Source organism: Mucilaginibacter arboris (assembly GCF_009754915.1).
GTDB lineage: Bacteria > Bacteroidota > Bacteroidia > Sphingobacteriales > Sphingobacteriaceae > Mucilaginibacter_A > Mucilaginibacter_A arboris.
The window spans coordinates 1-57671 of sequence record NZ_WPIK01000006.1 but is presented as its reverse complement, the minus strand read 5'-3'; the positions used below and the strand labels follow the sequence as shown (position 1 = coordinate 57671).

Below are 57671 nucleotides of genomic sequence, written 5' to 3'. Positions count from 1 at the left end.
ATTATTTTGTGAGGAATTTATTAGGTGCAGAACCACCCAAAGAATACCAGTTAAAAATGAAACCAGATCCGCGGAATGCTATACAGTAAGTGCAGTGTTTTTTCTTCTGAGAAAAAGTGAGTTAAATTTTTTCTCAGAGGAAGCTTCATTGATGCATGCTTCTTTTATGCCGATAAAATTTGCACAATTATTATAAACAGTAGCAGAAATAGAAAAAGTATAGGTTGTTCAATTTGCAGAATCCCTTTTAAAAGGGAACCGTAAGAGCGCGAAGAGATAAATTTTAAAATTTCGATGCAAAATCCTTACTTCTCGTTATTAGCTACTGCATGGCGTTAAAGGATAAACTGATTTATCAGTATCTTGGTCAGCCTAAACTTGTCTGCAAAAACTATATGCTTCTTTTATCGGGTAAAAATGATTGTCGCTGTTCTTAACAATAAGCCGAGATTTTTATGCGATAAAAGAAGCATGTAAAATATTGTTATGTAGATTTACAATTCCTTTTTACCTAAATCATTTTAATCCGGATAATGAAAAACAGCGTTGCATATACCTGCAAAAATTTTCGATTTTGTAGTTTACTTTTGTTGTTGCTGCAGTTTCCAGCGGCAAAAGCCCAAACCGTAAAAAATCCTGCCAAATTAAACGATGGTTCCGGCGCTTATGCAACCGGGAAATACCGAAACTTGTTTAAAGAACAGGGGCACAGCGAACAGGAAATCTCTGCAAAAATTGATGCTGCTTTTAACCAGCTTTTTCATGGCGATACCGCTACCCAGGCCGTGTATTTTGCAGCAGGAAAAAACGAAAACGGGCCATTAGCTTATGTAAGCGATGTGCCGCATCATGATATCAGAACGGAAGGAATGTCGTACGGGATGATGATTGCGGTACAACTCAACAAAAAAGCAGAGTTTGATGCCATCTGGAATTATGCGCTCAGCAAAATGTATATCAGTTCGCCGGCCCATCCTTCAGAAGGTTATTTTTCCTGGTCGTTGAAACGTAATGGCGAGGCTAATGAAGAAACGCCGGCACCAGACGGAGAAGAATATTTTGTGATGTCGCTTTACTTTGCATCTGGCAAATGGGGAAACGGCAAGGGCATTTATAATTACCATGCCTGGGCTGATAAAATTTTAACTGCTATTCGTCATCATCCTTATAAATCCGGGATGACTAAATTTGGCGTCCGCAATATTTCTGCAATGGTAAACGAAGAGCATAAAATGATCCGTTTTGTACCGGGAATTGACCGCGGCGATTTTACCGATCCATCTTATCATCTTCCTGCTTTTTATGAACTTTGGGCAAGATTTGGGCCGGAAGCCGACAGAAGTTTCTGGGCAGCAGCAGCAGATACCAGCCGTAATTTCTTCCAGAAAGCTGCTAACCCTACAACTGGTTTATCTTCTGATTATGCCAACTTTGACGGAACGCCACGCGAACGCTCATTCAATAAAAATTCTGTTAATTTCTCTTTTGATTCCTGGCGCACGGCAAGTAATTGGTCTGTTGACTGGAACTGGTGGCATAAAGACCCGCGCGAACAAACTTTAAGCAACAAGGTGCAGGCTTTTTTTGCTTCCAAAGGCTTAGGGCAGTACGGCGATCAGTTTACTTTAAATGGCGAAACGCTGGAAACACGCCATGCCAATGGCTTAATTGCAACAAATGCTGTAGCCAGTCTTGCTGCAACCAAGCCGCTTGCAAAAGATTTTGTAAATGAATTATGGAAAGCACCCATTCCGCAGGAGTTGGTAGAACGCTATTACGATGGCTTACTCTATATTATGAGTTTTTTGCATTGCAGCGGCCGCTACCATATTTATCCGCCAAAATAATAATGCCTTTTAAAAGAAAGATTGTACTGTTAATCTGTTTAAAATACTTACCTTTAAGCAAAGCTCAGGTGGTTTCCTATTTATCATTTTTAAATTAAACGTTTCGGCCTTTAAAACCTGTTTAAGATTTATTTATATTCATCATTTTTTAAATAATTTTATTCGATAATATCTGTTTCTTATAAAAGAACAACAATCATTACAACAATAAAATACTACAAAAAAACAAAGCTTATTAATTAACAAATTGTAAAACCAATAAAAATTAAAGCAATGAGTAAAGATAAAGGCAGTAAAGACACCAAGAAAGCGCCAAGTACAGAGTCTAAAAAAGCGCCTTCAGATTATCAATCGGGTAAAAAATCGGTATCCAAGGCTGATAATGCACCTGTTAAAAAAAGTAAATAAATGATGATCAACCAAACAGTAGAAGTACAAGCTAAAGTTTATGTGTACGATTTAAATAATTGTGCAAAAGAATTTGGCTTTAAGCCTGATGAATCCTGGGAATTAAATTTAGCAACCAACGAAGAAAAGCTGGCCATCGAAAAGGATTATTACCCAACCATTTCGGCTAAAGTATTACCAGAAATTTTATCAGAATTGTTTGGTCTTGTAAAAGCAAAGTTAAGCCTGGCAAAAACCCACACCGAAAACAAATCAGACGTAAAAGCAGTATCAGAAAGCCCGTTAAATTATTTAATTGCTTTTAACCCTAAAAGGTTGCGTTAATTAATTCCGGCTGCTCCGGGTATTGTTTAAGTTTTATTTGGTATGCTTCTTTTAGCACACAAATTATTGTGTGCTAAAAGAAGCATTTTCTTTTTAAAGAAATTACTAAAAGCCATTATTGCCCTTAGCTTCTTATTTTAAATGGGCGGTGCGGGGCAGAATAGGTTCATTCTTGCTGATAAATTTACTTCTTCCTGAAGAACGGTTGTACATTTGCAGGTATGGTTATAGAACAGTTTGAAGATAAAAGCCTTTCGCACTACGCTTACGCTATTGTTAGCAAACAGGAAATGGTATTGATTGACCCGGCAAGGAACATCAAACCTTACCTCGATTTTGCAGCAAAGCATCAGGCAAAAATTATAGCGGTTATTGAAACCCATCCGCATGCAGATTTTGTAAGCGGGCATCTCGAACTGCATCAAAAACTCGGCACAACTATTTATTGTTCTGCTTTAACCGGCGCAACTTATCCGCATCAAAGTTTTGATGAGGATGATGTTTTAACATTTGGAAATATCAAATTAAAAGCAATTAACACGCCGGGGCATTCTCCGGATTCCATTAGTATTTTGCTGGAACAGAACGGAAAACAACATGCTGTTTTTACCGGCGATGCTTTGTTTATTGGCGATTGCGGCCGTCCGGACCTCCGCGAAACTGTTGGCAATTTAACTGCTCAACGGGAAGAATTAGCTTTGCAGATGTATCATTCGTTAAGGCAAAAGTTAATGGTTTTGGATGATAAAACGCTGGTTTATCCTGCGCATGGCGCAGGTACACTTTGCGGAAAAGCATTGAGTGAAGCCAATAGCAGTACAATCGGTCAGGAAAAAATCAGTAACTGGGCTTTGCAGGAAATGCCGGAAGCTGAATTTGTAAAAGAGTTAATTGCCGGCCAGCCTTTTGTGCCGAAATATTTTGCTGCTGCGGTAGAACTGAACAAAAAAGGTGCAGAAAACCTGGAAACAGCTTTAGCAAAAATTAAGCCCGGCACAGAAATTTTATCGGTAAAAGAAGCATCAAGGTTAGATCAATCTATCGTTTTGGTTGATACACGGCCGGATACAAAATTTAAAGCCGGACATCTGCCTAATTCAATCAACTTAATGGCAAGCGGTAAGTTTGAAACCTGGCTGGGAAGTATTGTTGCACCGGGAGAAGCATTTTATCTGGCTGCGGAAGACGAACAAGCCTTAAAACAAATGATTAACGCAACAGCAAAAATTGGATACGAAAGCAACATCAAAGAAGCATTTGTTTTGAAAGCCGGAAACATACAGTTGGAAAAGCTGAATGAGGACGCGTTTACAAATAACAAATCAGCTTATACTATTATTGATGTCCGCAATCCGGGCGAAGTAGAAGAGAATCCTGTTTTTGAAACTGCTATCCAAATTCCGCTGCACGAATTAAGGGAAAGGGCAGGCGAAATCTCCGCAGAAAAACCAATTGTAGTACATTGTGCTGCCGGTTATCGAAGTGCCGCCGGAAGCAGTATTTTAGAAAGCGCATTTGCTGGCCGTGCCAAAGTATTTGATTTTGGTGATGGGATTGCAGCGCTTTTATAAATTAGGTTTGATGCTTCTTTTATGGCATAAAAAATGGAGGCGCCAAAACGCTTTGCTTTTCATCCTAAACAAATTATTTGCGTGTTGAAACTTTTGTTTCTGCCAAACTGTTCCCTGCTTATCATTAATCATTAAAACCAAATATTTTTATGAAAGCAGCAGTTTTTCACAAACCGGGCGACATTAGTTATGATACCGTTGAAGACCCGCGCCTTGAAAATCCGGGTGATGTTATTTTAAAAGTTACTTCTACCGCTATTTGTGGTTCCGATTTGCATATTCTGGATGGCGGGATTCCGCAGGCAGAAGATATGATTATGGGTCATGAGTTTATGGGAATTGTAGAAGAAGTTGGCGTGAACGTAAAGAATTTGAAGAAGGGGGATCGTGTTGTCGTGCCTTTTCCAATTGCTTGCGGCCATTGTTTCTTCTGTCAGCATGGCGCTTCTCCGCATTGCGAAAACTCTAATTATGAGCATTACGGCCCGGACGGCGATTTGTTAGACCAAAAAGGTGCTGCCTTGTTTGGTTATACAGATTTGTATGGCGGTTATTCTGGCGGGCAGGCAGAATATGTACGTGTTCCTTATGCTGATATTAGTCCGCGTAAAGTTCCGGATAACATGACGGACGAGCAAGTGCTGTTTTTAACAGATATTTTTCCAACAGGCTGGTCTGCAATAGACTGGGCACAGTTAAAAGGCGGAGAAGTTGTAGCTATTTTTGGTTCTGGCCCTGTTGGTTTGATGGCACAAAAAGCAGCCTGGATTATGGGCGCAAGCCGGGTAATAGCAATCGATCCGTTAGAATATCGTTTAAAAAGGGCAAGAGATGTGAACAAGGTAGAAACCTTAAACCCGCACGAAGTAGATGTAGTCGAAGCGATCCGGCAGATGACAGGCGGCCGCGGCGCGGATGTTTGTGTTGATGCCGTAGGTTTTGAAGCCGAACGTTCTTTTATGGAAAAAGTAAAAGCAACCGTTAATTTTGAAAAAGGGACCGTAAAAGTAATGGAGCTATGTTTCCGTGCTGTACGCCGCAGCGGAACAGTTACCGTGGTTGGTGTTTATGGTACGCCATACGATAATTTTCCGGTTCATCGGATGTTTGATAAAGGCATCACTATTAAACAAGGGCAAGCGCCGGTTTTAAATTATATCGATCATTTAATAGAACTGGTTACAACAGAAAAAGTAGTTTTAAACGATATAATTTCGCATACTTTACCTTTAAGCGATGTTTCCCATGCTTATGATATTTTTAAAAATAAAGAAGATGATTGTGTGAAAGTGGTTTTGAAGCCATAAACTTAAATTATCATACTTTTTCAATAAAAAACCCTGGGCTTAATCCAAGCTCAGGGTTTTTTGTTTGATAAAAGAAGTATGCAGGAAGTTAGGTTTGATATTAATGTTGAACAGAAATTGTAATTTCAGCTTTAAAATTAGGATAAAAAGCATTAATGAACCTCCAGACGCAGGATTTTTTATTTACCATACTGCATTTAGTTATTATCGGCTTTAATCTTTTCGGTTGGATCTGGAAACCAACGCGGAAGCTGCATTTTATTTTCATCCTGTTAACAGCAGCATCCTGGTTTGTTTTAGGTATTTGGTTTGGAATAGGTTATTGCCCGATAACCGACTGGCAATGGCAGGTCAAGGAAAAGTTAGGCGAACACAATCTTCCCAATTCTTTTATTAAGTATTATGCCGATCAGATCAGCGGTAAAGCTATCGATGCTTCTTTTATCGATACTTTAACTGCATTGTGTTTTTTTCTGGCAGCTATGCTTTCTGTTTACGTCAACTTCTTCAAAAAAAAGGATTATAAGGTTGCGAAAGAGTTATAGTTAGCTAAATAATCAGCCTTAATTTATTGCACCAAAGATGAAGGGTGGTTTTTTAGTTCTCACTAAAAAAACAAATATTTCCTTGATAAACGAAGTATTTGCTTTGGCAACAAATAATATTGATCTGGAAGTTATCCAAACAGGATTAGCACTTATCCATCAAATGGTACAGAATATAAAAAAGCAATAAACCCTCTGCAATAATTCAACAAAAAACCCTGAGCTTTTTAAGTTCAGGGTTTTTTGTTGATAAAAGAAGCATTTATTTTTCTGATTTATCAACCGGTTCCTGCTGTTTTTTCATCATATCAGCAACCAAATGATCCGGGGTGACACTGGTCATACCAACCATTGCTTTGTTTTTAAAACCAGATATAACCATATCATCGCCAGACATTAAAGCTTCATAACCATCTTTAGCTACATCTGCAGCGTTAGACATTCCTCCTTCTTGTACAATTTTAGAATCCTGCATTTCTGCTTTGTTAAAGAAATCTGTTTCTGTTGCGCCGGGAAGCAAGGCAGTAATCGTAACGCCTGAACCTTTGTTTTCGGAACGGATTGCTTCTGTAAATGATTGTATAAAAGCTTTTGTTCCGTGATAAACAGATTGGTAAGGCCCGGGCGTTTTGCCGGCGATAGAAGAAAGGTTCAATATTTTTCCATCTTTACGGGCCAGCATTTCTGGCAAATAGCATTTTATCAAGGAAATAGTAGCACCGATATTTAGTTGGATAATATCAAGTTCGCGGTTAATATCGGTTTCAGAAAATAAACCATACTGGCCTTGTCCCGCATCGTTTACCAAAACATCAATCTGGATACCTTTTGCTTTTACTTCATCATAAACTTCGGCAGGTGCTTCGCGTTTAAACAAATCTTTTGCAATGGTAATTACTTCTACACCTTGTTGTTTAAGTTCGGTTGCTGTTTTGCTTAATTCAGCTTCGTTACGGGCAACAATAACTAAATTGTACTGGTCTTTTGCAAATAACTTAGCCAGTTCGTACCCTATGCCGCTGGTTCCGCCTGTTATCAGCGCATATTTTTGATTAGTTGACATAATGATTTAGTTTTAATAGGTGTTAAAAAATCAGGATTTATAAACTAAAATTTCTTTAGGTTCGGTAAGCAAACCGGCAACTATGCCGGCTGCGCCCATTGCTAAAAACGTATTGCATGCTTTAGTGTTTTTAGAAAATCCAAAAAGCCAGGGCGCAGCTAAAGAAAACGCGCCCATAGCAACATCAATTGCTAAATGGGTTTTAAAGGGAATAATTTTAAATAAGCCCCATTCTGCTTTGGTTAATAAATCAGATACTAAAGCGCTTCCTGCTTGTATCCGGCATAAAAGTTTAGCTGTTTGTTCTTCCTCAAAGCCAAATAATTCTGGCGCAAGTGCCGTTACCGGAATGTAGCCCGCCTCTATAAAACCATGTCCTTTTCTTGAAATAAATCTTTCCATTGTTTAACTAATTGCTTAAAATATTAACTTCCGCTAAAGGAGATAGTTTTGTTAAAATTCTATTTTCTCTGTAAGGCTAAACTTTAGGTTGATAAAAGAAGCATGGTTTAATGCTTCTTTTATCAACCTTTTGATCTGCCTTGTATCCGGTTTTTCTTCCGGGCTTGCTGGCTAAAGTTAGTGCAACTATTTAGGTTTTATTTGGCAAGATGCAATTGCCATCAGGTTTTCTGTTTCTTTTTTCTCGCTGCCGGAAAAAGTACATTATTCAGGATTAAACGGTAACCGGGCGAGTTTGGGTGCAAAGCCAAATCAGTAGGAGGTTCGTTAGGGCTGTGCTGATAATCTTCCGGATCATGGCCGCCATAAAACGTCCATTGTCCTTTTCCATATTCTCCGTGAATGTAACGGGCTTCGTTAGCCGATTTCATTTCGCCCATAATCAAAACATTGGGTTTAAGTTTACTTTTGTCGAATGCAGTAGCCAGTCCTTTAAACCCTTTAATTACCCGGTCGTGGTCTTGGGTAAGCATGCTGGGCACGACATCCCATTTTGCCGAAAAATCAAACAAAGTAAAAAAATCGTTTGACTGTTCTACACGGCGTGTATTGGAAACATCAATATCGCTAAACGAGCGCGAACGGGGGTTTGTATTTACTGTAAAATTCTGAAAAGCAAAAGTCTGGCTAAAATCAAGTTTCGACTGCGCATTAGGATCAGCAGGGTCTCCGTCATAAATGGTTTCACAAATATCTGTTTTAGCTGCAGCAAGCGCAATATCAAAACTATCCGCACCAGAACACATGGCAAATAGAAATCCGCCATTGGCACAAAAATCACGGATATGCTGGGCAACTGCCAGTTTCATTTTTGATACTTTTTCAAACCCCAGCTTATGCGCCATTGCTTCCTGCACGCTTTTGCTTTCCGCGTTTAGTTCCTGGTTTTCGCTGCTAAAACGGCTAGTTCCGTACATACCGCCACGGCCCATTCCACCCATCATTCTACTGTATTGACCGGTAAAATCTTCATGGTGCAGGTGCAGCCAATCGTATTTATACAAATCGCCTTTTAATACTTCTTCATCGTATAAATAATCAAAAGGGATTTCGGCGTATTTTAATACCAATGCAACCGCATCTTCCAGCGGGCCTTTATCTTTTGGCGAGTAAATAGCTATTTTAGGCGCTTTTTCCAGTTTTACCACATCCATATTTACAGAAGGATCATTAATTTCGGTAATGATTTTGCTTACTTGTGCGTCTGCTATAACTTCAAAACTAACCCCTCTTACATGGCATTCGTTTTCAAGCTTTTTATCGTACTTGCTCATAAAGCTGCCGCCGCGATAATTGAGCAGCCAGTCAACTTCTTCGCCGTTTTTCAATACCCAAAAAGCAATGCCGTACGATTTTAAATGATTTTTTTGCGTTTCGTCCATCGGAATAAGGATCGAAGCCGCTTTGCCAAACAACGGCAAAAGCATAAAAGTGAAGGCAAAAAGGCATTTTAGATGCTTCATTGATCAAATATAATAAACAATACAGGAAGCCTTTTTGCTTAAAACGGAAATAATTTTTATTGAGAAGTATTTAATTCTTGATGCTTTTAATTGTACGATAAAAGAAGCATGCTTCTTTTATCGACTATTTTTTGAGTTCCTGCCACATCATTTTATTTTAAAGTAAATTCAACTGTTATCCGTCATGCTAAAAAAGGGAAATCGGGCAGCAATTAAATGGCAAACTCTTCAGGGAAAAATATTGTAAAAACGGTTAAAGACTACGGGAAAGGCTTGTTTAGCTTTATTCGTGGCAAAGTTAAAACAGAAGAGGATGCCGAAGATATTTTGCAGGATGTTTGGTATCAGTTAAGCAATGCGGTTGATGTTGATGAAATCGGCCAGATGAGCGGCTGGCTGTTTAAAGTTGCTAAGAATAAAATTATCGACCTTTATCGTAAAAAAACACCCGAATCTCTTGACGATTTAAGTTTTGAAAATGATGAAGGCGAATTAATTTTTAACGAGATTTTATTAGCAGATGATAACGACCCGTAAACCGTATATTTAAAAGAACTTGTTTGGATTTGCAAAGGGTTTTAAGATTTTAAGCCGATAAAAGAAGCATTACAATTTATACTTCTTTTACCACCTAAATTTCACTTTGTTCTTCGTCGTGTTTCCCTTTTTCTTCGGCAGGCAAAACCACTCTTTTTAAAATTTCAGACATAATCAAACTATAAATCACAAAAGATAAAAAGATAACAAAGCCAGGCTGTAACGAGGTGTTGTTAGTGGTAACGGTAGATAGATAACTGTTTTTGATGTTCAATTCAGCAAGCTGACTGTCTAAAATACCATTGAAAGCCAGATAAGTCATCATAATGGCTACAACCATTACATCGGCCATGCTCCATTTGCCAGAATCAAAAGCGAAATAATGGATAAAACTACCGCGCATCCATTTTTTATGGCCAAGCGAATAAATTAAGGCCGAACTTAGTTTACTAACCGGGAAAAGAATACTGAAACAAAAAATAAGTGCGCCAACGGCAATAGATTCTAAGTGCGTTGTTTTAAGCAACACCATTACGACTTCCAAAATACCTTTGCTTTGGAAAAATAAAATCTGGTTTTTAAACACCATGTTTTGGCCAAGCAAACTAAAGTCGAGCGTTTGTATTCGTGCTTCCACGTTAATCATCGTGGTGCTTACGCCAACCACAAGCAACAGTATCGCTGCAAAAATGGAAAGCACAAACAAGGTTTTATGCAGTGCAACCTGTTTCTTTAAAAACAGCCAGATAATCAGGAAAAGCAAGGCGCCACCGAGCATTGCATAAGCGTAAATGCCGGTTTGGTGATTAATATCGGTTAACATCGCAGTTGTTTTCTTATCAAAACTATCATCATCTTTAACGTGGTATTTGCTAAACATTTTTACCCGAACCATCCGTTCGGCAGTGATGGAACTATCAAAAGTGGTTTGTTCCAGTTGCTTGACTTTGCTGTTAACCACTCTTTTTAACCTTCTTTTGCTCGATGGTTTATTTACTTGTTTGATGATTTCGCGGGCAAAGCCGGGTACCTGCGCCCGAAGTTCTTTTTCATTTACAAAAATCTTAACGGCCGCCTTTTTCAGCTTGCCCATTAACGTTTTTTGCGGACGGTTTATAATGGCGATGGCTTTGGTAATCAAACCATTCATAATCTGCTCTACTTCTTTTTGCAGGTCTTTTTGCTGACTCGGTGTGAAGTTGAAGCCTTGTATTTGTTTATTAATAATTACGGCAACCTTATCTTTCCACTGATTTACCGAAAGCAAGCCAAAAGTGATGCTGTTAATGGTAGCAAAATCCTCTTTAATCTGTTTTTGCTGGTTAGATAAGGTGTAAACCTGGTTGCCGCAATAAGCCATTGCACCAAGAATAGCCAGTAACGGAATAATTAATAGGATTTTGTATTTGTTGAGCATCACTCTAAACGTTTAAACGGTTATACTTGGCTTTGAACGAAAAATGATGCTGGAATGTTTTTAGGGTTTAGTTTAATTACTGGGTATCATCTTAGCTTTTAACTAGTTGTCAGAGCTTTAATATTTGGTGGTGGCTGTTAGTAGCAGTATCTATGTTTAAAAACTAAATTGCATTCATAAATAAGCAAGGCTGTTATCCAAAGCTTTAGAATTACATTACAAACACGGTTGTTTTATTTCTGTAAAACAAAACCCGCAACATAAGTTAAACAAAATAAACCCAATAAATACATTAAAAAAATATAGAATATTCCCCAAAACTTAACAGATCTTATATTTTCAAACTTTAGAAGTAACGGAAAAAAAATAAAGCAAGTGTAAAGAAAGCTATACCATAGCCTTTTTACCAAATATTTCATTATATATTCAAATCCTCTATCTTTAATATTTCGAAATGGAGGTAGTAGCGGAATTACTTTAATTTCGTATACATTTTTTTTAAAATTATATAAACAAAAGCTTGTAATTAAAGTAAACATTGAAAGAAATATAAAAGTCCACCAAAAAACCCACTCTTTATGGTATCCATAGCAATTCCAAATATGAGGAAGTATATTCCATGTGTATTTGAAATCTCTATATTCTATATCTAACTTTTCTTCACTGGTTTTTTGTCCTTGAGTATCTAATGCTTTGATTTCCTTTTCGTATATAGAGCTTATTTCTTCATCAGATAAAGCGTTGGGGACAATATGATCTTTATTATTATGGCACAACTGTATATATTCCTCTATTGCCGTGTCATTTAAATCAGGTTTGAAACAAAACAAACGTTTAAAACAATTTATAACGTCATAACAAAAATCTTCATCTGAGTAGTATTTACAATATGGGAAAATTTTATAAATATAATTTCTAAAATCTGGATCATTTTTTAGCTTACAAATATCAGACGTAGAAATAGAACGAGCTAAGCTTGTATTTTTAATCGAGTCGAAAGAGTTATAGAAGCAAAGCCTAAAATGTAAATAGTCGATTTTTATTTTTGTAACATCTGAATTATATAAGTTAATATAATGCCATCCTTTTCTGTTATTTGTATACATCGAATCTTTCTCAAAATTACCTCCGCTCAGACTAATATCGTTATACAGTTGTTGATTAAAGGAGAAATCTAGTAAAGAAGGAAAGCAGGTTCGATAAAAAAGAAGCCTCGCGTTATTAGTGGGTTTTAAATAGGAAAATGTAATACTTTTATTGAAAGTATCCCTTGTAAAATTAGTTGTACTGTCAAATTCTACATTTAAGAAACTTAGTTTATTAGAAAAATTAGCTTCAGTAAAACTCACAATTGAACTAAATTTACTTGATGAAAAATCACATGTATCTTTAAATTTCGCTCCATCAAAATTAGTCTTGCTCTTAAATGTATCTTTTACTAAATATATGATAGAATTAAAAGTAGGATAAAAAGAGAATTTATTCGAGGGGTTGTACGGGTTAATGTTAATAACTTGAAGGTCATGGAGGCTATCTTTTTTAATTCGATCATTAAAAATTTTATTTCTGCTATCAACTACTATGCTATCAATTTTCGGATGTTTATTACGCCTTTTATTGTCACCTATTTTTTGCGCATTGCTTTCTAAAAAACTCGATAAAAACAGGGCAATTATAAAAAGGAGAGATAGTAATTGCTGCTTCATAGAAATTATACTGAATTTGTAGGTATTAGTATAACCGTTAATATTTCACGTTAAAATCAAGTATGTATTTTGTTATACCTGCTTCTATAAAATTTGATCATATTATTAATGCAAGTTAAAAAAATCCAATAGTTAAACATATTGCTTTTAGATAATTAATTTAACAAGGCATCAATTTTATACAACCTGCTTCAACAGGAACATTTTATACTCGGTCTTGCCTTAAAACTAAAAAATCCCGCTTGTAAAAGCAGGATTTCCAATTTAAAAACGCTAATTATTCTTACTCCATTTTAAACACCAAAACCTTAAAAGTTCCCGGAACAGCATTTCTCGTTCCCGCCACCATATCGGCAACGCTTAAATAAATTTTATGCGTTTTGGTATCTAAAGCCAAAGTTTTAGCGCGCACTTGTGTTTTTAAAGTTTGTACAACTACATAGTCATCCGCCGTTTTTTGTTTGATGATGGTTGTTGTTCCGTCGCCGTTGGAGGCAAAGATGAGTTTGGTTGCAGGATCATAAGCTACGGCATCTACACCTGCACCAATTGGAACAGTGGCAATTACTTTTCCGCTGGTTTCATCTACTACGCTTAAACCTTTGTTTTCGCGGCAAACCGTAAAAAGCCTTTTGTTTTGGGCATCTAAAGCTAAACCGGTTGGGCCGCCGCAAGGGTTTAACGAGAAGTTTTTCAGCACTTTCATTGTTTTGGCATCAATTACATCCATGCTGTTTTTATCCTCTAAATTATTGTAAATCCTGCCTTTGCCATCGCTTACGGCAAATTCTGGTCCACCGGCTAAAGCAACGGTTCCAACTTGTTTCATCGTTTTCGGATCAATTACTGCTGCATTGTTGCTTTCTCCGCAGAAAGTGAAAACGCGGTCAGAAAAAGGATCGTACATAATGGCATCCGGGCCGTTGACAGCAGTCAGCGCAATAGTTTCAATAATTTTCAGGGTTTTCAAATCAAAAGCAACGGCTGCATTTGCCCTGCCATCACTTATAAAACCTCTGTTTAATTTATTGTCGATAGCAATGCCGTGTACACCTTTCATATCGCCAATCATGCCGATACTTTTTTCGGTAGCGAGATCAATAACATTTACGGCTGTTCCGTGCGAAACATATAAACGGTTGTTAGCTTCATCAATGGCTAAATAATCATAACCGCCATCACCGGGAAGCGGAATGACTTTGTCAGGAACATAAATTTGTGCTTTTAACAAGGCGGGTGCAAGGCATAACATAAATGCGGTTGCCAGTTTTAAAATGTTTTTCATGCTTCTTTTATCGGTTAAAAATTTGTGTTTAAGGATTGATATCATCCATTTTGGTTTCAGAAGGATGATGGATAGAATGGGCGGTTTCGTTCCGGTATAAAATGCGGATCATGCTTGGCAAAACAATCAAAAGTAATGGCATTGCAACCACAAAACCACCAATTACAGCAATGGCTAATGGCTGATGCAATTGTGCACCGGCACCAATACCTAAAGCCAAAGGCAAAAGGGCAATGATAGCACCTAAAGCAGTCATCAGTTTTGGGCGAAGGCGGGTAGAAATGGAATATACAACAGATTCATCCACCGATCTATCCAGCGTACTTTGTTTAAACTGTAAAAAAGTAAAAATGGCGTTTTCGCCGATGATACCTACAATCATAATTAAGCCGGTGTAACTGCCCACGTTTAAAGGCGTGTTGGTGAGGAGCAAGGCCAGGAAGCTGCCGGCTATTCCCAAAACGCCGATAATGAGGATGAGCAGCGCAATGCGAAATTGCCTGAATAAAAACAGTATCACCGCAAAAACCAACAAACTGGAAGTGATCAAAATAATCAGCAATTCTTTAAACGATTGCTGCTGCTCGGCATAAGCGCCGCCGTATTCAATGTGGTAGCCTTGAGGCAGGTTTACTTTTTCGGCGAGGTTTTTCTTGATGGCTGCCATTACCGTTCCTAAATCGCTGTTTTCTAAACGTGCGCTCACCACGCCCATGGATTGCAGGTTTTCGCGGTTAATTTCTGCATCACCTGCACGCATTTCTACATGCGCCAGTCCGGTAATCGGTATTTGTTGTCCGTTTGCCAGAAACAGGTTCATGTTCTTGATATCCGAAACACTCAAACTTCGGTTGCCCGGATAAACCATCCGGATTGGTGAAAGCTGCTGCGTTTCGTACAGGTTACCAATTACATTTCCTTGTAACGCTGTTTGCACCTGAAATTGCAAACTTGCAGGTGTTAGTCCAAATTGTGCCAATTTGCTATAATCAGGTACGATGCTAACAGCAGGGCCGGCAATTACAATTCCGTTAAAAACATCTGCTGTTCCTTTTACTTCGGTTACGGCTTCGGTAACTTGTTTGGATAAAACTTGCAGCCTTTGTTGGTTATCACCAAAAACCTTGATTTCTATGGGTTGTGCCGAAGTCATTAAATCGCCCAGCATGTCGGTTATTACCTGACCAAAATCAACCCGTAAAGCTGGCTGCGTTGTTTCAATCTGCTTCCTTAGTTCGCTGCTTACTTCTTCCGTGGTTTTGTCGCGCTGTTTTTTAAGTTGAATGAGGTAATCGCCGGTATTTGGTTCTGTAATAAAAAAGCCCATTTGCGTTCCGGTTCGCCGGGAATAAGCGGCAACTTCCGGTTGTTTTACAATGATTTTTTCTACTTCCCGCAGCATCCGGTCGGTTTCTTCCAGCGAAGTTCCGGGCGGCGAACTGTAATCTAAAACAATACTGCCTTCGTCCATATCCGGCAGAAATCCTGTTGCCAGCCTTCCCGGAACAAACACAATTATTGCCGCTAAAAGAAGCATGATCACAATGCTGATATAAGGCCGCAAAATAAAAAAGGAAACCCAACGCTGCTGTTTTACATTATGAGCCGATACTTCTTTTACCGTACTTTTTTTCTTGTGGTTGGTAAGCAGGAGATAGATAACCGGCAAACCAATCCAGGTTACAAAAAACGAGCAAACCAACGTAATGATCATCGTATTGGTCATCACTTTAAAATAAGCGCCGGCAACGCCAGTCATTAAAATAAACGGAATAAAAATAACAATGGTGCTGATGGAAGAACCAACCATTGCCGGAAACAAATAATCGATTGCTTTTTGCAAAAGGTTTCTGGTTGGTTCTTCGGGATGTTCTTCGTGCGTGCGGTGGATTTGCTCGACAACTACAATCGCATCATCAATAATTAAACCGATGGCAGCAGCAATAGCACCCAGCGTCATGATGTTAAACGTGTAGCCAATTACATAGAGAACAATCAGGCTTAAACCTAAAGTAATTGGAATGGTGATGAGGATAACCGCGCTTGCTTTTAAAGAACGTAAAAAGATAATGGCGACAACGATTGCCAGTGCCAAACCAATCCACAAACTATCGCCAACGCTTTTAACAGAATCATTTACAAAATCTGCCTGAACATAATAAGGCTTAATGGTAACATCTTTTGGCAGGATTTTCTGTAACCTTTTCACCTGCTTTTCCATATTTGCAGAAAGCGAAACGAGGTTTGCATTTGGCTGTTTGATGACGGCGATTAAAACACCTTCGTGCCCGTTTGCATTAATTTTGGTGTACTCAATTTCCGGATTAATTTGAACATCTGCAAAGTCTTTCATCCGGATGATCCGTTTGCTGTTGTTGCTTACAACTACATTTTCTAACTGATCTTTCGCATTTAAAGTTGCATCGGTAACGGTAAGATAAAGCATTTTATAATCCGACAAATAACCTTCGGATTTTACGAAATCAGTCTGATTTAAAGTATTGCTGATGATATCCGGCGTTAAAGAAAGCGCCGTCATTTTCTGCTTGTTGAGCACCAACCAGTATTCTTTTACTTTTCCGCCAATTACCCGGATTTCTGAAACGCCACTTATTTGTGATAAAAAAGGTTTGATAGTAAAAGTAGCCAACTGCCGAAGTTCGATCGGAGAGCGGTTATGGCTTTCTATCGTGTAACCGCTGACCGGAAGGATAGAAGGGTTCATCTTTTCTACCGAGATATTTACATCTGCCGGCAAATCGTTCCTGATCTTTTCGATTTGGGATTCTATGCGCTGCTGACTTAAATCGATATTCGCGCTCCAGTTCATAAAAGCAGAGATTTCGCAACTGCCTCTGCTGGTTGTGCTGCGCACGTAATTGAGTTCTGGTATCTGTTTAACGGCGTTTTCTAACGGTTTGGTAACCGTTATCATCATTTTATTTACCGGCTGCAAACCTTCATCTGCAATGATTTTTATCTTCGGAAATGTGATTTCAGGGAACAGTGAAGTTTGCATTTTAGTGTACGCAAACAAACCGCCCATTAAAATAAGCGCCAATACTAAACTGATTGGTTTTTTATAGGAAATGAAAAAATCTCTTCCTGGCGCACTCATGGCTGTACAATTTTAACTTTAGCCGTATCAGGCAAACTGTAATTTCCGGTAACTATAATTTTATCTGTAGGAGAAAATTTAGGCGAAAGTATTTCAATCCGGTCGTTCGTTTCAATGCCTTTTTTAACAGGTATTTTTACGGCTGTTGTCGAGTTGATCAGTTTCATGACATAAAATTCTGTCTGTGTTTCGTTGGAAAGCACAGCAGATTTTGGAAGCGAGCTGGCATGAGCACTTGAAGTTTTAACCAATCGTGCTTTAGCAACCAGATTTTCAGGAATATTGTGTGTTGCTTTTACCTTAACAACAATTCCCTGCGTTTGCGAAAGTGTATCAACGGTAGGCATAGAAAGCGTAACTTCTCCCCGCAGTTTCTCGCCGTCGGGTAAAGTTAAATCTACGCCTTGATGTTCTTTTACATCTGCCCTTAATTCATAAGGCAACTGCATTAAAAATACAAAGCTGTTTTTATCGGTAATTATGGCTAATTGCTCGCCATCCTGCACGTAATCTCCCTGCTGGTGGTTTACTTCAGAAATAAAACCGGATTGTGCTGCTTTAATCTGCCCTAAACCTGAAAAATGAAAAGTAGAATCCAGCACATTAATGCTGTTGCCAATGCTTTGTGCTTCTTTTGTCTGCAAAGAAAACAGCAATTGTCCGCGCTTTACATACTTTCCCGGCTGCACATTTACTTTGCGTAGGTAACCATTAATATTAGCTTTAACATAATTTTTAAGGAGATAAACAGACTTGGCATTTAAATCCATATAATCTGTTAACGCATCTTGCCCGATTGTAGTTACTGTTACCGGCGTTTGAGTATTTGCAGTTGGAACATCTTCTTCTTCCGGTTCTTTAGATTTACTTTGACATGAAAATAAAGACACTAAAATTAATGCCATAAAAGAAGCATGTACTACGGAAAGCTTTATGCGGAGAAGAACGTTTGTTTTCATGAGATTACCGGTTCCAGTAATTAAACTGATTAATTAATTGCAGCCTGCTGATGTTGGTTTGTGTAAGCAGATATTTTGCGCTGAGGTAATTGTTGATAGCCAGAACCAGATCAGCAACACGCAGATCACCGGTTTGCATCAACTCAAAATCTACCGTAATTAAACGCTCTGAGTATTTTAGCTGATCTGTAATTTGTTTGATCAGACTTTCATTTCCAGTGATCTGCTGCTGCAATTGTGCAATCTGCTGATTATATTGCCTTATAAAAAAAGCACGGTAGTTTCGGCGCGTTTCTTCTTCCAGGTTTAGTTTTTTGTATTGCAGTTTTCGCTGGCCGCCATCGTAAATAGGAAGCGTTAAGGTAAAACCGGCGCTTGTACCAAAGTTATGCAGCCAGGGCGCAATAAAACCGGTATTGTAACCGCCATCGGCAAAAACATTAGCGCGCGGACGATAAGTAAAATCAATAATTTTTCTACTGTTGACTAATCTTAAACTATCCAAACCATATTGCTTAAAGAAAATGCTGTTGCTGATTTGCGGAACATAATCAACTTGGATTTGCGGATTTTGAAGTTTAACTGAAGTAGTATCTTCAATTCCGGAAAGATAATTTAAGGTTGCAAAATCATTTTGAAACTGAATCCTGGATTGCGACAATTGCAGGTTTTGCTGTTGCAGCGTAACTAAAAAAGTAAGGTAATCGCTTTGCCGGTAAACGTTTTGCTGCGTTAATTTTTTCAGGATTTTTTCTTCTTTGGATAACAAAGTATTAACCTGCTGATTGAATTCTAATTGCTGCAAACTTCCGTAAGCGGTAATGTATTGGCCGATGACGGACTTTTTTAAATCCTGCTCAGAAATTTTTCGGGTGTTATCAATAGAATCAGCCGCAATTCTAAGCGTTTTTAACTGCGCTTTGATGTAACGTTTACTGTCCAAAGATTGATTTACGCCAACTACGCCGCTAAAAGTCTGGATATTGGTAATGGAACCTTCGTAACCGTAACCACGGATAACCGGCGCAAAAACACCGGAACTGTTTAAGCCAAACTGTGGTTTGTAACGGGCTTTAATGCCCAAACTATCCAGTTTTGTTGCTGCAACCTGGTTTTGATAATCTTTTAAAAGCGGACTGTTTTTAAGCGCCTGATCCTGATAATACTCCAGCGTGTTGTTTTGTGCAAAAGCCGAAAAACAACTTGTAAAAACAGTAAGCAGGAAAACTATTTTGATCAGCTTGGAAAGCATTTTTCAGAAAAATCAATTAAAATGATGGACCAGACTAAAACCCGGGCTTCCATGTATGTAAGCCGGAATGGCAACTGTTTTAAAGCTATCATTTTTAAACAAATGTTTAGCAACAAAAGGATAAATGGTATAAGCTATTTTGGTCGATAAAATACCTAAACCAGCGCCAGCAACCACATCGCCAAAATAATGATGGTTGTTGTACAGCCTCAAAACGCCAACTGAAACGGCTACTGCATATCCGCCATAACCAATCCACGGCGAAACATCTTTGTATTCCTGGTACAAATATTCTGCGGCGGTAAAAGCAGAAGCGGTATGGCCGGAAGGAAAAGATTCGTAATCGCCGCCGTCTGGCCGCAGTTCGCGTACAGATTTTTTAGTGATCTGGCTTCCAACTTCCATAATTCCGTTAGCAATTAAAACGATTAAAGTACGGTCGCGAAAATTATGTTTCCCTTGAATGCCAACTGCGTTTAAACCGTAAAGTGCAGCGGTAGGAACCATCCACAGATAATCATCAGCATGGGTAGAAAAATTGGGATTGTTGGTTACAATTTGATGCTGGATAGAATGGTTCAGGTTTTTAAGCGGCGGAACAATTAACGCCAAACTTCCGTAACCAATTAAAACAGTGGGAGTAATAAAAGGCTTAAAACCTTTATCAATAGTTGACAAAGATTTTTTAGTGCTAAAAGAAGTATCTGTGTTAAAATTTGTGTTCGTTTGTGCAAATATAAAATTTGTAACATTTAACAACAGGAATATAAAATAGTATTTCCATTTCCAAATGCTGTTTTTAGGATAACTTTTTGTTGTTCTCAACCTGAAAAGCAATTAATTGCGGTGCAATAGTATGGATGAATGTTGTAGGATTTTTGTAGAAACGATAAAATCAGGAAAGATTATAAATCAATTTTAAAGTTGTGAAAAGGCGGATAAAAGGCGTATGAAAACTGATAATGATAGTTTTCGCAGATTTGCTTTGCAATAGTTAAACCTAATCCGCTGCCTTCAGATTCTGTAGATTTGTTAAACCTCCTAAAAATCTCTTTATTATTTAAAGCCAGGTTTGTGCCTGTATTTTGTATAACCAGGCTTTTCTGATTTAAAATCACTTTGATTTTTCCGCCAAAGTTATTGTGCCTGATGGCATTACTTAAAATGTTATTTAACAGTATTTCGATTAAGTAATTGTTCGCCCTGATTGCTTTGCTTTCCAGCTCAAGGCTTACCGCTAATTCTTTATCTAAAAAAAGCTCCTGAAAAGAAGCAAGCCGTTCTGTAATCATTTCTTTTAAATTGATAACGTGTTCTTCTTCCACTAACCCATTTTCAATTTTTACCAGCAACAGCATGGCTTTGTTCAGCCTTTTTAACCTCGAAACCGTTCCGTATAAATCACTTAGCAGTTCGCTTTGCCTTTTGCTAAAATTATCAGTCTGAATTAAGGTATCAAGTTTAGAATTGATGATAGCAATTGGCGTAAGTAATTCGTGTGCTGCATGTTCGGTAAATTTTTTTAGTTCCAGATATTCTTTTCTCACCCGTGCAGACATTGCTTCAACAGCTTCGTTTAGCTGATTAAACTCATCAATAGTTGTTTCCGGGATTTGTTCTTCTTTAAAATTAGTAACATTAAACAGGCTTAATCTGGATAAGATAGCATAAAAAGCTTGCCATAAACGATTAAGGATAAAACGGTTAATAAAAAACAGGATCGTGATCAGAAGTAAAATAATACCAATGGTAATGGTGAAAATGATTTTGATAAGGTCTTCTGTTTCTACCGTAGATTCTGAAATTGTGGCTTGATACCATTTTCCGTTTACATTAACTGGCATGATTAAACCTCGGCCAGGCTCTTTTTCTTTTTTATTATAATAATACGTGCTGATGAAGCTTCTTTTAACAGGTGTTTTTTGTGGTTTGCTAAAAGTTATCTGCTGGTCATTTGAATCAAAAACCTGTGGTAATTGATGGTTCAGTTTTACAAAATCTAATATTTCCTGCTCTTCTACTTCCAGGTCTTTGTTTAATTGATTGGTGAGGATGAGGCTGATTACCTGATAATAAATAAGGCCAGTAATCAGGATTACAATAACAGTTGTAAGCAGGTTTACCCTGTTGTAAGTAGCAAAAAGCTTCATCAGGCAGTAAATTTATAACCCATTCCGTATACTGCTTTAATATAATCTGAACCTCCGGCTTCCATTAGTTTTTTCCGAAGGTTTTTTATATGCGAATAGATAAAATCAAAATTATCTGCAACATCAATCCCGTCTCCCCATAAATGCTCTGCAATAGCATTTTTAGAAACGACCTTGCCTTTATTGGCGAGAAAATATAGCAATAAAGCGTATTCCTTTTTAGTAAGTTTGATATTGTTGTTTTCAATTTTTACTGATTTTGCCAAAAGGTCAATCTTGATTTCGTTAAAAGCAAGCAGGTTATTTCCGTTAAAAGATTTTCTGCGGATAACAGCACTTACCCTTGCACGCAATTCTGAAAGATGAAACGGTTTTACCAAATAATCATCTGCACCTAAATCTAAACCTTGCAAACGATCATCAAGCGAATTTTTTGCAGAAATAATTAATACACCATCCGAATAATTATTCTCTTTTAAACTTTTCAGGATTTCTAATCCATTGCCATAAGGCAAAGTAATATCAAGTACAATACAATCGTACCGGTACAGGTTGATTTTGTTAAGAGCCGAATGAAAATCATTTGCTGTTTCGCATATATTTCCTGTTTCGGTAAAATATTCCTCAATACTTTCACGCAATCCTGCTTCGTCTTCAATAATCAATATTTTCACAGAAATGCCAATTAGTCATTCTTTAAATTGAATAATCATACTTCTTTTTGCACTATTATATTTGTTTGTATTTTTTGCTGATAAAAGAAGCATATAAACTATATTAAACAAAATTTAGAAAAGTTCTTAATTTTTACTACGGCCATATAATTTATTAAATTAGCTTAAAATTAAAAGACAATTCTGTAGGAATTGTGTAGGAATTGGTAGGTTGGCTTTTTAATAGTCGGATAATTGGCCTCTTAACTTATAAATTATTGTTCCCACAAATAGTGAATAGGAAAATTTGGATCCGTTAAAGTAAAATCAGGAAGTAATTTTTAATAAAGCATACTTCTTTTATCGGCATAAAATGAGAGCTGGCCCGGGCTTCTGTTTTTGCAGGAAAAAGTACAGCTAAAAAAGGAAAATACGTTTAGGCTTTCAATCTAAAGTTATATCATTAATACTTCTGATTACCATATCCAGTTCCTGGGTACAGCTTTCCAGATGTTCCAGAATTTCGAGGTTATCTTTTCCGGTTACAGCCTTTTTATCAAAAATATCGATCAGCCCTAAAATACTGGCCACTGGCCGCCTGATTACGTGTGAATTTATTTGTGCAATTTCACGCAGTTGTTTATTCTGCTTTAAAATACACAGTTCTTTTTCTTTCAGTTCGGTAATATCGTGCATGGCACCCACCATTCTGATTGCTTTTTTATAGGCATTTCTAATGATATAACCCTGATCGGTGATAAAGCCGACAGATCCGTCGGCCTTTAAAAAACGGTATTCTTCCCGCCAGAACTTTTCGTCCGGATTGTTAATCGTATTATGGATACTTTTTAAAATCCGTTCTTTATCATCCGGATGGATATATGCTTCCCATGTTGAGTTTCCAAATGTTGTTTTCAATTCAGTGGGATAACCAAAATGCTTTTCAAAGCCTTTTTCGCGGCTTAGTTGGTTGGTTTCCAGGTTCCAGTCCCAGATTACGTCTTTGGTAACCTCTGTTACTAATTGGTAACGTTCATTGCTTAACCGTAAATTTTCTGCTGCAAACCGCTTTTCTTCTTCGTCTTTAATTTTAATGCTGATGTCGCGGGAGTTAACAACGATGCCTTGGATAGCCGGATCATTCAGCATATTGGTTGCATAAGTTTCTATCCAGCACCAGTGCCCATCGCCGTTTTGAATGCGGAACGGAGAAACATGAACAGGCTCTTCCGTAGTTAAAATATATGCTAAAGCACTTTTAATCCGTTCAACATCATCAGGATGGATAAAATCAAAAGGCGTTTTACCAATGAAATTGTCTGGGCCCAGGTTAAAGAATTTTTTAACTGAAGGGCTTATATACTGATAAATACCATCTGCATTCAGTATCCCGATCCGGTCATTTCCGCTTTCAAGCAATGCTGCCAGCCGGCGTTCATTAAAATAGAGCTTTTCTTTCTGCTTCTCTCTTTCGGTGGCATCCCTGGCCGTAGCAAACGCGTTATTTTCTAAGGGAAGCCATTGTGCCGACCAGATTAGCGGTACAACAGAACCGTTTTTATGAATGTACCTGTTTTCGAAATTGGTTTTTTTGTTCCCTGATTTAATGTCCCTGCCAATAGCAATGGTTGAAGCTAAATCATCAGGATGAACAAAATCAAGGAAATTTTTTCCTAATAGCTCTTGTTCGTTATAGCCCAAAATAGTTTTTGCAGCTTTGCTCACCCTGATAAAACGTCCTTCAACATCAAAAACACAAAATACATCGAGCGAATTATCATATAGTTTCTGATTTTCTGTAATCGCTTTGGCTAACTGGTTCTGGATGTTTAGAGATTGGGTAATATCACGGGCAGAAGCATAAAAAGTTTTATCCGGTAGCTGGACAGCATTCCAGGAAAACGATTTATACAAGCCACTGGCGCTGCGATAGCGGTTTTTAAATTGAGATACAACCTCATTTCTGGCCAAGGCTTCCAGTTGTTTGATAGAATTCTCCCGGTCCTCCGGGTGAATAAAATCCAAAAAATTGCGGTTATGCATTTCATTTTCGCTGTAACCTAAAGCTTGCCTTAAATATTTATTCGTCTTTAAAAAGCAACCGTTTTGGTTTAACAAACACAACAGATCAGGAGAAAGGTCAAATAGAATATCCAGGCCTAATAGATGTTTATATTCTTTCAAAATACCGGTACTTTTCAATGATTAGTTATTTTGGTTCAGGTACAGATTAAATTCCTAATCTAAGCACAAAAATTATTTTTTATGCAAACATGTTTAGATTTAAAGAAAATATTATCCTTTCTTTAGCTTGATTTGTTTATATATTTATCAAAATCTATTTTGTTATTAATATCCAGTAATAACATTTTGGATTTTAATATAGGGAGAAGATATGCCTTAAAAGCAGAAAAATTTATCAATACCGATAACAAATATTTGGAAATGTTTCTCCCGGTTTAAACTTTTATAATATCATCAGCAAAAAATTAAACATGTACCTTTTGAAACAATACCTATTTAAACCTCTTGGTTTCTTGCTGATCGTTGTTGCTTTTTATGGTTGCCAGCAGGATGACGGACCAGCCGGTACCTGGAAAAATGAAGCAATTAAAGCTGATAAAAGGGAAGAATTTCATAAGCTGAACGATCAGTTATTTGATGCCCTGAAAGCTAACAAGCCGGAAGATGTGAAAAACATGATGTCTAAGGAATTGCTGGAAGGCGATCCGATTGAGCGGACAGTAGAACTAATCAGCTTGCGTAGTAAGTTGGGCAGTTACAGTATGTTGGATGAATATTACATTAACGATAAAAGTGAGCCCGGCCCACTTGTGATTAATGCAGATGCTGAAGGAAACAATGCTTATACGTTAAAATACAACCAGTCTACCACAAAACAAAATTATGTAGCCTTCCTGCTCTTAAAAAACGGAGCTGATAAATGGCTGGCTACGGCTATTTACGGCAAATACGATTATGGCTGGAAACTAAATAAATTGGATATTGGGCAGTACACCATCAATGGTAAGAACGCGCCGGAACTTTATCAGCAGGCAAAAGAAAAATATGCTAAAGCTTACTGGATCGATGCCGTAAACGATATGGCAGCAGCAGAAAAATGTTTCCGGCCAAGCGGGCAATGGCAGTATGCCGATGAAAGCGAAATGAGCAGGTTTTTTTATAAAGTGGTGCAGCAGGTAAACGGAAAATATACTTTTCCTTATACCATTGGCCAGGTTCCAAGTAAACCTAAAATTTTCAGGATATTGACCCAAACCATGCCAGAAGGAACTTTCCCGATGATCTATTATTTATCATCCATCAAACTAAAAGACACACTTGGATTAAAGCGGGAAAACGAACAAGTTAAAAAAGTGATCGGCAAAGCATTGCCGGGAATTGACCAAGACAAGAAATATGTTTTATACTCCGTTTTTAATGGCTTGCCCGATGGTAAAAAAACATTAGAGCATTTTGATATAACGGATAAACTTTAATAACAAGGATAAAAGTTTGATGCTTCTTTTACCGACCTTTTTTTGGATTATGAAGTTGTGTAATATCAGCCTTAAACTTTAGATTTCTAATTCAAGTTTAAAATCAAAATTAATCCTTCCCAACCACTTCCCGATACAAATCAATCAGTTCCTGCCTGATCTTTTCCTGGTCAAACTGTTTGATCAATTGTTCCGAAATCTGTAAACCTTGCCTGTAAAATTCCGGCTCGTGCAACAGTTTTTTAGTTAGCGCAATGTAGGCTTCGGTTGTTGCTGCTTTTAAGTAAGGAAATTTATACAGCAACGAATATTCGCGGATGTCGCGGTAAACAACCGGCATACCACAAGCAGCAGCTTCAAGCGGCGCTAAAGGGCAGTTTTCCTGGTAGGAAGGAAACAACAGAACATCCGCAGCAGCATAAATAGCTGGCATAGCAGCCAGGTCAAACATCCCGGCAAAATAAATATGCTGCGATGCTTTTTTTATGCGGTTATTTATGCGTTCTATGCCTTCGGTTAGTTTTCCAAATGGCCGGCCGCCAACCCAAACAAAAGTGGCTTCGGGTATTGCTTCTGCTATGTCTAAAAAATCTTCCAGTCCTTTTCGGCTTTGCAGTTGGCCAACGCCCAATATTACTTTTTTATCTCCGCTCAGTTTTAATAATTCCCTTCCTTTTTGCCTGTTTTCATTGGTGCGTTTCCATTTGCTGATTAAGACCGGATTGTAAATTTTAACAATCCTGCTTTTTACGCCCAATGCCAAAATTGCTTCTTCTACCATCGGCGATAAAGCAATAACCACATCAGCATAAGAAAAAACCTTTTTAAAAAACCAGTTTACAAACGGAAAAAGGTATTTCCACATCGGCAGCGACCCTTTTATCGAATCCGGGATCACATGCGCCGTATGGATGCGCCGGCCTTTATATTTGCGCCCTTTCCAAAAATAATACGGGCCGTAAGTGTGGCAGTGCATCACATCGCCCCAGCCTTCTTCGTTCACAACTACCTGTACATCGTTTTTTTCTTTCAGCAATGCCACTTGTTCCACAAAAGCAGTATGCACGCCCTGTCCTTTCATCACAAAGGGCGTTTCTGATACTACATGGATTTTCAGCATAAAATCATGGCAGGGTTAATTATTGAAAGGTCGGGTTTCTTCCGTAACATTTGCAGCTCTTTTTGCTTTTTTTCGATAAAAATACCGGATGGCTAAAATGCAGGCAATCAGGACAACCATAAAAAATACAGTATATTTTATGGTGGTTAATTTTGCTGCAACCTGCTCCCAGTAAGGGCCAAGCAAATGCCCGAGCAGTACATAAGTACAGGTTACCAAACAAGCGGTAATAAGCGTAATGGGCACATAACTTTTAGGTTTGATGTGCAGCAGCCCAACAATTACAGAAATATAACCGCGGATAAAAGGTGTAATACGGCCTAAAAAAACCGACCATAATCCTCCATTGGCTATTTTTGCCGAAACTTTGTTGATTTTTTCAGTAGATAAAGGGAACCATTTGGGTTTATGGCTGAGGATGGTCGGCCCGAAAAAGTAAAAAGTGCTGTATAAAATATTGGCGCCCAGAAAATCGGCAGAAATAATGATAAGTAACACAAAATAAAGTTTTAAGGCGCCTGTGTAAGCCAAATAGCCCGAAAACAGCATCAGCAGTTCGTTTGGTATTGGTGTTGGAATGCCAATTTCCTGTATCAATATCAGCACAAATATGGCCAGGTAACCGTATTGATTGATATAGTTTATAAATTCATGTGGCATAAAACAGTAGCAATGTTGCGTTAAAATCTGTTACAATAATACAACCACAAATGCTTCTTTTACCAGGTAAATTTTAGGGTGATAAAAGAAGCATCAGAAAAAGCAGTTTGTAAATCAGCAACAGAATATGTAAGATTGAAAACCAGAACCTTGTTTAACCAATTGCCTTTACACAATTCCCCCAAAAAAACATGTTAAAAAGAGCATTATACCTTTTTATTTTATGCTTTGCCAGCAGTTGTGCGGTAAAGCATCAACCCAAAAACAACGAATACGCTTTTGCTTATTTTAAAGATAACGGACAAGATGGGTTACACCTGGCTTTTAGCGAAGATGGTTACAATTGGAAAGCTTTAAAAAACGATCAGTCTTTTTTAAAACCAACCGTAAGTAAAGATAAACTGATGCGCGATCCTTGTATCATCCGCGGCGCAGACAATCAATTCCACATGGTTTGGACGGTAAGCTGGCAGGATAAAGGAATTGGTTATGCAAGTTCTCCAGATTTAATCCATTGGTCGGAACAAGAGTTTTTACCGGTGATGGCAAAAGAAGAAGGAGCCAGAAATTGCTGGGCGCCGGAAATTACTTATGATGATAAAACTAAAACTTACATGATTTACTGGTCGACAACTATTACCGGCAAGTTTACAAATACGGCAACTTCGGCAGAAAGCGGTTACAACCACCGTTTATATTATATCAGTACAAAAGATTTTAAAACTTATACCGATACCAAATTACTTTACGATCCTGGTTTTAATGTAATTGATGCAACCATTGTACCTGATGGAAACCGTTTTGTACTATTTATGAAAGATGAAACCCGCGAACCAGCCCAAAAAAACCTGAAGATTGCTTTTAGTAAAAACCTCACTGGTTCGTTTACTAAAGCTAGCGCAAAAATCACCGGAAAATATTGGGCAGAAGGACCGACAACTTTAAAAATTGGCAAGCAATGGGTGGTTTATTTTGATAAATATAACGAACACAAATATGGCGCAATCACTTCTACAGATTTGGTTAATTGGACAGATATTTCAGATAAAATCAGTTTGCCAAAAGGCATTCGGCACGGTACTGTTTTTACCGTATCAAAATTGGAATTGGATAAGTTGAAAGGAGTGAAGTAGGTTTTAAACCCCTGTAGGGGTGATTCAAGAATCGCCTTTTAAGACAATTCATGAATTGTCCCTACATAATAAACAATTCGTTCAAATCTTAACTTATCATCACATAAAACTTCAAAAACCATGAGATCAATCTGGAACGGTACAATTTCTTTCGGGCTGGTAAGTATTCCTATCAAATTGTATTCTGCTATCGAGGATAGCTCGCTGGACTTGGATATGCTGGACAGCCGCGATCATTCAAGAATTCATTTTAAACGGGTAAACGAAAAAACCGACCAGGAAGTGCCTTACGAGAAAATTGTAAAAGGTTACAAACTGAATGATGAGTACGTGATCTTGGAAGAACAGGATTTTGAAGATGCAAGTCCGGAGAAAAGCAAAACTATCGACATTGAAAACTTTGTAAAAGTATCAGAAATCAACCCGATGCTTTTTGAAACTTCTTATTATGCAGAAGCAACCAAGCAAGGGCAAAAAGCATATATGTTACTTTTAGATGCTTTAAAAAGGTCTAAAATGGCTGGTTTAGGCCAATTTGTATTGCGCCAGAAAGAGCATTTGTGCGTTATTTATGTTCAAAACGATGTTATTGTTATTTCAAGGATCAGGTTTGCGCAGGAGATCAGGGACAGTTCTGAAATCAAGACCAATCCGGATATCGACATCAGCAAAAAAGAAATTGATGTGGCAATGGCGCTCATCAAACAATACACAACCGATTTCGACATTGATCAGTATAAAGATACTTATACCGAAGACCTGTTGAAAATTATCAAAGCCAAAGCAAAAGGCAAACGGCCAACCATTAAAAAGTTAACGCCGCATAAACCTAAAAGTGATGATTTATACGAACAGTTGATGGAAAGTTTGAATAAAAAAGGTGCATAAAAACAGCATCAACCATGACGTTAGAAAAATATAACAGCAAACGTAAATTTGATAAAACGCCGGAGCCGACAGCAGGGAAAAATCCGGGCAAAGAACTACGCTTTGTAGTGCAGCGGCATCATGCTTCGCATTTGCATTATGATTTCCGGCTGGAACTGGATGGCGTTTTAAAAAGCTGGGCAGTGCCGAAAGGGCCATCGTTAAACCCAAAAGACAGGCGGCTGGCCATGATGGTAGAAGACCATCCTTACGATTATAGAACGTTTGAAGGCGAAATCCCAAAAGGAAATTACGGCGCAGGCGTAGTTACTATTTTTGATGAAGGCACTTACCAATCTTTAGCTGCTGATAGAAAAGATGATGTAAAAGAACTGCATAAAGGTTTGTATTCGGGCAACTTAAAGTTTAGGCTGAACGGAAAAAAGTTGCAGGGTGAGTTTGCATTGGTCAAGATTAAAGAAGATGAACAAAACTCGTGGTTGCTGATAAAGCACCGCGACGAATTTGCAACGGACGAGAAATTTGATGCCGAGCAACTGGTATCCGAAGAAGTAAAAACAGCCGGAAAAAAGTTTAAAAAAGGCAGCGCAGTTGTTAAAGCAGAACCAGAAAAAAACCCAGAACCAGAAACCAAATTTCCTTACAGCCCCATGCTGGCAGAACCCGCCAATACTGTTTTTAACGATAAAAATTGGGTGTTTGAACGCAAGCTGGACGGTTACCGCATTATTGCAACAACCGGAAAACAGGTAAAACTGATTACGCGGAAAGGGCAGGATTATACCACAACCTATCCCGCTATTGCAGAAGCTTTGGAAGCGGTTAAAGATAACGCCGTTTTAGACGGAGAAATAACTGTGGAGGACCCATTGGGAAAAGAAGATTTCCAGTCGCTACAGCATTTTGAAAAGGATGACAAGCAGCACATTTTAAAATATTACGTTTTCGACCTGCTTTATTTAAACGGACATGGTTTGCAGGAAATGCCGTTAATCCAGCGGAAAGAATTGCTGAAAAAACTGCTTCAAAAACAGCAGTCCAACAAAGTTACCTACCACGAACATGTGGCAGAAAAAGGAAAAGAATTTTTTGAACAAGCCCTGAAAAACAATTGGGAAGGCATTATCGCTAAAAAAGCCGATAGCACGTATTTGATCGGTAAAAGAAGCGATGCCTGGCTGAAGTTTAAGCAGGCAAACAGTCAGGAAGCAATTATTTGCGGTTTTACCAATCCTGCCGGTGCACGCAAATATTTCGGTGCATTGGTTTTAGGTTTGTATGATGAGGACGGAACTTTGCAATACATGGGTAACTGCGGCTCCGGTTTTAACAACCAGGTTTTAAAAGAGCTTTACGAACAGATGGAAGCACTCGAAATCTCCCAAAAACCATTTTCTAAAGAAACAATTGTTGCCCAGGAAAAAAGCGTAACCTGGATAAAACCGGAACTGGTTTGCGAAGTAAATTTTACAGAATGGACCGAAGGCGTGCATTTGCGGCACCCGGTTTACAAAGGTTTAAGAATTGATAAAGAAGCCCGTGATGTGAAGCGCGAATTTGCCAATGCGGTTCAAGAAGAAAAAGTTGAAGAAGAAAACATAGAACAGATGCTTCTTTTAGCACATAAAAATCTCAAACTGACACATCTCGACAAGCTGTTCTGGAAAAACGAAAAAATAACCAAAGGCGAGCTGTTGTATTATTATGAGCAAATTTCAGGTTATATTTTGCCTTATTTAAAAGATAAGCCGCTTTCGTTAAACCGTCATCCAAACGGCATTGATGCACCAGGTTTTTTTCAGAAAGATGTGAACGTTGAGCAAATGCCCGGCTGGATAAAAACTGTTCCGGTTTATTCGGAAAGTAACCAGAAAGAGATCGATTATTTGATTTGTAACGATGTGGATTCTTTGATTTTTACGGCTAACTTAGGTTGTATCGAAATAAATCCATGGTTAAGCAGCTATAAAAAACCGGAAAACCCGGAGTTTATGGTGATTGACCTGGACCCCGACGGAAATGATTTTAGCGAGGTAAAACAAGTAGCTTTAACGGTAAAAGCTGTTTACGATCAGATGGAAATCCCGTCTTTTGTAAAAACTTCCGGTTCTACCGGCATTCATATTTACATTTATTTGGCCGCTCAATACGATTACGATTTTGTAAAAAAGTTTGCCAATTACGTGGCGCAACTGGTACACGAACAAGAGCAGGACATTACAAGTTTGGAACGAAGTTTAGATAAAAGAAAAGGTTTAATTTACATCGATTTCTTGCAAAACCGCCGCGGCCAAACCGTTGCCGCACCTTATTCTGCGCGTCCAAAACCTGGGGCAACGGTTTCTATGCCTTTGTTTTGGGAAGAAGTAAATGATGATTTGCAGATTAAAAACTTCAACATTAAAAATGTTCCGCGTTTGTTAAAAAACAGGCATGATCCCTGGAAAGAGATCAGAACTAAAAAAGTGGATTTATTAAAAGTTTTAAAACAAAGCAAAGCAGCTACCTGAATTTTTGCCTGGTAAAAGAAGCATTGCCCATCAGAAAAAAGATAGTTCAGGACGGTTTATCCTATCTTTAAAATTATAATTGCGTCCTCCGCTGATAAACCTTTTTTGATCATGAAATCTGTTCGTTTTATAACTTTCATAACCTTATTTATTTCTTTTTTTTCTGGCTTAGCACAAAAAATTGACCGAAAAGCGGTAGTTGGCCGGCATAATGTTATCGTTCATCAGGCAGATACTTTATCTTCTTTAACGGTTGGCAACGGCAAATTTGCTTTTACGGTTGATGCAACGGGCTTGCAAACTTTCCCGGAAGTTTATGCCAAAGGAGTTCCGCTCGGAACAGAATCTGAATGGGGCTGGCATAGTTTCCCGAACAAAGAAAATTACCGGTTTGAAAATTCCTTGAAAGAATATGATCTGGATGGAAAAAAGATCAAATACTCGGTGCAATGGCACGGGCCGGAAATCAACAAAGAATCGGCCGATTATTTTCGCATTAACCAGCACCGTTTGCAATTAGGTAATATTGGGTTGGATATTTATAAAAAAGATGGTTCGTTAATTTCGTTGGAAGATGTAAAAAACATCCATCAGGAACTTGATTTATGGAAAGGCGAGATCAGTAGCAAATTCACCATTGAAGGTGTTCCGGTAGAAGTAATTACCTGCGCCCATCAAACCAAAGACGAAATTGCGGCAAAAGTTACTTCGCCTTTAATTCAGGAAGGAAGGTTAGAATTGCGTATCCGTTTTCCTTATCCAACCGGCGCTTTTGCTGATTTTGGATCGAATTATAAAAACAATGAAAAGCACCAGTCGGCAATCATCCAAAACCAAAAAAACGGTGCTGTTTTTAAACATGTTTTAGATACAACAACTTACTATTTAACTGGTAAATGGAGTGATGCCATCGCCAAAAAAAAGCCCAGCCATTATTATACAATTTTACCTGATAAAAGAAGCAACACGTTTCAGTTCAGCTTTCTGTTTTCCCCAAAAATAAAAAATGTTCAGGCAGATGGTTTTGCGAAAACGGAAGCAAACAGTCAAAAACTATGGAACACTTTCTGGCAATCTGGCGCAGCAGTCGACTTTGCCGGAAGCACGGATAAAAGGGCTTTTGAACTGGAACGAAGAGTAGTTTTATCACAATATCTCGAAAAGGTACAATGCGCAGGAAACTTTCCGCCGCAGGAAACCGGTTTAACTTACAACAGTTGGTACGGCAAACCGCACATGGAAATGTTTTGGTGGCACGCCGCACATTATGCTTTCTGGAACCGGACGGATTTGCTGGAGAAAAGCATGAACTGGTATTTCACAGCTTACAAGGGCGCCAAAGACATTGCAAAACGGCAAGGTTTTAAAGGCGTACGCTGGCAGAAAATGACGGATAACGAAGGCCGGGAATCGCCTTCTTCTGTTGGTGCTTTATTGATCTGGCAGCAACCGCATTTAATTTATCTGGCAGAACTAATTTATCGTGATAAAAAGAGCATGGATGTTTTGAATAAATACAAAGAGCTGGTTTTTGCCACGGCAGATTTTATGGCTTCTTTTCCAACTTTCGATGCTCAAAATAATCGTTATAATCTGGGAAAAGGCATGATTCCAGCACAGGAATGTTTTAACGCGGTTGATACTTTCAACCCAACTTACGAATTAGCTTATTGGGACTGGGCACTGAACATAGCGCAACAATGGCGATTGCGATTAGGTTTACCGCGAAAAAAGGAATGGGATTTGGTGTTGAACAAACTGGCCAGGCTTCCGCAGAAAAATGGTGTTTATTTAGCTGCGGAAAGCGTGCCTGATTGTTATTCGCCGGATAGTAAATATCTCACTGATCATCCTGCCGTGCTGGCCGCTTTAAGTACCATTCCGCCAAGCCATCAGTTAGATACGGCAGTTATGCATACTACTTTTAACCTGGTAAAAAAAGCATGGCATTGGGAGCACACCTGGGGCTGGGACTTTCCGATGGTAGCCATGACGGCAACGCGCTTAAACGTACCGGAAGAAGCAATTGATGCGTTGTTTAAAAACGTAGAAACCAACACTTATTTGCAAAACGGACATAATTATCAGGACAAGCGTTTAACTATTTACCTGCCCGGAAACGGTGGTTTATTAGCTGCAGTTGCCATGATGTGTGCCGGCTGGGACGGCAAAAAAACCGAAAATCCCGGTTTTCCAAAAAACGGTGAATGGAAAGTTAGGTGGGAAGGTTTTAAGCCGATGCCGTAATGCTTCTTTTATCACACCAAAATACGAAGCTTTAGGAGCAGTGCGATGCTGTTTTTACCGGCAAAAATTAATGTTTGTATTTCTGTTAAATGCTAAAATCAGTAAAGGTTTAAGCGGCAAGGTTATTAAAAAGCAGGTGCTAAAAGAAGCATTGGTTTTAAAAGCAATAACCTTCTTTGTTGCTGCCTGTAATAAAAAACCAGTATTCTCTAACTATTAAAAAGAATTACGTGCAGCCAACAACATATTTATAAATCATTAGCACTTTTGCGTTTTTAATTGATATGCTTACAAATACAGATAAATTTCTGCAAGGCGGTGGTAAAATGGGAGAACTGATCCGTTCTACAAACTGGTCTCGAACTTCCTTAGGCGGACCTGCTGCCTGGCCAGACAGTTTAAAATCTGCGTTAAGTATTTGCCTTAATTCCGGTTTTCCAATTGCTATTTACTGGGGAGAAGACTTTACCTTGATTTATAATGATGCCTGGAGCGTTATTCCAGGCAACAAACATCCCTGGGCATTAGGTAAACCGGGGGCAGTAGTGTGGCCGGAAATTTGGGACGGTTTGGATGCCGAATTTAAAAACGTACTGGCAAACGGCGAGTCTATCCGTTCAGAAGATGCTTTACTTCCCATGAAACGCTACGGTTACACGGAAGAATGCTATTTTGATTACACTTTATCTCCCATTATAGCTGCTGATGGTAGCGTTGGCGGCGTATTTAATGCCGTGGTAGAAACTACTTACCGTGTAATTAATGAAAGGCGAAACCAAATATTACACCAGCTCTTGCAGTTAAATGCTGTACATACTTTTACGGAAGGGATTGAAACCGGAACGAAAATTCTGGAAACAGCTAAAAAAGACCTGCCGTTTTGCCTGCTTTTTACCGCCCCTGTTGATAGTAAGGATGAGGTTACTTTATCTGCTGCGGTAGGCATAGAATTAAAAGATGTGCAGGATATAACCTGGCCGCTGGAAAAAACAATCCGATCCGGAAAATCTGTACATATAAAAGATTTAACTGCTTATCTGCAAGCTCCTGTGGCTTCCTGCTGGCCGGAAAACTGTTTGGAAGCACTAATTGTACCCTTAAGCATCGGCGAAACAAAAATTACCGGTTGTTTGGTTGCAGGTATTTCTTCCCGGCGAAAATTAGACCACGAGTACCAGCATTTTATAGAATCTGTAGGTATTTATATCGGCACAGCCATTAGCAAAGGGTATAATTACATGCAGGAGCAGAAAAACCAGCACCGCATTTTAGAGAGCGAGAACCGTTTCCGAAGCATGATGGACCAGTCGCCAGTTGCAATGGTTGTTTTTCGGGGAGAAGAAATGAAGGTTTCTAAAGCCAATAAAACCATGTTGAATATGCTGGGTAAAACCGAAGCTGTTATCGGGAAAAAACTACTCGAAGTTATGCCCGAACTTGAAGGCCAGCCGCTCCTGGATATTTTATACAACGTTTACCATACTGGCCAGCCTTATTTCGGTTATGATATGCAAGTACAGTTAAACCGCAACGGTAATTTTGAAGAAGCTTATTTTGATTTTTCTTATTCGCCGCTATTGGAAGGAGGCAAAATTACGGGCGTATTAGAAGTAGCTACCGAGGTTACCGAAAGTGTTAAAGCAAGGCAAAAGCTATTCGAAAGTGAAGCCCTTTTCCGTGGCATTACTGCAGCATCGCCAACTGCTTTATGGATCACGGACGAATTTGGCAATATTTCTTACGTAAACGAAACCTGGATCAGGTGGACGGGCAAACCTTTGGAAAACCATTTGGGTGCAGGATGGCTGGATACCGTGCATGAGGAAGATGTAAAACATGCTTATGCGGCCTTTGCGGATGATTTTAAAAAACGCCGGTATCATGAAAATCAGTTCAGGGTTTTGCATACGAACGGCCAGGAGCGTTGGGTAGTTTGTACAGGTAACCCGCAGTACGACGAGGCACAGCGCTTTAAAGGTTTTATTGGCGCCTGCGTAGATACTACCGAGCAAAAGCAGTTGCAGCAGCAAAAAGATAATTTTTTAGGGATTGCCAGCCACGAACTTAAAACACCGGTAACCAGTATTAAAGCTTATGCACAGGTGCTTGAAATGATGTTTAGGCGGGATGGCGATACGAAAAAAGCAGATATGCTCGGGAAACTGGATAAACAGGTAAACCGATTGAACAATTTAATTGCAGACTTACTGGATGTAACCAAAATACATACCGGAAAAATGCAGTTTAATGTAACCGGTTTTGATTTTAACCAACTGGTAGAAGAGGTAATTGAAGATGTACAGCGTACTTCTTTCCGGCATAAAATTAAGAAGCAGCTTTACTTTCAGGGAATGGTTTTTGGTGATACAGACCGCATTAGCCAGGTAATAACCAATCTGCTTACCAATGCCATCAAGTATTCTCCTGATGCAAATGAAGTGATTGTTTGTACAGAACAAAAAGGTGCATTTGTAGAACTTTGCGTGCAGGATTTCGGGATCGGGATCAGTCAAGATAAAAAAGACAAAGTATTCGAGCAGTTTTATCGGGTAAGCGGAGCCAAAGAACATACTTTTCCGGGTTTGGGTTTAGGTTTATATATCTCTTGCGAGATTGTAAAACGTTTAAACGGAAAAATATGGGTAAATTCTATTGAAGGGAAAGGCTCTACTTTCTGTTTTTCGTTACCGTTGCCCCGTTAGTTTTAAAACATCCGGTTTATGTATTACTGGTAGAAAACAAAATAAAGGTTGTAGCACTTGTTACTTGATAATGCTACTTGTTAAATGAAAACCGCTTCTAAAAAAATTTTGATTGCCGATGATGACGCAGGTATTGTAGATTCTATTACCATGATGCTTGAAATGATGGATTATGACGTAGCCTACACATATGATGGCGCAACCGTAACCGAAGCTGTAAAAAATCATACGGATTTGATACTGCTGGATATTTGGATGTCTGGCCACGACGGCCGGGAAATTTGCAAACAGTTAAAAAGTAATGCAGTTACAAAAGATATTCCTGTACTTATGATCTCTGCCAGTCGTGATATTAAACAATCTGCCCTGGATGCCGGTGCGGATGACTTTTTAGAAAAGCCTTTTGAAATGGACGTGCTGCTTAACAAAGTTGACCGGTTGATACATTAACACCTTACCTTACCCCGCACGCAGTATAACATTATTGATTTTTATCCGGTAAAAGAAGCATTGGCCAATCTTCTGCTTTTTTAGCAGTTGCTGCTGCAATTTAACTTGAAGAAACCGTTTTATAGTAAAGCAGTTTTTTTCTTGTTGTCATATTTTCAATTTTAATATAGCTTAATTTGTTTTTGGTTAAAATATATCTGATGCGAAAGCTTATTTTTTCAATTTTGTTAACGGTAGTATCCTTTTCCGGGTTTGCAACTACTTCGGCACAAACAGATTTTGAAGAACTAAAACTGGAATTTAGTAAAAAGAAAGTTTACGATAGCCGGAAAGAAGCAACTATTCAAAAGCTGAGGCAAGAGCTTAAAAGCCCAAAGCTGGCCGGTCCTGAAAATCAGTTTAATCTTTGTGTGCAGCTATATAACCAGTACAAATCCTATCAGTATGATTCTGCTTATGTTTATGCCGGGAAGCTTCAAAGTTTAAGCGGGTTACTGCACGATCGAAACAAAGAATCATACAGCAAAGTAAAATTAGGTTTCATTTTGCTTTCGGCAGGAATGTTCAGGGAAACATTCGAAGTATTGAATGCCGTAAATGCCCGTACTTTAAGCGATAGTACCCGGGTTGAATTTTATGCTTTATTATCCCGTGCCAATTATGATATTGCTGCTTTTGACCGTGATCGGCATTATACACCTTATTATAATCAGTTAGCAAGCAAGTACCTGGATTCTGCAATTGCAATTAGCACACCTGGCTCTTATGAATGTAATTACTACGAAAGTTACCGACAATTTAAAAAGGGTAATTATAAGGCTGCAGAAGCCGGTTTTGTAAATCTTTTAAACCAGCATCGTTTAACACAGCACCAAATTGCTATTGTTGCTTCTACTTTAAGCAATGTTTATTTTGCTACCGACCAGCAGCAGCAGGGAATAAATATGTTGGTTAAAGCAGTAATTAATGATATTCAAACTTCCACCAAAGAAACGATAGCATTATTCTGGCTTTCGGAAAAGCTGTATCAAAACGGAGATGTTAAAAATGCTTACCAGTACATTCAACAAGCAATGGACGACGCCCAGTTTTACGGCGCACGACAACGCCAGGTACAAATCAGCAGCGTTTTGTCTATTATTGCCGCTCAGGACCTCAGTTTAACAGAAAAAGAAAAAATGCGTTTTCTGGTCTATTTGCTTTCTACCACGTTTTTAACTTTGTTAATTATCCTGGTATCTGTTAAATTGTTTAAGCAGCTTAAAGACCTTCGCATAAAAGAGAAAATTATAGCGGATAAAAACGCAGAACTGGAAATTATCAACCATAAATTAGTGGAAGATACGCATATTAAAGAAGAATACATCGGTTATTTTTTTGATTTGATATCCGGTTACATCCTTAAATTAGAAAAACTGAAACGTACAGTTGATATGAAGTTGTCGGTTAAAAAATACGATGATATTCCAGCCATTATCAATACTATCCAGATCAAAAAAGAACGGGAAATGCTTTTTCATACTTTCGATCAGGTTTTTCTTAAGATATTTCCCAACTTCATTACTTCTTTTAATGCCCTTTTTAAGAAGGAAGACCAGATATGGCCGAAAGAACATGAAGTGCTAACCACCGATCTTCGGATTTTTGCCTTGATCCGTTTAGGTATTTCTGATAACGAAACGATTGCAAAAATCCTGGAATATTCGGAAAAAACCATCTACGTATATAAAATGCGGATGAAAGCAAAATCATTGGTCCATGGCGAACAGTTTGAGCAGCGCATTATGGCCATTAAAGCAGTTGATGCCGATTAAGCTTCTGCAATATTTTAAGCTTCTGTTGCCTTAATATTTCCTCTGGTAAAAAATGCTTCCCTTTTTAGTGGTTTAACTGCAAATAGTTGTGGTTATGCTTCTTTTATCAACTAAAAATCCGGGAAAAGCTTTAAATTCTTTGATGGTTATTTTTATATAACTTATTGAAGATAAATCCTTTATTTTAAAAAAGCCTGATATTTTTTTTAATTGCTTTTTAAATCTTAGGTATTGGTTTTCAGACTGCTTTTCTTTGTTAAACGTTAAAAACACAAGCAAGTTTAGTTGCAGGTTGAGCAACATAAAGCAGTGTTTTTATCCGCAAACCAATTATAAAATTTAGCCAAAGTAGGGCTAAGCATATTATTTAACCAGTTGCTGTTTTTACAGGATATTTTTGTTTTTAATCCTGGTTAAGATAAAATTGGTATTGATAGCAGATACGATAACCGTGTTTTAAAAAAGTACATCTAAATGAAATTTAAATTAATCGTTACGTTTTTTTTTGTTTTTCTGGGAAGTAGCCTTTTTGCTCAAATACCCGGTTTAGAACGTGTAGAACCAGCTTTTTGGTGGGTAGGAATGAAGGACCCGAAACTGCAATTGCTAATACATGGAAACAACATAGCCGCAAGCAGTGTAAAACTGAACTATCCGGGTGTAAAACTTACAGAAGTGCATAAAGTTGAAAACCCAAACTATTTGTTTCTTGATCTGGAGATTGCACCCTCAGCTAAACCAGGTAGTTTTCCAATCGTGTTTTCGGCTTCCGGACAACAAAACCTACAGTTTAAATATGAGCTGAAAGCCCGCAACCTTGCAGCTAACCGTGCACAAGGCGTTACCAGTAAAGATTTGATTTATCTTTTGATGCCCGACAGGTTTTCGAACGGAGATAAAAGCAACGATGTAGTGAAAGGCATGGAGGAAACTACGTTAAACCGCGATTCTATTTACCAGCGGCACGGTGGCGATATTCAGGGCTTAATGAACCATTTGGGTTATCTGAAAGATTTAGGCGTAACCGCTGTTTGGATGACACCGGAAATAGAAAACAATCAGCCGCATGCTTCTTATCACGGTTATGCCGTTACCGATTATTATAAGATCGATCCCCGTTTCGGCACCAACGAATTGTATAAAGCTTATGTAGAAAAATGCCATGCGATGGGATTAAAAGTGATTAAAGATTTAGTCCATAATCATATCGGAACAGAATCATGGCTGATTAAAGACATGCCAATGAAAGATTGGGTACATCAATGGCCAAAATATACCAATTCCAATTTTCGTGATGCTGCCGTAATGGACCCGCATGCTTCTTTTATCGATAAAAAAATTATGCTGGATGGCTGGTTTGATCATAGTATGGCCGATATGAACGAGAGTAATCCGTACGTTCAAAATTACCTCACCCAAAACCACATCTGGTGGGTAGAATATACTGGTTTGGATGGGTTTCGTTTAGATACTTATCCTTATAATGATGCCGCTTACATGGCAGATTGGGCAAAAAAAGTTAAAGCTGAGTTTCCGCATTTCTCTATTTATGGCGAAACGCTGGTTTGGTCGGTAGCAAACCAAGCTTATTTTACACAGGGAAATACGGTAAACCGTGGTTTTGATACACAACTGCCGGGTGTTACAGACGGACAAATAAAAGATGCCATAAACGAAGCATTAAACGGAAAAAATGGTTGGACGGACGGCGTCAACCGTTTGTACTCCATTGTAGCACAGGATTTTTTATACCAGGATGCAACCCGGAATGTGATTTTTCTGGATAATCATGATATGAGCCGGTTTTACTCGGTTGTAGGAGAAGATTTTAACAAGTACAAAGCCGGAATGGCGCTTCTGCTAACCATGCGCGGCATTCCGCAGATGTATTATGGTGATGAGATTTTAATGAAGAATTTTTCCAACCCTGACGGTTTGGTCCGTTTGGATTTTCCGGGAGGATGGCCGGGCGATCAGGTAAACAAGTTTACGGCTGCCGACCGTACAGAAAAAGAAAACGAAGCATTTAATTATGTACAAAAACTGGCCAATTACCGAAAAAACTCAACAGCCTTGCAAACCGGAAAGCTGATGCAGTACATCCCGCAAAACAGTGTTTACGTGTACTTTCGCTACGACCGGCAAAAAACGGTTATGGTTGTTTACAATAGTAACGAAACACCATCTGCAATTACTACTGACCGTTTTACAGAACGGACTGCAGGATTTACAAAAGCTTTAAATGTAATGACAGGTGAGCAGCTTAACTCCATCAGTAATTTAGGTTTGCCTGCAAAATCAGTTACCATACTCGAGCTGAAGTGAGAGGCAGCCCGATGTTTAAACTAAACCTACCAATTATATAACCGGTTTATGAAAGAAGTTTTAGAACGGCCACGGCTAAGCTTTTGGCAGATTTTTAACATGAATTTTGGTTTTTTGGGGATCCAGTTTGGTTTTGCCCTGCAAAACGGAAATGCTTCCCGCATCTTACAAACCTTTGGTGCCGATGTAGAGCATTTATCGCTTTTCTGGCTGGCAGCGCCGCTAACCGGAATGATTGTACAGCCAATTATCGGGCATTACAGCGACCGGACCTGGACAAAGTTAGGCCGGCGGAAACCTTATTTTTTAACTGGAGGGTTGCTTGCTGCATCAGCTTCGGTTTTTTTGCCCAATGCTTCTTTTATGGCCTATTTTTTACCACCGATATTGGTAGGGGCCGGCATGCTGATGATTATGGATGCCTCAATCAATGTGGCCATGGAACCTTTCCGTGCTTTAATTGCAGATAAACTGCCGGATAGCCAGCGCGGAATGGGCTTTTCGGTGCAAACCTTTTTAATTGGTATTGGCGCGGTAGCAGGTTCCTGGCTGCCCTATATTTTCTCTGAATACTTAGGCATTTCTAAAACTGCTGATCAAAATCATATTCCAGATAATGTTCTTTTTTCCTTTTATACAGGTGCAGTAGTTTTAATGGTCTGCCTTTTATGGACTATTGTTACCACCACAGAATATCCGCCGGAAGAACATACTGCTTTTCACGGAGAAGAATCCAAAGCAGAAACAGGTGGTATTTTAACCATTTTCCAGGATTTCCTGAGTATGCCCCAAACCATGCGCCAGTTAGGTTTAGTGCAGTTTTTTTCCTGGTTCGCCTTATTTTCCATGTGGGTTTTTGCCGCGCCAGCTATTGCACAACAAATTTACCATGTTGCGCCAACTGATACTTCATCAGAAGCGTTTGCAAATTCCGGTAATTGGGTTGGTATATTGTTCGGGATTTACAATGGTATTTCTGCTATTTATGCCTTGTTTCTTCCGGCTATTGCACGTGCAACTAACCGGAAGGTTACCCATGCTTTTTCTTTAATGGCAGGCGGAGCAGGTTTAATCTCCATCTTTTTTATTCAGGACCCTAAGGTGCTCATTATTTCTATGATTGGCATTGGCCTTGCCTGGGGAAGTATCCTGGCTATGCCCTATGCTATTTTATCCGGCTCCATTCCTTCTCAAAAAATGGGGGTATATATGGGGATTTTCAATTTCTTCATCACTTTACCGCAAATTATTAATGGCTTGTTTGGCGGATTAATTGTAAAAGACATTTTTGGAGGGCATGCTATTTATGCTATTGTGCTTGCCGGTGTTTTTATGTTATGCGCAGCAGTTTCTGTACTGTTTATTCATGATGAAAGAGACATCAATTTTGCCCCGGAACAGTAATATAGAAGAAGGGCCAGCTTTATTTATGATAAAATATTATAGAATAATAATAAATATTCTAAAACCTTTTTATTGCTTTTTATATGGATGCCGCTTATTTCGTTTAAAGCAGTATTACATGGCCATCATTTTTCAGGATTTTTCCTGTTGATAACGGGAAAGATTTAGGCGTGAATTATAACAAAAACTTTTATAGGAAGATACCGATAACAGCAAATTAACTAATCAGGCAATACATATTTTAAATGCTCTTTTTACCCTTAAAAATCGGCATTAAACCTTAAATTTTTAAGGGGCTTTAAATTAATAACTATTTGTTTTTTAGGGATTTAAGATTAAAATAGTTTATATTTTTTTTAATGCTTCTTTAAAACTTAGCTAATGATTTTAATACTGCTTTTCTTTGTTGAGATTAAAAACAAAGGTTTTGTTTGTTATAGGTCGTTTAGCAGAACATTAGCGTTTTTTTGATCCATTAAACCAATTATAAAAAGCCGGTAAACAATTCAGGCTAATAGAATATAGATAACCAATTGCTGTTTTTATAGACTAAGTTTTTTGTAATAAAAAGAAGCTATCAGAGCTTATTGAAAATTTCGGGTTTAAATAAATTTAATTACAGTATGTACACTGATAAAAAGGTGATGATATAAGAGTGTAATTATTAATATAAGTTTTTGAATTTATTGTATTATAAAAATAAAAAAGATGATACTACATCCAACTTAAATGTTCTAAAATACTGCCGTGCTTCTTTTATGCACTAAAAATAGATGTTATTAAGCCAAAAGGAAACCTATTAATTTAATCAGAATTATAAACCAATTATAAACGGATCAAACAAGTTCATATTTAATAACAGTGCTTCTTTTACCAGTAAAAATTATATAAATCAATGAGAAAACTATATTTAAAAAAGTATGTGCTTTTAAGTACATTTCTAATGCTTTCCGTCTGGTCGTTTGCACAAACCGGAAGTATTTCGGGAAAGGTACTGGACGAGAAAAACCTATCATTACCAGGTGCAAGTGTAACCGTTGATGGTACCACTTTAGGTGCTACAACGGATATTGATGGTAATTTTAGGATTACCGGTGTAAAACCCGGGACTTATGGAGTAACGGCCAATTTTGTTGGTTATAACGCCATTAAAAAAACAATAACCGTTAGTAGTGGAAATGTTCAGGTTAATTTCCAGATGCAGCCTACGGCACAATCGCTCAACGAAGTGGTTGTTATTGGTTACGGTACACAAACCCGTAAAGAAGTTACCGGCGCAATTTCTACTGTTTCTGCGAGAGATTTCCAGCAGGGCGCCACCACTTCTCCCGGCGAATTGATCCAGGGAAAAGTTTCCGGTGTTTCTGTTACTACCAATAGTGGCCAGCCTGGTGCCGGTACAACTATCCGTATCCGCCAGGGCGCATCTTTAAATGCCAGCAATGATCCTTTAATTGTGATCGATGGCGTGCCACTTGCCCCAAACCGAAACCCGGATGGTACATCCACTATTTCTGGTGTTGCCGATCCTTTAAGTCTGATCAATCCAAATGATATTGAAACGTTTACGGTGTTAAAAGATGCTGCATCCACAGCAATTTATGGTTCAAGGGCATCCAATGGCGTTATTTTAATTACCACTAAAAAAGGTACTGCAGGCAAGCCGGTAATCAATTTTTCTACTAAAAACTCTTTATCCACCAAAGAAGGTGAACTAAGTGTTTTATCTGCTGATGAGATTCGTACTTATGTAAAAGCTTATGATGCTGCTAATGGTACCAACAGAACAGCCATGCTTGGCACTGCAAATACCAACTGGCAAAACGCAATTTATCAAACTGCCCTTACTTCTGATAATAATTTAAGCATCTCCGGAACAACCAAAAATATTCCATACCGGGTTTCTGTAGGTTACCTGGACGAAACGGGTATATTAAAAACTGATCATTTACAACGCCCTACTGTTGCAATAAGGTTAAGTCCTAAATTATTGCATGATGATTTAAAGCTTGATTTTAACGTTAACGGCACTTATGCTAAAAGTCGTTTTGCTAACCAAGGCGCTATCGGGGCTTCTGCAAGCTTTGACCCTACACAACCCATATATGTTGCAGGTTCTCCCTGGAACGGTTATTATGAGTGGTATAATACGCCTGGTGTAGCTTCAACCGGCATTAACCCAAATGCTTCCCGTAACCCTGTTGGTGTTTTAGAAGATTACCACAGCAATGGCGATACTTACAGAAGTTTTGGCAATTTTACTGCAGATTACCGCTTTCCGTTTTTAAAAGCTTTGCGTGCTAATTTAAATTTAGGTTATGATGCTTCAAAAGGCGGCGGCAGTACTTTTATACCTGCAAACGCAGCGCAGTCTTATAGTACTTTAGGTTCCAGCTCTGAGTATCACCAAAATATTATCAATACTACAGGCGAATTTTACCTGAACTATAACAGTGATATTAAAGCTTTAAACAGTAACATCAATGCAACAGCAGGTTATGGTTATTATGATTTCCTAACCACAACCTTCAATTATCCTACTTATAGTGCAAACGGAACACTCATTGCAGGTTCAACACCAACTTATCCTTTCGATAAGCCACGGTCTACGTTAATATCTTACTACAGCCGTTTAATCTATACGTTTAATACCAAGTATATTTTTGCAGGATCATTGCGTACAGACGGTTCTTCTAAATTTTCCCCTGATAACCGCTGGGGCGTTTTCCCGTCTGCTGCTTTTACCTGGAGAATGAGTGATGAGAACTTTCTGAAAGATGCAAAGGCCTTATCAGACCTGAAATTACGTTTAAGCTATGGTGTTACTGGCCAGCAGGCCGGTATTGGTAATTACGGGTATCTGCCAACTTATTATAACAGTGTAACAGCATCACAATATCAGTTCGGCAACACGTTCTATAATATGTATGCGCCATCGGCATATAATTCAACCTTAAAATGGGAAACTACTGAAGCTTATAATGCCGGTTTTGACTTTGGTTTCTTTAATCAACGGATTAGTGGTGCAATCGATGCTTATTACAAAAAAACAAGAGATCTGCTGTCCAGTATCCCTGTTCCTGCCGGTACTAATTTTTCTAATATTTTAACCTATAACGTAGGGAATATGAAAAATTCGGGCGTCGAATTTAGTATCAGGGCAATAGCTGCAAAAACGAAAGATATTACCTGGAATATTAATTATAACATTGCTTATAATTATAACGAGATAACCAATTTATCGGCAACAAAAGGTACCAGTGTAGGAAACGTAGCTAATACAACTTATCCTATTTCCGGGGCTACCGGAACTTATATTGAATACAATACTGTTGGTTATTCGCCAAATGCCTTTTTAGTTTACAAACAGGTATATGATGCAAATGGTAAACCTTTACAAGGTGTTTTCCAGGACCTGAACGGTGATGGCGTAATTAACTCAGCAGACCTTTATCATTATAAAAACCCTTATCCTAAAGTATTAATGGGCTTTAGTACAGATGTGTCTTATAAAAAATGGACTGTAAGCACTGTTTTGCGCGCGAGCTTAGGTAATTATATTTATAACAATACTGCGGCAAATTTAGGTACGCAAAATACTATTATCAGTACAGCAGGTTTAATTAATAATGGCAGTTCAGATATTTACAACACTGGTTTTACAAACAGTCAGTACTTATCCGATTACTATGTTCAAAACGCATCTTTCCTTAGAATGGACAATGCAGGGCTTGCCTATAATTTCGGAAACATATTCCACAATAACCGCTTAAACCTGCGTTTAAATGCTAACGTTCAAAATGTATTTGTAATTACTAAGTATCAGGGCCTTGACCCTGAGGTTTATAACGGTATTGATAACAATTTTTATCAGCGCCCAAGAACATATACTTTAGGCTTAAACCTTGGTTTTTAAGATTGCGTAAGTAAATAAGATATGAAAAAGAACTTATTAAAATATACAACCATAATAGCTTTAATAGCTGTTAGTTTGGTTTCCTGTCAAAAGGACCTGAACCGGGTTCCGACCAATACCACCACCGCCGATGTTCTTTACAGTACACCTGCAGGTTATAAAGAATCGCTGGCAAAAGTATATGGTGCTTTTGCTTTAACCGGCAGCAATGGCAATGCCAGCTCTGATTTAGGCGGGATAGATGCCGGAACTTCTGATTTTCTGCGTTTATGGTGGAGCGCCCAGGAGTGGCCAACAGAAGAAGCCGTTTGTGCCTGGAATGATGTTGGCGTTCCAGATTTTCATAACATGACCTGGGCCGCAAGTAATACTTTGTTAAATGGTTTGTACAACCGGTCAATCTATCAGATTACCGTTGCCAATGCTTTTATCCGCGAATCAACAGATGATAAATTAGCAAGCCGTGGTATTACTGGTACAGATGCAACTAATGTTCGTTATTATAGGGCAGAAGCCCGTTTTTTAAGGGCTTTCCAGTATTGGGTTTTGATGGATTTATTTGGTAACCCTCCTTACGTGGATGAAACCACGCCAATTGGAAAATACTATCCGGCACAAATCTCTCGTGCAAAGCTGTTTGCTTACATAGAATCTGAACTGAAAGCGATTGACCCGTTACTGGTTGCACCAAAACAAAATGAATATGGCCGTGCAGATGAGGCAGCAGACTGGGCATTGTTAGCACGGATGTACCTCAATTCAGAAGTTTACCTGGGAACAGGAAACGGAAGATATACGGATGCCATTACTTATGCTTCTAAAGTAATCAGTGCCGGTTATTCTTTATCATCCAGTTATGCAAACCTGTTTTTAGCTGATAATAACACTAATTCTGCTACATCAGAAAATATCTTAACCATCAATTATGATGGTGTTAACACACAAAATTACGGTGGTACTACTTATATTATCAATGCTTCTATAAACGGGGCAATGGGGCCGTCAAATTATGGTGTTCCTAATGGAGGCTGGGGCGGTAACCGTAGTACAGCAAATTTACCTGCCTTATTCTCCGATCCTTCAGGAAAAACAGATAAACGTGCTATGTTTTATGGAACAAACACAGTAATGAACGATGAAACTGATTTTACACAAGGTTTAGCTGTAGTAAAATTTAAAAACCTAACATCTACCGGTACAACTGCAGCTTCATCCAACGGTACTTTCTGTTCAACTGATTTTCCTTTGTTTCGTTTAGGAGAAATGTATTTAGTTTATGCAGAAGCAGTTTTACGCGGCGGTACCGGCGGCAGTACAGGTACTGCTTTACAATACGTAAACCTATTACGCACCCGTGCGTATAGCAACGCAACTGGTAATTTAACCAGTTTGGCTTTAAGTGATATTTTACCTGAAAGAGGGCGGGAATTGTACTGGGAAGGTTTTCGGCGGACAGATTTAATCCGTTTTGGAATGTTTACCTCAAGTACTTACTTATGGCCATGGAAAGGCGGAATTAAAGACGGGAAAGGTGTTGAGTCTTTCCGCACTTTGTATCCGATCCCTACAAGTGATATTACCAATAATCCTAATCTAACTCAAAATACAGGTTATTAAAATTGTACCCCCGGCTTGTAAATTCAAGTCGGAGGTTACTCAGCATACACTCGTTATGAAAAAAATATTAATCTCCTTTCTTGCTTTAAGCAGTGTTCTATTAATGCTGTTTTCATCCTGCAAAAAAGATGAAACAAAGATAGTTGCAGCTATTGGTACTGCCGGTACGCTTACAGCATCAACAACAACCCCGGCATTGTCTCTGGCCACCTCATCCAATACGGCAGTTACTTTCAGCTTCGCTGCTACGCCGGTTACTGGTTATCAGGCAGGTATTACCTATACACTACAAATGGATAAAGCAGGTAATAATTTTGCTTCTGCACGCGAAATATCAGCAACAACACCTTCAACAGCAGTAACGGTTGGCGCATTAAATACGGTTCTGTTAAATTTAGGTTTACCTACGGGCACTTCCTCACAGATACAGGTACGTACTAAATCTGTTATTGCAGCTAACGAAACACCGGTTTATTCTAATGCGGTTACCTTAACCGTTACGCCTTATTCTTTAACTTCTTATGTTTACGTGCCAGGCGGTTATCAGGGATGGGACCCAACCTCGGCCACTGTACCAAGTCTCGCTTCGCCATCAAGCAATGGCATTTATGACGGTACTGTTGTTGTTCCGGCTACTACAACAGATTTTGGCTTTAAAATTACACCCGCTAAATCATGGAATGTTAGCTACGGTAGTGGTAGCGGCAGCGGTACTTTAAGCACTACTGGTGGTAATTTAACTTTCCCGAGTGCCGGCACTTTTAAGCTCCATGTAGATATGAATGCCTTAACCTACACTTTAACAAAGCAATAAGCTTATCAATAAATGCAATCAGCGAAAGTCACTTTCTTTAGTGATCTTTCTCTGATTGCTCTCGTATTTTATCTCTTTAATAAGCATTGCATGAAATTTGTACCAAAAGCTTTTCTTGTTCTATTATCAGCGGCATTTTCTAATTTTTCCGTTTTTGCCCAGAATCCTACGGTAAAAGCAGCAGGCAACGTTACCAATGTTAACATCAGCGGGCAGCAAATCAAAATAACAACCCAGTATGCGCAGGCAGAAATAACGGTTTATTCGCCTTCAATTATTCGTGTAAGATTAGACAAAGCAGCCCTGCAGCCAGATTTTTCTTATGCTGTTATTGCGCAGCCTCAAACAACAAAAGTTAACATCACGCAGAACGCGGCGCAGGTTACCATCATAACAGATTCTGTTAAAGCCATTATCGGCAAAGCCCCTTTTAGCGTATCTTTTTTTACCCTGGATGGCAAATCCATCAACGAAGAAGAAAAAGGATTGAACACTTCCTGGGTAAACGAATCGGTTACGGCTTACCGGAAAATGCAGAAAGACGAGCGTTTTATAGGTTTGGGTGAGAAAACCGGCCCGCTGGACAGGGCAGGAAACGGTTACACTAATTGGAATACAGATAACTTTGGTTATGCTGTAGGCCAGGACCCGCTTTATTCCACTATCCCTTTTTACATCGGCATCCACGATAACCTCACCTACGGAATCTTCTTGGATAACACTTACCAGAGCGACTTCAACTTCGGCGCCAGTAACAACCGTTTTTCGTCTTTTGGGGCGAGGGGCGGAGAGATGAACTACTATTTCATTTACCACAAAAATGTTGCTGACCTAATTTCTTCCTATACAATGTTAACCGGCCGGATGAAAATGCCGCCGCTGTGGAGCCTGGGCTATCAGCAAAACCGCTACAGTTATTACCCGGAAACAGAAGTTTACCGTATTGCACAAACACTTCGCGAAAAGAAAATCCCTGCCGATGGTATTACTTTAGATATCCATTACATGGACAAGTACAAGGTTTTTACCTGGGACAAACAGCGTTTCCCTGACCCGAAAGGCATGACAGACAAACTCAAGCAAATGGGCTTTAAGATCACCGTTATTGTTGACCCGGGCGTAAAAGAGGAAAAAGGCTACGGCGTTTACGAGCGCGGCCTGGCAGAAAATATCTTTGTTAAATATCCCGACAGCACGAACTACACCGGGCAGGTTTGGCCGGGCTGGTGCAACTTCCCTGATTTTACCAACCCGAAGGGAAGGGCATGGTGGGGAAAGGAAATTAACCAGTATGCACAGGACGGCGTGAGCGGCATCTGGAACGATATGAACGAGATTGCCACCTGGGGACAGAAGATGCCCGATAACATCCTGTTTAATTACGATGGCCGGATTGCTTCCCACCTTAAAACCCGCGATGTTTATGCGCTGCAAATGGCAAGGGCAAGTTATGAAGGCGCGCGCAATACCATGAACAAAAGGCCGTTTGTTCTGACCCGTTCTGGCTATGCAGGTTTGCAAAGATATACTGCGATCTGGACGGGTGATAACCGGTCTGAAGATGACCACATGATCGCCGGCGTTCGGCTGTTAAACAGTTTAGGTTTAAGCGGCGTTGCTTTTACCGGGATGGATATCGGCGGTTTTACCGGAAACCCAACTTCTGCTTTATATGCGCGATGGATCCAAATTGGTGCTTTTTGTCCTTATTTCCGAAACCATACGGCGGTTAATACCAAATCTTCCGAGCCATGGACTTTCGGTGAAGAAGTGATGGAAATTTCCCGGAACTACATCAACCTTCGTTATAAACTGTTGCCTTATTTGTATTCCACTTTTTACGAAGCCACCCAAAACGGACATCCGGTAAACCGTTCACTGTCCATTGATTATACTTTCGACCCTAAAATTTACGATACACAATTTCAAAACCAGTATTTATTCGGCAGCGCTTTTTTAGTTGCGCCTTTCGAGAGTACAAAAGAGTTTGGCAAAGTATATTTTCCCAAAGGCAAATGGTACGATCTGTATTCTGATAACGTACAAAACGGAAATCAGGAAAAGATCATCCAGCTTTCCCTGCAAAAGTTGCCGGTTTATGTAAAAGAAAGCAGCATTGTCCCGATGCAGTCCTTGGTACAAACAACCGCGCAAAAACCAACTGATACTTTGGTAGTCCATATTTACAAAGGCGACATCAATAACCATTTTGTTTATTATGAAGATGACGGTGAAAGCTTTGGCAACGAAAGCGGCAACTTCTACAAAAGAAACATCGAATTTTTACCTGGTAAAAGAAGCATCGTGTTTGAAAAAGCAGAAGGACAATTCCAATCCAAATTCAATACCATAAAAGTAATATTGCATGGTTTTGATGCTACATCAACTTTAAAAGTTAACGGTTCATTATCTAAACTAAAAAGTGAATATGTTTCTTTTTTAACACCGGTTTCTACTTTTGATCCGCAAGGGTTTGCAAATGTTGCCGAAGGGCACGACAGCAAAAGTATCACCTTTAAAAACGACAACAGCAGGATTACAATTGGTTTTTAAGCAAAAGAAGCAACCTGGTAAACCTTCTAAAGCAGATGCTTCTTTTACCACTAAAAAAATGGTAAGCACAAGTATAGCAAACAAATAACCGGTTTTTAAACATTAAACTACATGGTATCATGAACAAAAACTTTAGCCTGACGCTAATCAGTTTTTTGCTTTTCCTGAATGTGGCCTGTAAGAAAAATTCGGCTGCAAGAGAAGTTTCCGCTCCAGCTACAACCATTTCCACCGGAATCCCTTCTGCAGCAGGCGATGGCGTTACTTTTATCAACTCAGGTAAATCAGCTATTTTTAATTTATATGCACCTGGTAAAACTTCGGTAAGTGTTATTGGCGAGTTTAATAACTGGCAGCCAACGGCCATGGTTAAAACCACGGATGGCAACCGCTGGTGGGTCCAGATTAATAACCTGGACCCGGCAAAAGAATATGCTTACCAGTATTTTATTGATAATTCTATAAAAGTTGCCGATCCTTATACCGAAAAAGTTTTGGACCCAGACAACGATAAATACATCACAGCAGATACTTATCCTAACTTAAAAGCTTATCCAGCAGGTGCAACAACCGGAATAGTAAGTACCATGTTTTATGCACAGCCTTCATACACCTGGCAAAATACTTCTTTTACCCGTCCGGATCCTAAAAACCTGGTAGTTTATGAGTTGCATGTTCGTGATTTTGTTGCTGCGCATAACTATCAAACCGTAAAAGATTCGCTTACTTACCTGGCAAACCTGGGTGTGAATGCCATAGAACTGATGCCGGTAAACGAGTTTGAAGGCAATTCTTCCTGGGGCTACAATACCAATTTTGGTTTTGCCTTGGATAAATATTATGGCACTAAAAACGCATACAAAGCTTTTGTTGATGCCTGCCATGCAAAAGGCATTGCTGTAATACAGGATATTGTTTTGGAAGATCAGTTTGGTTCATCGCCAATGGTGCAAATGTATGCTACATCTTCCGGTTCGCCTTCGGTAAGTAACCCCTGGTTTGATGCACAGAACATGCACCCTTATGCGGTTGGCTATCAGTTAAACCATCAGAGTGCGGCAACGCAGTATTATACTAAAAATGTGATGAAGTATTGGATACAGGAATATCATATTGATGGTTTCCGTTTTGATCAATCCAAAGGGTTTACCCAAACTAATTCTACAACCGATGCTGCCTGGTCTGCTTATGATGCAAGCCGGGTTGCCTTGTGGAAAACCTATAACAGTTATATGAAAAGCCTCGATCCCGGTGTTTATGTGGTCCTGGAACATTTTGCGGTTAACCAGGAAGAAGCAGAATTAGCTGCCCAGGGAATGATGCCCTGGGCCAATGCAAACTACAATGCCAACCAGGCCACAATGGGTTATAATACCGATTGGAATTTTCAATGGATATTTTACGATCAGCATGGTTTTGCTAACGACAACGCCATGGGTTATTTTGAAAGCCATGACGAGGAACGCTTGCAGTTTAAGAACGGATCTTACGGTAACAGTTCCGGAAGTTATAATGTTAAAACGTTGGCAACAGGTTTAGCACGGGAAGAGATGGCGGCAGCATTTTTATTTTCGGCCCCGAGGCCAAAAATGTTATGGCAGTTTGGTGAATTAGGATATGATATCAGCATTGATCAAAATGGCAGGACAGGGGAAAAACCAATTCACTGGGATTACCTGAACGATGCGAACAGAAAACATTTACATGATGTTTATGCCATGATGATTAAAATGAAAACTAAGAATGCTGTTTTTACCACCACAAATTTTAAGTACGATCTGGCCAATGCTATTAAAACAGTTCAGCTAAACGGTACGGATGGCGTTCATGTAGAAGTAGTTGGTAATTTTGATGTGGTTGCACAAACCGGCAACATTAGTTTTCCGGCTGTTGGCACCTGGTACGATAACATCAGCGGCAAGAGCATTAGTGTAACTTCGCTTCCATATTCCATGGTTTTGGCCCCGGGAGAATACCATGTTTACAGCAATAGTGCTTTAAAGCAGTAGGTTTAATCAAGGTATTTAAAAGGGTTTCAATCCTGATCACCTAAACACAGTTTAGCTTATTACAAGCTGATACCTCAAATGCTTCTTTTAGCACCTAAAAATTTGCTTGCTAAAAGAAGCATTTGAGGTATGGGTGCAGCAACGATTTTAAAATAAGAACTGTGGATTGCCGTTCCCCAAATTGTAGAAAGCCCTGCATCAAAATTTCCTCATCCGTTTAAAAAAAGAATTTTTTACGCGGGAAGCTTGTAAAACTAAAGTGTCAAAGAAGCATTTAGCGCCTAACAATTAGCTTTGATCTGCAAAAACCAAATTGTTAAAGGCAATAGCAAAGCTGGTATTAAATATGTACTGCTTGTTTTAAAAAAGCAAATGGAAGCATATTTTACCAGCCCTACACTTGGCCGCGTTTATGGTACTGTAATAACAGAAAACCATGAAATATACAATTTTATAGGACGAAATGTGCTGATTAATATAACACTTTGCAGGCAGCTAACAGGCTGGGTTTGCCAGAAAGACCAATGGCTGCACGACTTCCAGATTGCTGAAATTGGACTGCAAATTGATACGGTGGAAAAATGGCTTTCTGCGCAATAAGGATTCTATTTTACCTGCAATATTAATTTATAATCGATAAAAGAACCATTGTAGTTGCTGCAACACAAGCGGAACTAACCTATTCGGCATAATTGCTTTTCCACAAAATCCCGTTCTTGCTGTTGTACTTTTCCGGATAGCCTTTGTTGTACAAACCATGTTAGGGAAATGCGTAAACAAGTTTTAGGATCTGTATTGATTACTTCCTTTTTAGCTTCGGGCACATTAAATAAATAAGGCTGAGCAGCAAATTGCGATTTCTCATTTTTTGGGCACCGGGCTTAATTCCATTAAGTTATTAAAATAAGTATGTTGGTTGAAGATTGATTAGGTTCAACCCAATATAAACTCTTTATAATAAATTTTACGTAGCTGGTGTTTTAAAAGTTAGCCTTATAGAAAGTTACTTGATTGTTGGAGGGAAGATGGCTTTTGATACTTCGTTTTATGCCATTAAAAACAGTATCGTTTCTATAGGAAATTAATAACAATAAAATCTTAATCAAAAAACTTACTGATTTATTTGATGGTTATGCATTGCAAGAACTGCTGCTATCTTTACTATTTTACTACAACAATTTTCTTAGTAAAACTATTTTTACCACTTATTAAATTGATAATATAAACACCGTTCTTTAAAGTTTCTGCATTTAATATAAAACTCTTTTTAACGTTTGCTTCGGTTGGTCCGGTAAATAGTTTACTAATAAATTGGCCTTTTGTGTTAATTAATGCAATGTCCGTTTGCCCTGCTTCGGTTAATGTAAATTCTACATTTGTTTGGTTGGAAACAGGATTAGGATAAATGTACAACCCTGCTTTCACTGTTGCAGGATCATTTAATGTTATTGTACTTCCAATCATACTGGCAGCAAGAGAAGATGTGCTGAGTTGTTGAGAAATATAAGGCGCTAAATGGCTCCCTGCTATCGGCGTTTCCATCGTTCCATCCGGTAGTTGCCATTGTACGGAAAGGTTATCGCCGCCGCCGCCTTCTTTTTGTAAGGCCTCTACATAATATTTCTTTCCTGCCTGTAACGTAATTGAAATTGATTTTTGTGAAGGATATTTACCCCATTCCCGGTAATTTGTCCAGCCGTCAACATTGGCAATCCTGATTTTATTAACAGGCTGGTCATCGGTAGAAAGCCAAAGTTCGCCAGCATCATCGGTTGCAAGCCAGAAAGTATAACTTCCGGTTTGAAGAGGACAAATTTATCCCCGAACTCTTGAAGCATAATTATCTGCTATGTTTAATGACCCTTCAAAAGAAGTTAACTGACTGGTTGAAGAAGGTGTTGTTGTAAGCGGGATATCTGATATGCTTGTTCCGCCTACATTATCCCATTCTTCCCGTAAAATGGTACCAGTTGCCGAACAGGTAGCAGCACTTGAAACCGTAAAGCTTTGTATAACGCCTGTAGCAGCATTGTAAACAGAATTCCCCGCTTGTGAAGCTTCTACAATTACACTACCCTCACCGGTAAGCGTAACAGTACTGTCGGAAATGGTAGCCGGACCAGAAATAACACTAAAACTCACGGCAAGGCCGGATGAAGCAGTAGCGCTTAATGTAAAAGGCGTATCAGAGGTCGTTTTAGAAGGAAGCGCTGCAAAAGTAATCGTCTGATTTATTAAAGCAGTTGTATCTACATAAGGCGAAAGATGGCTTCCTGCAATCGGTGTTTCCATACTTGCGTCGGGTAGTTGCCATTGTACCGAAAGGTTATCGCCGCCGCCCCCTTCTTTTTGCAAGGCTTCTATGTAATATTTTTTTCCTGCCTGTAGGGTAATTGCAGCAGATTTTTGTGAAGAATATTTACCCCATTCCCGATAATTAGTCCAGCCATCAACATTTGCAATCCGAACTTTATTAGCTGTGGTACTATCAGTTGAAAGCCATAGCTCACCTGCATCATCTGTTGCAAGCCAGAAAGTATAGTTGCCGGGTTGAGGCGGGCAGATATAACCCTGAATTCGTGAACCGTAATTATCTGCTATGTTTAATGGTCCTTCAAAAGAAGTTAACTGACTGGTTGAAGAGGGTGTTATTGTAAGCGGAATGTCTGATATGCTTGTACCGCCTACGTTGTCCCACTGTTCTCTTTTTATAGAACCTGTAATATAAGGCTTAGTTAGCGTTCCGGGAAAAACATCACAGTAGGTAGCTTTTTCATTACCTATTCTGACTTCATCTATGTAAAGTAGTCTTTCTGTAGTAACAGAATTACTTGGACCCTCCCAATCCCATTTATAAATACCACATTTAAAGTAAGGATACAATTTATCATTATAACTATTTGGCTTATTTAACCTGCTATACACAAGTTTACCATTCTTCCATAATTCTAATATACCGGTGTTATTATAAGCCCATTTAATATGAAATATAAAATCAGTCCAGGTATTTTTTGTTACTAACCCTAAATCTATCCTTTCAAAAGCAAAATTACCTTGTACTGTAACGGCGTTACTATCCGTTCTCATATCAAGAATATAATGATCGTTAAGAATACCTAATAACAGTGGTGGACTTCTCCAATCTTCACCTAAATTAAAGTCAGGATAAGCTTGAAATTGCATAATGCCCTCTTCAGAGAAATCTTTTGCAAAAGCATTTGGTAAAAAAATTGAAAATCCTGCCCATTGTTCCGGTAAGGATTTTTTGGGGTCTGTACCAAATTCCGCCCTATAACCATCAAATTTTCTTAAATCAACTTGTAAGGATTTGCCTCCGGCTCTTTGTGTAAAGTTCGAAACAGTAGCTGAATAGGGTTGGATCATATTGTTTTCAAACCAGATACCTATATCATTATCAAATGTTTGTTCAAGAATTAAGTTGTGCCTTTGTGCTCTTAAATTTAAACATGAAAGCAACAGTATAAATATTATTAATTTTTTCATTTAATCTTATTGTCTTGTAAGTGTACGTAAGTCATCCTAAATTGCTTTTTTTATACGTTCTTCATTTACTACTGTTATATTATTAATATATTATTAAAAAAAATCATTACTGAGGAAAACTAGTAAGGAATATGAATACATTATCAACTTTTTTAAACTACTGTAAATAATGAAATATTGTTTTATCTAAGTATGTTGTCAAAAATATGTTTAATTAATTTTGCTGTTTTGAGAAGTTAATTTTCAGGTTTTTTCCTATTGCAGCCAGTAGGAGATTTGTAGAATAAAACAATTGCTGTTCATTCAGGTAATCTTCAGGCCTTAACCATCTTGCTTTTATTTCTTTCCATAGTCTTTCTATAATGTTTAAATGTGGGCTGTAGGGAGGCAAAAAGAAAATAAACAGCCCTCTTTCTGCCCACATTTTTTGCATCTGTT

43 protein-coding genes and 1 pseudogene (1 of these 44 running past the window's edge) are annotated in these 57671 nt (G+C 38.7%); 25 read left to right on the top strand and 19 right to left on the bottom strand.

The window, feature by feature from the left end; genetic code table 11:
• The 7 genes from GO621_RS07780 to GO621_RS07755 form a co-directional block, all read left to right on the top strand.
• Window positions 1-89: the 3' end of a S9 family peptidase gene (locus GO621_RS07780; RefSeq protein WP_157565763.1), read on the top strand. The gene continues 2236 nt to the left of window position 1, outside the view; 89 of the gene's 2325 nt are visible here — the last part of the coding sequence; its start codon lies off the left edge, out of view; the stop codon is at window positions 87-89.
• A gap of 504 nt (window positions 90-593) precedes the next feature.
• Window positions 594-1847: a glycosyl hydrolase family 8 gene (locus GO621_RS07775; RefSeq protein WP_232335611.1), complete on the top strand. Its 1254-nt coding sequence runs from the start codon at window positions 594-596 to the stop codon at window positions 1845-1847.
• A 273-nt stretch (window positions 1848-2120) separates the two neighbouring features.
• Window positions 2121-2255: a hypothetical protein gene (locus tag GO621_RS19205; RefSeq protein ID WP_262884987.1), complete on the top strand. Its 135-nt coding sequence runs from the start codon at window positions 2121-2123 to the stop codon at window positions 2253-2255.
• Complete coding sequence (locus GO621_RS07770) at window positions 2256-2579, top strand: hypothetical protein (RefSeq protein WP_157565760.1); 324 nt, start codon at window positions 2256-2258, stop codon at window positions 2577-2579. It begins immediately after the preceding gene.
• A gap of 221 nt (window positions 2580-2800) precedes the next feature.
• The gene (locus tag GO621_RS07765; RefSeq protein ID WP_157565758.1) at window positions 2801-4150 is read left to right on the top strand and encodes an MBL fold metallo-hydrolase; all 1350 of its coding nucleotides are present in this window, start codon (window positions 2801-2803) and stop codon (window positions 4148-4150) included.
• A 149-nt stretch (window positions 4151-4299) separates the two neighbouring features.
• Window positions 4300-5457 (top strand): zinc-dependent alcohol dehydrogenase, encoded by a 1158-nt coding sequence (locus GO621_RS07760; RefSeq protein ID WP_157565756.1) that lies wholly within the window; start codon window positions 4300-4302, stop codon window positions 5455-5457.
• Window positions 5458-5612: 155 nt separating this feature from the next.
• Window positions 5613-6002, top strand: coding sequence for a DUF2784 domain-containing protein (locus tag GO621_RS07755; RefSeq protein ID WP_157565754.1), 390 nt, complete (start codon window positions 5613-5615; stop codon window positions 6000-6002).
• Window positions 6003-6264: 262 nt separating this feature from the next.
• Here the strand turns inward: GO621_RS07755 and GO621_RS07750 are convergent, their stop codons facing one another.
• From GO621_RS07750 to GO621_RS07740, 3 genes are all read right to left on the bottom strand, one after another.
• Entirely contained in the window at window positions 6265-7065 is an 801-nt protein-coding gene (locus GO621_RS07750; RefSeq protein WP_157565752.1) for an SDR family NAD(P)-dependent oxidoreductase, read from the bottom strand.
• Between the two features lie 30 nt (window positions 7066-7095).
• Window positions 7096-7467 carry an SPW repeat domain-containing protein gene (locus GO621_RS07745; protein ID WP_157565750.1) on the bottom strand — a complete coding sequence of 124 codons (372 nt, stop codon included), beginning with the start codon at window positions 7465-7467 and terminating at the stop codon, window positions 7096-7098.
• A 221-nt stretch (window positions 7468-7688) separates the two neighbouring features.
• A complete protein-coding gene (locus GO621_RS07740; protein WP_232335610.1) occupies window positions 7689-8990 on the bottom strand; it encodes an asparagine synthetase B in 1302 nt (433 codons plus the stop codon).
• Window positions 8991-9206: 216 nt separating this feature from the next.
• Between GO621_RS07740 and GO621_RS07735 the strand changes: the two genes are divergently transcribed.
• On the top strand, window positions 9207-9527 hold the full coding sequence (locus tag GO621_RS07735) for an RNA polymerase sigma factor (RefSeq protein WP_157565748.1): 321 nt from the start codon (window positions 9207-9209) through the stop codon (window positions 9525-9527).
• Window positions 9528-9621: 94 nt separating this feature from the next.
• Here GO621_RS07735 and GO621_RS07730 read toward each other — a convergent pair whose 3' ends face one another.
• The 10 genes from GO621_RS07730 to GO621_RS07685 form a co-directional block, all read right to left on the bottom strand.
• Window positions 9622-10944 (bottom strand): paraquat-inducible protein A, encoded by a 1323-nt coding sequence (locus GO621_RS07730; protein WP_157566083.1) that lies wholly within the window; start codon window positions 10942-10944, stop codon window positions 9622-9624.
• A gap of 233 nt (window positions 10945-11177) precedes the next feature.
• Window positions 11178-12650 carry a pentapeptide repeat-containing protein gene (locus tag GO621_RS07725; RefSeq protein WP_157565746.1) on the bottom strand — a complete coding sequence of 491 codons (1473 nt, stop codon included), beginning with the start codon at window positions 12648-12650 and terminating at the stop codon, window positions 11178-11180.
• 283 nt (window positions 12651-12933) lie between these two features.
• Complete coding sequence (locus GO621_RS07720) at window positions 12934-13935, bottom strand: YncE family protein (RefSeq protein ID WP_157565744.1); 1002 nt, start codon at window positions 13933-13935, stop codon at window positions 12934-12936.
• Between the two features lie 28 nt (window positions 13936-13963).
• Entirely contained in the window at window positions 13964-17053 is a 3090-nt protein-coding gene (locus GO621_RS07715; protein WP_157565742.1) for an efflux RND transporter permease subunit, read from the bottom strand.
• Complete coding sequence (locus GO621_RS07710; RefSeq protein WP_198170173.1) at window positions 17050-18012, bottom strand: efflux RND transporter periplasmic adaptor subunit; 963 nt, start codon at window positions 18010-18012, stop codon at window positions 17050-17052. Before GO621_RS07710 ends, GO621_RS07715 begins: the two co-directional genes overlap by 4 nt.
• A gap of 4 nt (window positions 18013-18016) precedes the next feature.
• The gene (locus tag GO621_RS07705; protein WP_157565740.1) at window positions 18017-19264 is read right to left on the bottom strand and encodes a TolC family protein; all 1248 of its coding nucleotides are present in this window, start codon (window positions 19262-19264) and stop codon (window positions 18017-18019) included.
• Window positions 19265-19276: 12 nt separating this feature from the next.
• Window positions 19277-20089 (bottom strand): phosphatase PAP2 family protein, encoded by an 813-nt coding sequence (locus tag GO621_RS07700; protein WP_157565738.1) that lies wholly within the window; start codon window positions 20087-20089, stop codon window positions 19277-19279.
• 80 nt (window positions 20090-20169) lie between these two features.
• Window positions 20170-21414: a sensor histidine kinase gene (locus GO621_RS07695; RefSeq protein ID WP_157565736.1), complete on the bottom strand. Its 1245-nt coding sequence runs from the start codon at window positions 21412-21414 to the stop codon at window positions 20170-20172.
• Entirely contained in the window at window positions 21414-22088 is a 675-nt protein-coding gene (locus GO621_RS07690) for a response regulator transcription factor (protein WP_317163406.1), read from the bottom strand. Before GO621_RS07690 ends, GO621_RS07695 begins: the two co-directional genes overlap by 1 nt.
• 423 nt (window positions 22089-22511) lie before the next feature.
• Window positions 22512-24269, bottom strand: coding sequence for a PAS domain-containing protein (locus GO621_RS07685; protein ID WP_157565734.1), 1758 nt, complete (start codon window positions 24267-24269; stop codon window positions 22512-22514).
• A 293-nt stretch (window positions 24270-24562) separates the two neighbouring features.
• Here GO621_RS07685 and GO621_RS07680 point away from each other — a divergent pair, with 293 nt between their 5' ends.
• Window positions 24563-25567 (top strand): hypothetical protein, encoded by a 1005-nt coding sequence (locus GO621_RS07680; protein ID WP_198170172.1) that lies wholly within the window; start codon window positions 24563-24565, stop codon window positions 25565-25567.
• A 109-nt stretch (window positions 25568-25676) separates the two neighbouring features.
• Here GO621_RS07680 and GO621_RS07675 read toward each other — a convergent pair whose 3' ends face one another.
• Entirely contained in the window at window positions 25677-26687 is a 1011-nt protein-coding gene (locus tag GO621_RS07675) for a glycosyltransferase family 4 protein (protein ID WP_157565731.1), read from the bottom strand.
• Between the two features lie 15 nt (window positions 26688-26702).
• Window positions 26703-27347 carry a DedA family protein gene (locus GO621_RS07670; protein WP_157565730.1) on the bottom strand — a complete coding sequence of 215 codons (645 nt, stop codon included), beginning with the start codon at window positions 27345-27347 and terminating at the stop codon, window positions 26703-26705.
• Window positions 27348-27538: 191 nt separating this feature from the next.
• Between GO621_RS07670 and GO621_RS07665 the strand changes: the two genes are divergently transcribed.
• The 16 genes from GO621_RS07665 to GO621_RS07590 all read left to right on the top strand — a co-directional run bounded on the left by GO621_RS07665 (window position 27539) and on the right by GO621_RS07590 (window position 54329).
• Complete coding sequence (locus GO621_RS07665; RefSeq protein ID WP_232335609.1) at window positions 27539-28480, top strand: glycoside hydrolase family 43 protein; 942 nt, start codon at window positions 27539-27541, stop codon at window positions 28478-28480.
• Between the two features lie 120 nt (window positions 28481-28600).
• Window positions 28601-29368, top strand: coding sequence for a non-homologous end joining protein Ku (gene ku / locus GO621_RS07660; RefSeq protein ID WP_157565728.1), 768 nt, complete (start codon window positions 28601-28603; stop codon window positions 29366-29368).
• Window positions 29369-29382: 14 nt separating this feature from the next.
• Window positions 29383-31878 carry a DNA ligase D gene (gene ligD / locus GO621_RS07655; protein WP_157565726.1) on the top strand — a complete coding sequence of 832 codons (2496 nt, stop codon included), beginning with the start codon at window positions 29383-29385 and terminating at the stop codon, window positions 31876-31878.
• A gap of 111 nt (window positions 31879-31989) precedes the next feature.
• The gene (locus GO621_RS07650) at window positions 31990-34125 is read left to right on the top strand and encodes a hypothetical protein (RefSeq protein ID WP_157565725.1); all 2136 of its coding nucleotides are present in this window, start codon (window positions 31990-31992) and stop codon (window positions 34123-34125) included.
• The gene (locus tag GO621_RS07645) at window positions 34082-34345 is read left to right on the top strand and encodes a hypothetical protein (protein WP_157565724.1); all 264 of its coding nucleotides are present in this window, start codon (window positions 34082-34084) and stop codon (window positions 34343-34345) included. Before GO621_RS07650 ends, GO621_RS07645 begins: the two co-directional genes overlap by 44 nt.
• 64 nt (window positions 34346-34409) lie before the next feature.
• The gene (locus GO621_RS07640; protein ID WP_157565722.1) at window positions 34410-36827 is read left to right on the top strand and encodes a PAS domain S-box protein; all 2418 of its coding nucleotides are present in this window, start codon (window positions 34410-34412) and stop codon (window positions 36825-36827) included.
• A gap of 84 nt (window positions 36828-36911) precedes the next feature.
• Entirely contained in the window at window positions 36912-37277 is a 366-nt protein-coding gene (locus GO621_RS07635) for a response regulator (RefSeq protein ID WP_157565720.1), read from the top strand.
• Window positions 37278-37477: 200 nt separating this feature from the next.
• On the top strand, window positions 37478-39091 hold the full coding sequence (locus tag GO621_RS07630) for a DUF6377 domain-containing protein (protein WP_157565718.1): 1614 nt from the start codon (window positions 37478-37480) through the stop codon (window positions 39089-39091).
• A gap of 474 nt (window positions 39092-39565) precedes the next feature.
• The gene (locus tag GO621_RS07625) at window positions 39566-41416 is read left to right on the top strand and encodes a glycoside hydrolase family 13 protein (RefSeq protein WP_157565717.1); all 1851 of its coding nucleotides are present in this window, start codon (window positions 39566-39568) and stop codon (window positions 41414-41416) included.
• 48 nt (window positions 41417-41464) lie between these two features.
• Window positions 41465-42820: an MFS transporter gene (locus tag GO621_RS07620; RefSeq protein WP_157565715.1), complete on the top strand. Its 1356-nt coding sequence runs from the start codon at window positions 41465-41467 to the stop codon at window positions 42818-42820.
• Between the two features lie 895 nt (window positions 42821-43715).
• The gene (locus GO621_RS07615) at window positions 43716-46736 is read left to right on the top strand and encodes a SusC/RagA family TonB-linked outer membrane protein (RefSeq protein WP_157565713.1); all 3021 of its coding nucleotides are present in this window, start codon (window positions 43716-43718) and stop codon (window positions 46734-46736) included.
• Between the two features lie 21 nt (window positions 46737-46757).
• Window positions 46758-48353, top strand: a complete 1596-nt coding sequence (locus tag GO621_RS07610) for a RagB/SusD family nutrient uptake outer membrane protein (protein ID WP_157565711.1) — start codon at window positions 46758-46760, stop codon at window positions 48351-48353.
• A gap of 55 nt (window positions 48354-48408) precedes the next feature.
• On the top strand, window positions 48409-49167 hold the full coding sequence (locus GO621_RS07605) for a SusE domain-containing protein (RefSeq protein WP_157565709.1): 759 nt from the start codon (window positions 48409-48411) through the stop codon (window positions 49165-49167).
• Window positions 49168-49257: 90 nt separating this feature from the next.
• Window positions 49258-51720, top strand: coding sequence for a glycoside hydrolase family 31 protein (locus GO621_RS07600; protein WP_157565707.1), 2463 nt, complete (start codon window positions 49258-49260; stop codon window positions 51718-51720).
• A gap of 119 nt (window positions 51721-51839) precedes the next feature.
• On the top strand, window positions 51840-53729 hold the full coding sequence (locus tag GO621_RS07595) for an alpha-amylase family glycosyl hydrolase (RefSeq protein ID WP_157565706.1): 1890 nt from the start codon (window positions 51840-51842) through the stop codon (window positions 53727-53729).
• Between the two features lie 372 nt (window positions 53730-54101).
• Complete coding sequence (locus GO621_RS07590; RefSeq protein WP_157565704.1) at window positions 54102-54329, top strand: hypothetical protein; 228 nt, start codon at window positions 54102-54104, stop codon at window positions 54327-54329.
• Between the two features lie 561 nt (window positions 54330-54890).
• Here GO621_RS07590 and GO621_RS07585 read toward each other — a convergent pair.
• The 4 genes and pseudogenes from GO621_RS07585 to GO621_RS18775 form a co-directional block, all read right to left on the bottom strand.
• Window positions 54891-55271, bottom strand: coding sequence for a T9SS type A sorting domain-containing protein (locus GO621_RS07585; protein ID WP_157566078.1), 381 nt, complete (start codon window positions 55269-55271; stop codon window positions 54891-54893).
• Between the two features lie 45 nt (window positions 55272-55316).
• A pseudogene (locus tag GO621_RS07580) lies at window positions 55317-55544 on the bottom strand (hypothetical protein); the annotation flags it as partial.
• Entirely contained in the window at window positions 55545-57113 is a 1569-nt protein-coding gene (locus GO621_RS07575) for a heparin lyase I family protein (RefSeq protein ID WP_198170171.1), read from the bottom strand. It abuts the pseudogene before it with no gap.
• 334 nt (window positions 57114-57447) lie between these two features.
• On the bottom strand, window positions 57448-57671 hold a 224-nt coding region (locus GO621_RS18775), incomplete at its 5' end, for a transposase (protein WP_232335608.1).

Bases quoted from the DNA above. Each gene is read 5' to 3' on its own strand.
- GO621_RS07770 (WP_157565760.1), top strand. From the start codon at position 2,256: ATGATGATCAACCAAACAGTAGAAGTACAAGCTAAAGTTTATGTGTAC.
- GO621_RS07680 (WP_198170172.1), top strand. From the start codon at position 24,563: ATGTACCTTTTGAAACAATACCTATTTAAACCTCTTGGTTTCTTGCTG.
- GO621_RS07625 (WP_157565717.1), top strand. From the start codon at position 39,566: ATGAAATTTAAATTAATCGTTACGTTTTTTTTTGTTTTTCTGGGAAGT.
- GO621_RS07665 (WP_232335609.1), top strand. From the start codon at position 27,539: ATGTTAAAAAGAGCATTATACCTTTTTATTTTATGCTTTGCCAGCAGT.
- GO621_RS07585 (WP_157566078.1), bottom strand. From the start codon at position 55,271: ATGGAAACGCCGATAGCAGGGAGCCATTTAGCGCCTTATATTTCTCAA.
- GO621_RS07575 (WP_198170171.1), bottom strand. From the start codon at position 57,113: ATGATCCAACCCTATTCAGCTACTGTTTCGAACTTTACACAAAGAGCC.
- GO621_RS07745 (WP_157565750.1), bottom strand. From the start codon at position 7,467: ATGGAAAGATTTATTTCAAGAAAAGGACATGGTTTTATAGAGGCGGGC.
- GO621_RS07760 (WP_157565756.1), top strand. From the start codon at position 4,300: ATGAAAGCAGCAGTTTTTCACAAACCGGGCGACATTAGTTATGATACC.
- GO621_RS07755 (WP_157565754.1), top strand. From the start codon at position 5,613: ATGAACCTCCAGACGCAGGATTTTTTATTTACCATACTGCATTTAGTT.
- GO621_RS07735 (WP_157565748.1), top strand. From the start codon at position 9,207: ATGGCAAACTCTTCAGGGAAAAATATTGTAAAAACGGTTAAAGACTAC.
- GO621_RS19205 (WP_262884987.1), top strand. From the start codon at position 2,121: ATGAGTAAAGATAAAGGCAGTAAAGACACCAAGAAAGCGCCAAGTACA.
- GO621_RS07670 (WP_157565730.1), bottom strand. From the start codon at position 27,347: ATGCCACATGAATTTATAAACTATATCAATCAATACGGTTACCTGGCC.
- GO621_RS07620 (WP_157565715.1), top strand. From the start codon at position 41,465: ATGAAAGAAGTTTTAGAACGGCCACGGCTAAGCTTTTGGCAGATTTTT.
- GO621_RS07630 (WP_157565718.1), top strand. From the start codon at position 37,478: ATGCGAAAGCTTATTTTTTCAATTTTGTTAACGGTAGTATCCTTTTCC.
- GO621_RS07710 (WP_198170173.1), bottom strand. From the start codon at position 18,012: ATGAAAACAAACGTTCTTCTCCGCATAAAGCTTTCCGTAGTACATGCT.
- GO621_RS07590 (WP_157565704.1), top strand. From the start codon at position 54,102: ATGGAAGCATATTTTACCAGCCCTACACTTGGCCGCGTTTATGGTACT.
- GO621_RS07610 (WP_157565711.1), top strand. From the start codon at position 46,758: ATGAAAAAGAACTTATTAAAATATACAACCATAATAGCTTTAATAGCT.
- GO621_RS07615 (WP_157565713.1), top strand. From the start codon at position 43,716: ATGAGAAAACTATATTTAAAAAAGTATGTGCTTTTAAGTACATTTCTA.
- GO621_RS07635 (WP_157565720.1), top strand. From the start codon at position 36,912: ATGAAAACCGCTTCTAAAAAAATTTTGATTGCCGATGATGACGCAGGT.
- GO621_RS07750 (WP_157565752.1), bottom strand. From the start codon at position 7,065: ATGTCAACTAATCAAAAATATGCGCTGATAACAGGCGGAACCAGCGGC.
- GO621_RS07730 (WP_157566083.1), bottom strand. From the start codon at position 10,944: ATGCTCAACAAATACAAAATCCTATTAATTATTCCGTTACTGGCTATT.
- GO621_RS07765 (WP_157565758.1), top strand. From the start codon at position 2,801: ATGGTTATAGAACAGTTTGAAGATAAAAGCCTTTCGCACTACGCTTAC.
- GO621_RS07695 (WP_157565736.1), bottom strand. From the start codon at position 21,414: ATGAAGCTTTTTGCTACTTACAACAGGGTAAACCTGCTTACAACTGTT.
- ligD (WP_157565726.1), top strand. From the start codon at position 29,383: ATGACGTTAGAAAAATATAACAGCAAACGTAAATTTGATAAAACGCCG.
- GO621_RS07605 (WP_157565709.1), top strand. From the start codon at position 48,409: ATGAAAAAAATATTAATCTCCTTTCTTGCTTTAAGCAGTGTTCTATTA.
- GO621_RS07725 (WP_157565746.1), bottom strand. From the start codon at position 12,650: ATGAAGCAGCAATTACTATCTCTCCTTTTTATAATTGCCCTGTTTTTA.
- GO621_RS07740 (WP_232335610.1), bottom strand. From the start codon at position 8,990: ATGAAGCATCTAAAATGCCTTTTTGCCTTCACTTTTATGCTTTTGCCG.
- GO621_RS07675 (WP_157565731.1), bottom strand. From the start codon at position 26,687: ATGCTGAAAATCCATGTAGTATCAGAAACGCCCTTTGTGATGAAAGGA.
- GO621_RS07600 (WP_157565707.1), top strand. From the start codon at position 49,258: ATGAAATTTGTACCAAAAGCTTTTCTTGTTCTATTATCAGCGGCATTT.
- GO621_RS07705 (WP_157565740.1), bottom strand. From the start codon at position 19,264: ATGCTTTCCAAGCTGATCAAAATAGTTTTCCTGCTTACTGTTTTTACA.
- GO621_RS07595 (WP_157565706.1), top strand. From the start codon at position 51,840: ATGAACAAAAACTTTAGCCTGACGCTAATCAGTTTTTTGCTTTTCCTG.
- GO621_RS07720 (WP_157565744.1), bottom strand. From the start codon at position 13,935: ATGAAAAACATTTTAAAACTGGCAACCGCATTTATGTTATGCCTTGCA.
- GO621_RS07650 (WP_157565725.1), top strand. From the start codon at position 31,990: ATGAAATCTGTTCGTTTTATAACTTTCATAACCTTATTTATTTCTTTT.
- GO621_RS07640 (WP_157565722.1), top strand. From the start codon at position 34,410: ATGCTTACAAATACAGATAAATTTCTGCAAGGCGGTGGTAAAATGGGA.
- GO621_RS07715 (WP_157565742.1), bottom strand. From the start codon at position 17,053: ATGAGTGCGCCAGGAAGAGATTTTTTCATTTCCTATAAAAAACCAATC.
- ku (WP_157565728.1), top strand. From the start codon at position 28,601: ATGAGATCAATCTGGAACGGTACAATTTCTTTCGGGCTGGTAAGTATT.